The organism is Stenotrophomonas maltophilia group sp. Smal12, from assembly GCF_037079935.1.
Lineage (GTDB): Bacteria > Pseudomonadota > Gammaproteobacteria > Xanthomonadales > Xanthomonadaceae > Stenotrophomonas > Stenotrophomonas sepilia.
This window is the reverse complement of record NZ_JBAWUK010000042.1, coordinates 1-41,879: the sequence shown is the minus strand read 5'-3', so window position 1 is coordinate 41,879 and position 41,879 is coordinate 1. Positions and strand designations below refer to the sequence as shown.

The window sequence follows — 41,879 nt, the reverse complement described above, 5'->3', positions numbered from 1 at the left end:
ATATTAGAAAGGATGTTTTTGTTCTATTGGTGCACTAGTATATGCATCGTAGTGTAGTCATACAATAGTCACAACCCCCCCCCCCCCACCCCCCCCCCCCCCACCGACACAAACCCGACCCCAACAGGGGGGGGGGGGGGGCGGGCCGCGCCCCCCCCCCCCCCCCCCCCCCCCCCCCCCCCCCCCCCCCCCCCCCCCCCCCCCCCCCCCCCCCCCCCCCCCCCCCCCCCACCCCGCTGTCCCACGGAATGCCCGCCTTTGACGTTGACGTTGCCTCTGCGGGTGCCGGGCGCAGCCCGGCCGGACCATCTCCGGTGGTTGCAGCAGCAACCGAAAAAATTGGCCATGATCGGCTGACCCCCACGTCGTACGGCCCGCCCGTTCCGCCCGCCATGCCCGAATACCGCTCCCGCACCTCCACCGCCGGCCGCAACATGGCCGGCGCCCGCGCCCTGTGGCGTGCCACCGGCATGAAGGACGGCGACTTCCACAAGCCGATCATTGCCATCGCCAACTCCTTCACCCAGTTCGTGCCCGGCCACGTGCACCTGAAGGACCTCGGCCAGCTGGTCGCGCGCGAAATCGAACAGGTCGGTGGCGTCGCCAAGGAATTCAACACCATCGCCGTGGACGACGGCATCGCGATGGGCCACGACGGCATGCTGTATTCGCTGCCCAGCCGCGAGATCATCGCCGACGCCGTGGAGTACATGGTCAACGCGCACTGCGCCGACGCGCTGGTGTGCATCAGCAACTGCGACAAGATCACCCCCGGCATGCTGATGGCTGCGCTGCGCCTGGACATCCCGGTGGTGTTCGTCTCCGGCGGGCCGATGGAAGCGGGCAAGACAAAGCTGTCCGAGCACAAGCTGGACCTGGTCGATGCGATGGTGGTGGCCGCCGATGACAGCGCCTCCGACGAGAAAGTCGCCGCGTTCGAGCGCAGCGCCTGCCCCACCTGCGGCTCCTGCTCGGGCATGTTCACCGCCAACTCGATGAACTGCCTGACCGAAGCGCTGGGCCTGTCGCTGCCCGGCAACGGCACTACGCTGGCCACCCATGCCGACCGCGAGGCGCTGTTCCGCCGCGCCGGCCGCCTGATCGTCGAGCTCTGCCATCGCTGGTACGGCGGCGAAGACCCGAGCGCGCTGCCGCGCGGGATCGCCACCCAGGCCGCGTTCGCCAACGCGATGACCCTGGACATCGCCATGGGCGGCTCCACCAACACCATCCTGCATCTGCTGGCCGCAGCGCAGGAAGCGGAGGTCGACTTCGACCTGACCCACATCGACGCGCTGTCGCGACGCGTCCCGCAGCTGTGCAAGGTGGCGCCGAACACACCGAAGTACCACATCGAGGACGTGCACCGCGCCGGCGGCGTGTTCGGCATCCTCGGTGAACTGGATCGCGCCGGCCTGCTCGATACCACAGTGCCGACCGTGCACAGCGCCAGCCTGGCCGAAGCGCTGGAACGCTGGGACGTGGTGCGCAGTGACAACGACACCCTGCATACCTTCTTCAAGGCCGGCCCGGCCGGCATCCCCACGCAGGAGGCCTTCAGCCAGGCCACGCGCTGGCCCGCGCTGGACCTGGACCGCGCCGAGGGCTGTATCCGCTCGCTGCAGCATGCGTATTCGCTGGAAGGTGGCCTGGCTGTGCTGCGCGGCAATCTGGCCGTCGATGGCTGCGTGGTGAAAACCGCCGGCGTGGACGAATCGATCCATGTGTTCGAAGGCCCCGCGCGCGTCTATGAAAGCCAGGACGCCGCCGTCGCCGGCATCCTCGCCGACGAGGTACAACCGGGCGACGTCGTGGTGATCCGTTACGAGGGCCCGAAGGGCGGCCCTGGCATGCAGGAGATGCTGTACCCGACCAGCTACCTGAAGTCGAAAGGACTGGGTAAGCAATGCGCGCTGCTCACCGACGGCCGCTTCTCCGGTGGCACCTCGGGACTGTCGATCGGCCACGTTTCGCCGGAAGCGGCCAGTGGCGGCGCGATCGGGCTTGTGGAAGACGGTGACCGCATCCGCATCGACATCCCGGCCCGCCGCATCGACCTGTTGCTGGATGAGACCACGCTGGTCCAGCGCCGCAGCGAGGCCGATGCACGCGGCTGGAAACCGCGTGCGCCGCGCCCGCGCAAGGTCACCAGCGCGTTGAAGGCCTACGCCCTGCTCGCCACCAGTGCCGACAAGGGCGCCGTACGCAACACCGCCCTGCTCGGCGATTGATCCCGATCCGGTAGTGCCGGCCGCTGGCCGGCATCTTAAAAAAGGGACGGAGGGGATTAAGTCGTTTGTGCCTCAAACGACTTAATCCCCTCCGTCCCCTTTTTTCAGCCGATCACGCGCTTGAACGGCGGCAGCGCGTCGATGATGCGCTTGCCGTAGCGGCGGGTCAGCAGCCGCGAATCGAGGATGATCACGCGGCCGGTGTCGGTGGAGGTGCGGATCAGGCGGCCGGCGAACTGGGTCAGCGTGCGCAGCGCGTGCGGAATGGCGATCAGGTTGAACGCATTGAGCCCGCGGCCTTCGAACCATTCGCTGAGCGTGGCGGTCTGCGGATCAGTCGGCACCGCGAACGGTACCTGGGTGATCACCACCGTGGTGCAGGCTTCGCCGGGCAGGTCGAGGCCTTCGCCGAACGAGTTCAGGCCGAACAGTACCGAGCCTTCGCCGGCAGCGACGCGGCGCAGGTGCTCTTCGATCAGCCGGGTCTTGGACATCTCGCCCTGCACCAGCACCTGCTTGCGCCGCGCGGCCGGCATCAGGCCGGCCACCTTTTCCATCTTCCAGCGTGAGGTGAACAGCACCATCGAGCCCTTGGCCCAGTCCAACTCGGTGTCCAGGTAGCGCGCCACTTCGCGGGGATGGCCTTCGCGATCGTCGGGGGTGACCGGAAACTTCGGCACGATCAGCTCGGCCTGGTTGGGCAGGTCGAACGGCGACGACAGCGAGACCATCTCGGCCTCCTCGGGGATGCCGTTGTCGATCGCCAGCGACTGGAAATCGCCACCACCGGTCAGCGTCGCCGAGGTCATCACCACCGAATCCACTTCATCCCACAGCAGCTTGCGCAGCACGTGCGCGGCCGACACCGGCGAGCCGTGCAGCACCAGGTCGCCGTCGCGGGTGGCGGTGACCCAGCGCGCCATCGGCGGCGCGCCATCCTTGTCCTCGCGGCGCCACGCCTGCCACAGGCTGTACTGTTGCTCGATCATTTCCAGCGCCATGCCCAGGTTGCGCTGCAGGCGCTCGCGCGCGGCATCGTCCGGCTTGCCCTTGGCCACCTGCGCGGTGGCGGCGTGCGCCCAGTTGTAGAGGCTGCGGGTCTCGTCGGCCAGTGCCTCGATCGGCTCGCGCCAGGCCTCGGGCAGGCGTCCATTGGCCGCACGCCACATCGGCTCCTCGTCCGCCGGCGCCGGCATCCACACCCGCTCGATGTGATCGCGGAACGCGCGCAGCTGCTTGGCGACGTTGCTGGCCACCTCGATCGCTTCGTTCGGCAGCAGGTTGCCGAGGCGGTCCTTGTCGACCGCGCGGTAGGCACCGGCAATCAGGATCTGCAGGCGGCCGGTGCGCTTGGCCATTTCATCCAGCGCGAGGCTGGCCGCGCCCTGGTCGATCGCCACGTTGCCGATGTGATGGCCTTCGTCCAGCACCAGCAGCATGTCCGACGGCGGCGCGATCAACGGCTGACCGTTGTCGCTGTCGCCGATCGACAGCGCCGACAGCAGCAGCGCGTGGTTGGTGACCACGATCTGCGCATCGCGCACGGTATTGCGCGAACGCAGCACCGCGCACTGCGCCGAATACGCACAACGGCGCCCGGCGCAGCCCGAAGCCGGCGTGGTGATGCGGCTGCGCAGGCCGGGGCTGATGGTCTCCGGCGCATTGTCGATATCGCCGTCCCAGCTGCCGCCGGTAAAGGCATCGGTCAGGCGCTTGGCGATGTCCATCTCGATCGGCGCCAGCGGCCGGTCGAACAGTGGTGCATCCTCCTCGAACATGCCGCCCTGCGAGCCCTCGCCCTGTGCTTCGGCCGCGTTGCGCGTGCACAGGTAGCGGGTACGGCCCTTGGCCAGCGCCACGGTTGCTTCCAGGCCGGTGGCCTTGAGGAAATTCGGGATATCCCGCTCGACCAGCTGCGACTGCAGCGCCACGGTGCCGGTGCTGATCACCAGCTTCTTCCTGGTGGCCAGCGCAATCGGTACGCCCGCGGTGAGGTAACCCAGGCTCTTGCCGACGCCGGTCGGCGCCTCGACCACGCCAACGCCGCCGCTCTTCGACAGCGCGCGCGACACCACGCCGATCATCTGGCTCTGCGAGCGGCGGGTGGAGAAGCCGGGAGTATTGGCCTGCAGCGTCGTGTACGCCTTGCGGATCGCGTCCTTCAAGGTGTCATCGAGCGTGCGCGGAGCGGCGACGGTTTCGGTCACGCCGGGAATTACCGTGGCTGGATCGGGCCGGTCATTGTCGCATGGCCGGCCATGTCCGCCGCCGCTGGCTGTCTGAACGGGGCAGCGGCGACGCCCGGCGGCTGGATGAACACACCGTACGCTGCTGGCGACGGCCCTGGGCCGTCACCGGGGTGTCACTGCACCGCGTTGCCGCGCAGCCGCAGCAGGCGCACCAGCGCCCACACCAGCAGCACCACGCCGATGGCCTCGACCATCGCCAGCGCGAAGTGCAGTACGCCGAAGATGGCGCTCATGCCCGAGATGGCGCTGAAGTTGCCACTGCTGACCAGCCACATCGGCAGGAGGCCCGCGGCCAGGCCGCCCAGGCTGGACAACAGCAACAGCAGCAGGCCGACCAGCGCGCCGGTGCGGGTCGCATCGCGCGGCGCGCCGACCACCCAGACCAGGCCGACGCACAGCGCGATCAGCACCGGCAGGCGCACACCGACCATGCTCAGCACGGTCACCATCAGGGTCGTGCCGTCCATCGATCAGTCCTCGCCGGCCAACACAGCCGGGCCCTGGCGCAGCGCCTGGTAGACCTCGTCGGTCTGCGGGCGTACGCCGTGCCACTGCAGGAAGCTCTCGGCAGCCTGCTCGACCAGCATGCCCAAGCCGTCGACGGTGTTACGGCACTGCGCCGCACGGGCCCAGGCCAGGAAGGCGATGGCGGCCTCGCCGTAGTTCAGGTCGACGGCAGTGGTCATCGAATTGACCAGCGACAGCGGCAGCTTGAACTCGACGTCGCGGTCGCGGCCGGCCGAGGTGGCATTGACGATCAGTTCGAAGTCGCCCAGCTCGCGCAGGTCTTCCCAGTAGCGGCTGATCGCGCGGCCCGGCTCGCCCATCGCGTCGATCAGTTCATCGGCGCGCTCCGGTGTGCGGTTCACCACCACCAGTTCGGTGATGCCGGCATCCAGCAGCGCCGGGGCGACGCTGCGCGCCGAGCCACCGGCGCCGATCATCAGCACGCGGCGGCCACGCAGGTCCAGGCCGTGGCGGTCGGTCAGGTCGCGCACCAGGCCGATGCCATCGGTGGTGTCGCCGTGCCAGCGGTCGCCCTTGCGCAGCAGCGTGTTGACCGAGCCGGCGCGGCGCGCCCGTGCGGTCAGCGTGGTGCATGCCGAGAACGCGGCTTCCTTGTGTGGCAGGGTGACGTTGGCGCCGACACCGCCCTCGGCAGCGAAGGCCTCCAGGCCGGCCAGGAACGCCTCCGGGGCCAGGTCGATCGCGCGATAGTCGATGGCGATGCCTTCCTGGCGACCGAACGTCGCATGGATCTGCGGCGACTTCGAATGGGCGACGGGGTGTCCGAAGACGGCGTAACGGTCGGTCATGGAATCCTCAAGCTGGCTAGACTGATGCTCTGTTCGTGCATGGAACCGGATGATGCGCATCACCCCGCCCCTGCTGGTGCTTGCCGCCAGTCTACTCTCTGCCCCCGTGGCGATGGCGTTGAACGAGTACGGCATCGAAGGCATGGGCGTGGTCTCGACCCGCGCCGACGAGGGCCGCGCCGCGATCAGCGCCGATGGCCAGCGCATCGTGTTCGCCCGCCGCGGCGAAGCCGGCTGGGGCCTGTGGGAGGCACGCGTGGTCGACGGTCGTTGGCAGCAGGCACAGGCACTGCCGGTCGGCGTGACCGGTGAAGCCCGCGATCCCTACTTCAGCCGTGACGGCCGCTGGCTGCTGTTCGCGGCCGGTCGCGAGGGCGCGCTGGCGCTGTACCGCGCTGCGCTGGCCTCCGATGGCCGGCTGGGCCCGGCGCAGCCGCTGGCCGGTGACGGCGGGCGCCGGGAAGAGCGCGGACCGGCCCTGAGCGCGGATGGCAAGCAGCTGTTGTTTGCCCGCCAGCAGGGCCATGGCGCCGGCTGGGACCTGTTCGTGGCGACGCTGGATGCGCAGGGCGTGCGTGGCCCGGCCACCGCACTGAGCGCGCTGAACAGCGCCGACGACGAGACCGACGGCGACTGGCTGGGCCATGACGGCGCCGTGGTGTTCAGCCGCGGCCACGGCAGTACCGCGCAGGTCTGGAGCAGCGGCTGTGCGTGGAGCGGTGTGGCGCTGCAGCCGCTGGGACTATCGTTCAACCAGGCCGGCGGCTGGACCGGCGCGCCGGTGATCGACAACGCCAGGCCCGGCGAGATGATGGTGGCCAGCAGCGCGGCAAAGGCGCCGCGCGCCGGTGGCGTGGACGTGTACCGGTTGGCGGTGCCGAAGGTGCCGGCGGTGGCCGGGTGCGTGCGGTAGATCCACGCCGCGCGTGGATGATCGTTTGGTAGATGCCAACCTTGGTTGGCATGCGGGAAAGTGCCAACCAAGGTTGGCACCCACCCGTCAGCGCGACAGCACCTTGGCGCGCAACTGCTCGTACTCCATCTCGCTCAGCTGGCCGTTGTCCTTGCGCTGGTTCAACGCAGCCAGCTCGGCCTGCACGCTGTCCGGCAGGGCCTGCTCACGGGCTACGTGGCGAGCGGCGGAAAGCTGCTCCGGCGGGCGCTTGCCCGCCCGCCAGGCAGCGATGAAGACACCGACGATGATGGCACCGAACACCAGGACACCGGTGCCCCAGATCAGCCATTGCATCCATCCCAGTTCGGGTCCCATCGCGCAGTCCTCCGTCTATCGTGGCGCTATTGTCAGCGCTCGCGCAGCCATCGCGCCACCTGCGGCGCGAAATAGGTCAGCACGCCATCGGCACCGGCCCGCTTGAAGCCCAGCAGCGACTCCAGCACGCAGGCACGCTCGTCCAGCCAGCCGTTGGCGAAGGCAGCCTTCATCATCGCGTACTCGCCACTGACCTGGTAGGCGAAGGTCGGCACGCCGAACGTGTCCTTCACCCGGCGCACCAGGTCCAGGTACGGCATGCCCGGCTTGACCATCACCATGTCGGCGCCCTCTTCCAGGTCCAGCGCGATCTCGCGCAGAGCCTCGTCGCCGTTGGCCGGGTCCATCTGGTAGGTCTTCTTGTCGGCCTTGCCGAGGCTGGCCGCGCTGCCCACCGCATCACGGAACGGGCCGTAGAACGCCGAGGCGTACTTGGCCGAGTAGGCCATGATGCGCACGTTGATGTGGTTGTCGGCATCCAGCGCACGGCGGATCGCGCCGATGCGGCCGTCCATCATGTCCGACGGCGAGACGATGTCCACACCGGCCTCGGCGTGCGACACCGACTGCTTGACCAGCGCTTCGACCGTGATGTCGTTCAGCACATAGCCCTTGTCGTCGATGATGCCGTCCTGGCCGTGGGTGGTGTACGGGTCCAGCGCCACGTCGGTCATCACGCCCAGTTCCGGGAAGCGCGACTTCAGCGCGCGGATCGCACGCTGCGCCAGGCCGTCCTCGGCCCACGCCGCCGACGCGTCCAGCGACTTCAGCGACGGGTCGATCACCGGGAACAGGTCGATCACCGGAATGCCCAGTTCCAGCGCTTCTTCGGCCACCTTCAGCAGCTCTTCGATCGACAGCCGCTCCACGCCCGGCATCGACGGCACTGCGGTGCGGCCCGCCAGTTCGTGCACGAACACCGGGTAGATCAGGTCGTCGGTGGTCAGCGTGTTCTCGCGCATCAGGCGGCGCGAGAACTCGTCGTGGCGCATGCGGCGCGGGCGGTAAAGCGGATGGGACATGGCAGGCTCCGAGGAGTGGCTATTGCAACAGGTAACCCTGCGGCAGCAGGGGTTCGGGCAAGGGGCGTTCGCCGAGCGCGTCGAGCTGGTCGATCTCGATCGTGCGCACCAGCGCGTCCAGCGGCAGGTCGTTCGGCTCCAGGCCGAACGGGTCTTCCATTTCTTCGCCCAGCTGGTCCAGGCCGAAGAAGGCATAGGCCAGCACCGCCGACAGCACCGGCGTGCCCCAGCCCAGCGAACTGGCCAGGCCGAACGGCAGCAGCACGCAGAACATCCACGCGCAGCGATGCAGCAGTAGGGTGTAGGCGAACGGCAGCGGCGTGGTGAGGATGCGCTCGCAGCCGGCCTGGATCGACGACATCGCGTGCAGGCGCTCCTCCAGCTGGGTGTAGAGAATCGGATCGAGCTCGCCGGCGCGCAGCGCCTGGGCCAGCTCGGCAGCGATCATCGACAGCAATGCATCCGGCACGTTCTCGCGCTGGCCCAGCTGCTCGCGTTGCGGATTGTCCAGCCATGGCAAGGCGGCCAGGGCCACGATGCGTCCACGCAGGCGCGCGGCCAGCGCATGGGCGAACGCGGTGGTGAGGTACGCGATGCGGCGACGGCGGCCGCCGTCATCGGCCAGCAGCAGGTGCACCTGGCGGGCCAGCGAACGTGATTCGTAGACCAGCTGGCCCCACAGCTTGCGGCCTTCCCACCAGCGGTCATAGCAGGCGCTGTTGCGGAAGCTGAGGAAGATCGACAGGACCAGGCCGAGCAGGGTGAACGGCGTGACCGACACGCGTTCGATGCCGGTCGGCGGGGCCAGTTCCACCACGGCCGCCACGGCAATGGACAGGATCAGGATGGCCAGCACCTTCGGCGCGATCGCTTTGACGATCGAGCCGCGCAGGATGTACAGCAGTTGCCAGCCGTGGGGACGGGGTCGGATGATCATCGGGCAGCCGCGCCAGGCGCGGAATCACAGGCACGCGGGGGGCTCGCGCAGCCGCTCATTGTACGCCCCTGCCCGGCCACCGGCCGTGCGCCTGCGACGCCCTGTCGCACCCGGCGCCGGGATTCAGATCACGCCGCCGCCCAGGCCCAGGCGCAGGATGCCGACCACCACCACGATGCCGTTCAGCACCAGCCCGGCCCAGGCCCGACCGCGCTTGGTCGGGTGGGTAAACAGGATGCCCAGCGCGGCGATCACCGCGCCGACGACGGCGAACGGGATCAGGAACCAGTTGCCCCAGCCAAGCAGCGGAATCAGCGCCAGGATCATCCACAACAGCGCCAGTACGCCCCACAAAAGACTGATCACGCCCATTCCGCTCTCCCGCAGTTGGTTCCTGTCTGTCCACCATAGTCGTTCACGCGGTCGCCGCCTACTGCCGTTGGCGGGGCTGTCACCCGACGCGTGCTAGCGTGCTGCCGTGGGTGCCCGGGCCCGGGTGTTGGCGCCGATTCAGAGTGGCCCACCGAAGATCGCAACCAGTCCTACAGGGGTCGTGCCATGAACATCCGTTGGGCCGCGCTGGCGGCCATCCTGCTGGTCGCCGCCGGTTGTGCCAGCACCTCCAAGGTCATGCTGGGGCGCGCCCGCGCGCCGATCGATCCGGCACTGGTGCAGATCTATTCCACGCCACCGGCCGGCTCGCAGGAAATCGCGCAGCTGGAATCGGCATCTGCCGTGGGCTTCGGCACTCAGGGCCAGACCGATGCCGCGGTGGCACGCCTGAAGCGTGAAGCGGCGGCACTGGGCGCCAATGGCGTGGTGCTGATGGGCGTGGGCAGCAGCGGCTCGCCGGTCGGCATGTCGGTGGGTGCCGGCACCTTTGGCTCGCATGTGGGGGGTGGCGTCGGCATCGGTATTCCGACCACGCAGAAGCGCGCCGCCGGCGTGGCGATCTGGGTACCCAATCCGGAACCGCCGGCACGGTTGCCGACCCAGGTGATCACGCCGCAACCGCAGCGGTGACGCGGCAGCCTCACCGCGGGTAGTGCCGGCCGCTGGCCGGCAACCTCAGTAATCCACTCTACGCCAGGGGAATGCCGGCCAGCGGCCAGCACTACCGGAGGGGTTCAGCGCTTGTACTTCGGCACGAACACCTTGTTCACCGCATCGGCCAGCTGGTCCGGCGGCAGCAGGCCCTGGTCGAGCAGGAAGTTGTTGAACGCCAGGCGGTCGAACTTCGCGCCCAGTGCCAGCTCGGTCTGCATGCGCAGTTCCAGGATACGGGTGTAGCCATAGAAGTAGCTGCCCGCCTGGCCCGGCATGCGCACCATGTAGCGGTCCAGTTCCTGGGTGGCCATCGCCTTGGACAGGCCGACCTGCTCCATCAGCACGCGCTCGCCGTTGGCGCGGTCGGTCAGGCCGAGATTGAGCATCGGGTCAAGCATTGCGCGTGCGGCCCGCAGCAGGCGGAACTGCAGGGCGATCATCTGCCCGTCCAGCGGCTCGTACGGCACCATCTCGGCCTCGGCATACAGCGCCCAGCCTTCAACGTTCACCGAATTGAACGCGAACATGGTGCGCGCCAGCGAGACACCACGCTCGACCATCGCGGTGAACTGCAGCTCGTGGCCGGGGCGGCCTTCATGCGCGCTCAGCGTCCACGCCGCCGCACCGAAGTTGAAATCGTCGTATTGTGCGCCCGGGCCCGCCGCCGGGTTGCCCAGCGGCAGCACGAAGGTGCCCTGCTGCCCGGTGTTGTTGACCAGCGGCGCCGGCAGGAAATGCGGGGCCGGGCTGGCCGCGCTCTCGGCGGCCGAACCCAGGCGCATCTGCATGGCGCGCTTGGGTACATCGACGATGGCATGCTCGCGGATCAGCGGATCGATCGCATCGATCACCTTGCGGTAGTGGCCTTCCAACTGGTCGTCGGCGATCTTGTCGGCCTTCAGCGCGCGGATCACCGCCACCGGGTCGCTCGGATCGGCCACCTTCAGGCCCTTGTCCTTCACCACCAGCGGCGCCAGCTGCTGCATCGCCGAGCGGGTTTCCATGAACTCCAGCTGCGCGCGCTGCATCAGCAGCTTCGGGTCGATATCGATGCCGACCTGCTTGAGCTGGTAGGCGTACAGCGGCGCCGGCAGGCGCGCATCGGTGCGTGCCTTCGGCAGCACGTCCTTGCGGGTCCAGGCGGCGTAGTCCTTCATCTGCCCGGCCAGGGCCTTCATCGCTTCATCGACGCCGGCGATCTGGTACTTCTTCAGCAGCGACTCGATGCCGGTGATGTACGTCTCGACGTTGTCCAGCGATTGCTGTACTTCGATCTTCGTCGGCTGCAGCAGGCTGCCGTCCTTCAAGCGCTCTTCGTAACGCTGGCGGGCCAGCGTGGTGAACGCGGTGCCACCCGGCTGCAGCCCGGCGTAGGCCTTGAGGCGGTCGATCGCCTTGGCCCGGCGCTCGGCCGGCACCTGGTCGGACAGCAGCAGGTTGAGGCCGCTGAAGATGGTCTGCGGCGCGTCACTCCATGGCAGCAGGTACTTCTCGTTGAGCTCACTGCCTTCGATGTTCTGGTTGGCGGCGTGGATCATGATCTCCAGGTCCTGGCGGACGTTGGGATCCTGCTCGGTGGCCAGCTTCGCCTTCAGTTCGTCGCGCGCCTTGGCCATCGCCGCGCGGTAGCGCTTGCCGTTGTCCGCACCGAGGTCGGCCACCTTGTCGTCATAGCCGGGCACGCCGAAGAAGCCGGTTTCTTCCGGCTGGAACGGGCCCTGCGCATCGAGCAGGATCTGCGCCAATGCGTTGCTGCGGGCCACCCAGGCCGGGCTGGCCGGAGTAGCGGCCTTGGTGGCGGGTGCCGCCAGCGCCGGCGGTGCGGACATCAGCGGGGCGGCAGTCAGGGCCAGGGCAACGGCCAACGCGATCGGCTTCATGGTGCACTCCAGGACAGGGTTGCCCGCACCCTACGCGCTCAGCGCTGTGGCGACAATCGGCCGGAGGTCACAACGCCGCGGCCAGCGGGCATTCGCCGCGTTCGCGGCAGGCCTGCAGCTCGCATTCCTGCGCGGCCTCGTCATCATCCAGCGCGGTCAGGTCGAAGGTCTGCTTGTTCTCGCCCAGCACATACATCACCGGATAGTCCCAGACGTCGTCGCTGCGGGTGCCCTTCACGAACAGCCGGCCGTGCGCGCGCGGGCCTTCCAGGGCCACGGTCAGGCCGACGTCGCGCTGGCCATTGATCGCGGTCTGCATGCTGCCCAGCGGCATCGATTCGGCACGCAGCGGCTCGCCGAAGGCTTCCACCAGTTCGATGCTGCATCCGGCGCGGCGCATCGCCTCGCGCATCGGTGGGCTTTCGCGTGCCGCCTCGCTCCAGCGCAGCACGCTCCAAGCCACCACGCCACCGGCACCGGCCAACACCAGCAGCACGGCCAGCGGCATCGCCCAGCGCCAGTGACGGGACCACCAGCCGGCAGGCTTCGCGCCATGGGTGGGAATCGGCGGCGGCAGTGTCATCGGCGGGCTCCTTCCCGTTTGTGCATCAGGGCTTCAGGCAGCGTCCCAGGAAGGCTTCGGCCACACGGTAGCGATGCAGGGCATCGGCGCCGGACAGGCCATGCTTGGCACCCGGATAGGTCATCAGCTCGAACGGCTGCCCGCGCTTCTGCAGCGCGCTCATCAGGCTGGTCGAGTTGGTGAACAGCACGTTGTCATCGGCCATGCCGTGGATCAGCAGCAACGGCGAACGCAGGCCGTCGATATGGGTCAGCACGCGCGCTTCGCGGTACCCCGCTTCGTTGCGCGCCGGCAGGTCCATGTAGCGTTCGGTGTAGTGGCTGTCATACAGGCCCCAATCGGTGACCGGTGCGCCGGCCACGCCACAGGCGTACTGGTTCGATGCCTTGGCCAGCAGCATCAGGGTCATGTAACCGCCGTTGGACCAGCCCTGCACGCCGATGCGCGCCGGGTCCACCCACGGCTGCTGCTTCAGCCAGGCCACGCCGCGCAGCTGGTCGGTCACTTCCACCGTGCCCTGCTTCCCGTACAGCGCACCACCGAAGTCGCGGCCGCGGCGCGGGGTGCCGCGGTTGTCCAGCGAGAACACCACGTAGCCCTGCTGGGCCAGGTACTGGTTGAACAGATGGTCGCCACGGCCGGGCCAGCTGTCAGTGATGGTCTGGCTGGCCGGGCCGCCGTAGACGTACACCGCCACCGGGTAGCGCTTGGACGGATCGAAGCCGGCCGGCTTGATCAGGCTGTAGTTCAACGGGGTCTTGCCGTCGGCAGCCATCAACGTGCCGAACTCGACCGGGCGCTGCGCATCGCGGTAGCGCGCATACGGGTGCCTGGGATCGGCCAGGTCGTTCTCGACCAGCGTGGCGATCTTCTCGCCGTTGGCGCGGAACAGTTCGATCTGCGGCGGCGTGGTGCTGTTGGACCAGCTGTCCACGTAGACGCTGGCATTGCGGGCGAAGCTGGCGCTGTGCATGCCCGGCGCCTTCGACAGGCGCTGCGGCTCACCGCCCTGCAGCGACAGCGCGTAGATCTGGCTTTCGCGCGAGGTCTCGATGCCAGCACGGAAGTAGGCCTTGCCGGCCTTCTCATCGACCGCCAGCAGTTCGTCCACCGGCCAGTTGCCATGGGTCAGCGCAGTGGCCTTGCCCTTGCTGTCGATGCGGTACAGGTGCTGGAAGCCGGTGCGCTCGGACGACCACAGCACGCTGCCATCTTCAAGGAAGCGCAGGCTGTTGTGCAGCGGCACCCAGGTCGGGCTGGTCTCGTGGGCGAGCACGCGCTGGCGGTTGGAGTCGAGCGCCACTTCGACCAGGTCCAGCTGCTTCTGGTCACGCGACTGGCGCTGGAAACTCAGGTGCTGCGCATCGCGCCAATCGACGCGGGCCAGGTAGATGTCCTGTTCCTTGCCCAGGTCGATCCAGCGCGGCTGCGCATCGGCGGCCGGTGCGATCACGCCCAGCTGCACGCGCACGTTGGCGTCGCCGGCGGCCGGGTAACGCTGTTCGATCACATCGGTGCGGTCGGCGTAGACCTCGTAGCGCTTCTGCACCGGCACCGGCGCCTCGTCGATGCGGGCGAAGGCGATGGCCGAATCATCCGGCGCCCACCAGTAACCGGTATGGCGATCCATTTCCTCGTCGGCGACGAACTCGGCCACGCCGTTGCCGATGGTGGTGCTGCCGTCGCGGGTCAGCTGCAGCTGCTTGCCACTGGCCAGATCGATCACCCACAGGTTGCGGCCGCGGATGAAGCTGACGAAACCGCCCTTGGGCGACAGCTTGGCGTCGGTGGCGAAGCCTTCACCGTGGGTCAGCTGGCGCACGGCCGCCTGGCCCTGCTGCTTGAGGTCGTACAGGTAGAGTTCGCCGCCCAACGGGAACAGCAGTCGTTGCGCGTCCGGCGACCACTGGTAATCGACGATGCCGGTCATCGCGGCGATGCGCTGGCGCTCGCGTCGGGCCTTTTCCTCATCGCTGAGGGTCTCGGTGCCGGGCAGCACCACCTTGGAATCAACCAGCAGGCGGGTCTGGCCGCTGCCGATGTCGTAGGTCCACAGGTCCAGCTGGTTGCGGTCGCTGTCCTTGCCGCGCAGGAAGCTGACCTGCGAACCGTCCGGCGCCACCTTGGGCTTCATCAGGGTCGGGCCGGACAGCGGCAGCGGGCCGGTGATGGCTTCCAGGGTCAGCTTTTCGGCGTGGGCGGCGGTACTGGTGGCGAGCATGAGGGCGAGCGAAGCGAACAGATGGCGCATGGAGGATCCCGGCAAACGGCAGGTCCGCCTCCACGCGGGGCGCGGGACGGTCGTCCCTCATCCTAACCAAGCCCGTGCGGGAAGGCAGCATGACCTTCTGCCCATAAGCGGTGCGGACGAGTGCCGACCAACGGTCGGCACCCACCTTCAGATGCCGGGGTCAGCGCTGGCCGAACAGGTGCTTGCGTTCTTCGTCGCTGAGCGGCTTGCCGGCGTTCGGGTTCACCTGCTGGCGCAGCGCATAGGCGCGCTGGGTGGCCGGGCGCGCGGCGATGGCCTCGTGCCAGCGCTTGAGGTTGGGGAACGCGGCGAAGTCCACCGGCAGCGTGTCGTAGGCGCCGACCCACGGGTAGCTGGCCATGTCGGCGATGGTGTACGCGTCGCCGGCCAGGAAGGCGTGCTGGGCCAGGCGCTTGTCCATCACCCCGTGCAGGCGGCGCACTTCGTTGTCATAGCGCTCGATCGCATACGGGATCTTTTCCGGAGCATACACATTGAAATGCCCCATCTGGCCGCTCATCGGGCCCAGGCCCGCCATCTGCCAGAACAGCCATTCCAGTGTGGTGACGCGGCCGCGCGGATCGCTGGGCAGGAAGCGGCCGGTCTTCTCGGCCAGGTACAGCAGGATCGCACCGGACTCGAACACGCTCTGCGGGGCGCCGCCGTCGGCCGGGGCGTGGTCGACGATGGCCGGCATCTTGTTGTTGGGCGAAATGGCGAGGAATTCCGGCTTGAACTGGTCACCCGAGCCGATGTTGACCGGGTGGATGCGGTATTCCAGGCCGGTTTCCTCCAACAGCAGGGTCACTTTATGGCCGTTCGGGGTGGGCCAGTAATACAGGTCGATCATGGCGTCGGCTCGGGGTGCGGAAAGGAACCTGAAGTCTAGTGCGTGAGTTGGGTTGGCACCGTCATGGCGGGCCGGTAACCTCGCCTCTCCCCCGAAACGCAGCATCCCCCGCATGAGTGCAAACCGCCCGCCGCTCTCCCCGTTGTCCACGCTGATCTTCGCCTCGCGCTGGCTGCAGCTGCCGCTGTACCTGGGCCTGATCGTGGCGCAGTGCGTCTACGTGTTCCTGTTCGGCAAGGAACTGTGGCACCTGATCTCGCATTCGGTGTCGATGGGCGAGCAGCAGATCATGCTGATCGTGCTGGGCCTGATCGACGTGGTGATGATCTCCAACCTGCTGGTGATGGTGATCGTCGGCGGCTACGAGACCTTCGTCTCGCGCCTGCGCCTGGAAGGCCACCCGGACCAGCCGGAATGGCTGAGCCACGTCAACGCCAGCGTGCTGAAGGTGAAGCTGGCGATGGCGATCATCGGCATCTCCTCGATCCACCTGCTGAAGACCTTCATCGCCAGTGGCGCACTGAATGGCATCCCGCTGTGCACGCCGGAGCAGATGAGCGTGGCCGCCGCCAACATCGGTGTCGCCCGCTGCTCGATGCTGACTCAGGAAGGCGTGCTGTGGCAGACCATCATCCACTGCGTGTTCATCCTGTCGGCGATCGGCATCGCCTGGACCGACAAGCTGATGTCCAACGGCCACAGCAAGTCGCACGACAAGGCGCACGACCACTGAGGTCGGCGCCGGCAACGGCACGGCCGCCATTGCCCATCCCGGCCACTGCTCTTGTACGCGGCGGCGGCCGGGATGCTAGATTGCACCCTCGCCGTTGCCGGCGGTGGCGTCGGGAAACGTCACCCTGCCGCGCCCGGACCGCAGGTCCCGGCCATGCATATCAATGATTTACGTCACGTCGTCTTCTAGAGGGGAGCAGGATGTCGCACGTCTCAACGATCACCGCCGCGCGCCGGTGGCTGCCGGTTGCCCTGGCACTGGCACTGGCTGCCTGCTCGGGCAAGGAGGAAACTGCCGCACCGGCCCCGGCCGCCGCACCCACCGCCGCTGCACCGGCCGCACCGGTGGTTGCCGCCAAGGTGCAGTCGATGGGCACCGAGCAGCTGCGTGAGTCGGCCAGCCAGGCCCTGCGCGAGAACCGCATGTACGCGCCGGCCGGCGACAACGCCATCGAGTACTACCTCGCCCTGCGCGACAAGACGCCGGACGACGCCTCGGTGAAGAGCGCGCTGACCGACCTGCTGCCCTACACCCTGATTGCCGCCGAACAGCACCTGGGCCGCGAGGACTACACCGAAGCGCAGCGCCTGGTGGCACTGATCGAGAAGGTGGACGCCTCTGCGCCGGCGTTGCCGCGCCTGAAGGACGGCCTGGCCAAGGGCGTGCAGAACGCGGCCAAGCGCACCGAGGCCGAAGCCGAGAAGGCGAAGAAGGACGCCGAGGACCGCAGCAAGCAGCAGACCGAACAGCAGCGCCTGGCCGAGCAGCGTGCCAAGGAAGCCGACGCAGCCAAGCAGATCGCTGCCCAACAGGACGCTGCCCGCCGGGACAACGAGCGCCAGGAAGCCGAGCGCCAGGCTGCGGCCCGCCGCGAAGCCGAGCAGAAGCAGCAGCAGGCTGCCGCCCAGCAGGCCAGCGCCGCACGCCAGGCTGCAGCTCCGGCGGCCGCTGCGGCGCCCAACCTGCGCCCGGTCAGCACACCGGCGCCGCGCTATCCGTCCGAGGCGCTGCGTGCAGGCACCTCCGGCGAGGTGCTGGTGGAGATCACCGTCGGCACCGACGGTTCGGTGACCAACGCCCGTGTGCTGCGCGCAACACCGTCGCGCGTCTTCGATCGCGAGGCCATGAACGCGGTCAAGCGCTGGCGCTTCGAGCCGGTCAGCGCACCGGTCACCACCCGCCGCACCCTGGTGTTCGCCCCGGGCGGCAGCTGACCACGAAAAGGGGACGGAGGGGATTAAGTCGTTTCCGCCCCGCAATGACCACACGGCCCGGCATGTCCGGGCCGTGTTCGTTTCAGGAGAGGCTGTCGATCAGGCGTTGCAGTGCCGGATCACGCGCGGCCAACACCTGGAACAGGCCCAGCGCATGCAGGCCCGGCAGCAGCGCACGCAGGTCGGCTTCGGCGGTGGCGCGGGTGGCGTCATCGCTGGCGGGGTCCTGCCAGTCACGGACGCTGGCGAGGAAGGCGCCGACGCTGCCCTTGCGCACGGTGAGGCCGTTCACCTGCACCTCGTTCTGATGGTCGGGAAGGATGTCGTGTGGCTGCATGGGTGATGCTCCTGTGGGATCGGGAGCCCAGTGTGCCGCCCAGCCAGCGGCACTTCTGCCGTATAACTGCCAATGGATATGGCAGATCAGACATCACCCGCGTTGATTGACCCCGCTTTGGCGAACGCCGAAGACGGTCCCCTCATCCTGGCCTCGCAGCTGCGGGTGCCGGGACGGCGCCGCACCGCACGCCACCAGCACGTGCGCGGCCAAGTGCTGGGTGCCCACCACGGCCTGCTGCGGATCGAGGCCGGCGATCTGCACTGGTTGCTGCCGGCGGGGCACGTTGCCTGGATACCGCCCTTGCTGCCCCACGCCCTGGTAGGGGCAGAGGCATTCGATGGCTGGAGCCTGTACTTCAACGCCGAAGCCTGTCTGGAGCTGCCCGCCGTGCCGCGCATTTTCCAGCCGAACGTGCTGTTGCAGGCGGCGATGATGCGCGCACTGAGTTGGCCACATCAGGCGCTGGACGCCGCGCAGGCACGCCTGGCCGGCGTGATCACCGATGAGATCGCCGCCAGCACGCCTTTGCCGCTTGCCTTGCCACAACCGCAGGATCGACGGTTGCGGCGGATCGCGGCGGCGCTGGCACGGTCGCCGGACGACCTTCGCAGCGTCGAAGCGTGGGCAGCCGCCAACGGACTGTCCGGCCGCAGCCTCGCCCGCCGGTGGCAGGCCGAAACAGGCATGACCCTGGGCCATTGGCGGCAGCGCCTGCGCGTGTTGCTGTCGCTGCCACGCCTGCTGGCCGGCGAGCCGGTGATCAGCGTTGCGCTGTCGATGGGCTACGACACCCCGAGCGCGTTCATCACCGTGTTCAAGCGCGAGATGGGGGTGACGCCTGCGCGGTACGCAAAAGACGCAAAAGGGGACGGAGGGGATTAAGTCGCTTCTGACTCATCCGACGCGGCTTCGCGGCGTTGCCTGATGTCCGGCTTCGCGGCCGCAATGACAGGCTGAAACCCCGTCCAGTCTCCAGATCCCATGCCCCGACAAGCACGCCTGATGCTGGCAGGCCAGGCCTATCACGTGATCCAGCGCGGCGTGAACAAGGGCGCGATCTTCATCGACGACGTCGACCGCCAACTGTTCCTGCATCTGTTGCACAGCGCATTCCTCAAGCACCACGTCGCACTGCATGCCTATGTCCTGATGGGCAACCACATCCATCTGCTCGCCACGCCGTCCACACAGCAGGGACTGGCGGGCGCAATGCGCATGCAGGGCAACAACTACGTGCAGGCGTTCAACCAGCGGCACGGACGCAGTGGGCCGCTGTGGTAGGGTCGCTTCCATTCCTCGATGATCGACAGCGATGCCTATCTTCTCAGCGTATACCGCTACATCGAACGCAATCCGGTTCGTGCCGGAATTGCGGTCAGCGCCGAAGATCATCCGTGGTCCAGCGTGCACGGCAACCTTCAACGACGCGATGATCCGATGCTGACACCGCATCCTGCGTTCAAAGCACTGGCAGCGACCGCTCGGAAAAGGGCGTCGTTGTATGCCGAGTTCCTGCGCGACGTGAATGCATCCGCCGACGTACCTGCGATCCGCAACCACAGTGCCAGGCAAAGCCCAATGGGGGACGCTGCATTCCTGCGGATGGTGGAACAGACGCTGGGACGCCCCGTGGTGATGCGCAGACGAGGGCGCCCGCGCAAGCAGGGGACGGGAGAGGCAGAAACGACTTAATCCCCTCCGTCCCCTTTTTGGTCAACCAGAGATCGCCAGGCGTTCGTTGTGGTAACGACGCACCGCCGCGAACCACAGCACGGCGGCCAGGCCGAGGCTGGCGCCGAGGTAGATCGCCCAGACCGCCGGGGTGATGATCTCGTGGCGGATCACTTTCAGCAGCATCTGGTTCTGCGACAGGAACGGCACGGCGTACTGCCACAGCTCGCTCTTCAGCGGATAGGCCACCAGTGCGTAGCCGGGCAGCATCGGCAGCAGCATCAGCCAGGTCATGTGGCTCTGCGCTTCCTTCATGCTCTTGGCCGCGGCCGACAGGAAGGTCAGCAGCGAGGTGCCGATCAGCAGCATCGGCAACATCACCAGCAGCATCTGCAGCATCGAGCCGACGTTCATGTTGAACTGGCGGCCGATGTTGCCGGGTGCGATCTGCGCGCTCACCTTGAACGCGACCAGGGTCAGCAGCAGCGACACGAAACCGACCACGCAGGCGGCGGCGATCTTGCCGCTGACGATCGCGCTGCGCGAGCCCGGCGTGGCCAGCAGGGGTTCCAGCGACTGCCGCTCGCGCTCGCCGGCGGTGGCGTCCATCACCAGGTAGGCACCACCGATGAACGAGGTCAGCGTCAGCAATACCGGCAGCAGCATCGACAGGATCATGCCGCGCTTGGCCTCGGCACTGGCCAGGTCCTGGCGCGCCACGTCCAGCGGGCGTGCCACCTGTGCGTCGATGCCACGCGCCATCAGGCGCAGTGCACCGACCTGGCCATTGTAGGTGGCCAGCGCCGCCTCCAGGCGAGCACTGGGTACTTCAGCCGCACGACGCGTGCTGTCCTTGATCACCTCCACCAGCGCCGGCTTGCCCTCGGCCCAGTCCTTGCCGAAATCATCGCTGATGCGCAGCGCCACATCGATGTCCTGGGTGCGGATGGCCTCGGCCAGGTCCTTCGGTGCCGGTGCGGCATTGAGGCCCTGTGCGGCGAGGAAGCGCACCAGGTTCGGCGCGTTCCCGGCGCCGATGGTCGGGATCTGCAACGGCTCTTCGATCTGGGTGCGTACCCGGCTCTCGGCCAGCTTGCCCATGCCCAGCAGCAGCACCGGGTACAGCAGCGGCCCGAACACCAGGGTCAGCAGCAGCGTGCGGCGGTCACGCGACAGGTCGCGCAGTTCCTTGCGCATCACCGTCATCAGGGTCGACATCATACTCATGCGTGCAGGCCCTCTTCGCTGCCGATCAGTTTCACGAACGCGTCCTCAAGATTGGCTTCGCCGGCCTGCGCACGCAGCTCGTCGGCGCTGCCGGCAGCCATCACCGTGCCCTTGGCGATGATCACGATGTGGTCACACAACGCGCCCACCTCCTGCATGATGTGGCTGGACAGGATCACGCAGCGCCCCTCTTCGCGCAGGCCCAGCAGGAAGCGGCGCAGCGCGCGCGTGGTCATCACATCCAGGCCGTTGGTCGGTTCGTCGAGGATGACGTTGCGCGGGTCGTGCACCAGCGCGCGGGCAATCGCGGTCTTGGTGCGCTGGCCCTGCGAGAAACCATCGGTCTGCCGGTCGAGGATGTCCCCCATGTCCAGCGCGTGCGACAGCACCTCGATGCGTTCGCGGATGCGCTCGGCAGACAGGCCATGCAGTTCGCCGAAGTAGGCGATGTTCTCGCGCGCGGTCAGGCGCTTGTAGACGCCACGCGCATCGGGCAGCACGCCCAGGTGGCGGCGCACCTCCACCGGATTGAGGGCGGCATCGATGCCATCGACAGTGATGCTGCCCTGGTCGGGCGTCATCAGCGTGTACAGCATGCGCATGGTGGTGGTCTTGCCGGCACCATTGGGGCCGAGCAGGCCGGTGATCTGCCCATCCCCGGCGCGGAAGCCGACGTTGGCGACCGCCTGGATGCGGCCCGTGCGGGTATCGAAGGCCTTGTGCAGGTTGTCGGCGACGATCATGGTTCCCATCCGTTGAACGAGGTGAACGCCGGCACGTAGCTCAGCGTGTCCAGGCAGCCGGCATCCAGCGCCTTGGCATCGGTCTTGTCGATGAACTGTCCGAGCAGCCGCGGCATGCAGCCGGCGGTCAACGTGCCATGGCCCTGGCCACGGGCGACCAGCGCACGGCCGTTGGGCAGGCCCTTGAGCACCTGTGCGGCGTAGCGCGGCGGCGTCACCGGGTCCAGCTCACCGGACAGCAGCAGTGCCGGCACGTCGCTGCGCAGCGGCACGGCATCGGTTGCTGGCGCCGGACGGTGCGGCCACACCGGGCAGGCCGCGAAGAACGCGCTGGCGACCTCGTTGCCGAACAGGCGTTCGGGATCTTCGGCCGGCGCGTGGTAGCGCGGCGCATCCTCGCTGCAGATCACCGACCATTGCATGCCGCGGTTGATCTGGAAATCCATGCTGCGGTTCGCGCCGCGCGCCAGCGATGCCAACGGGGCATAGCGCCCCTGTGCGGCTTCATCCAGCACCAGTGGCAGCAGCGAGGAATACTGCGGCACGTAGGAGAAGGCGAAGGCAAGGCCGACCACGCTGTCCGGCGTCAGGACATCCTGCCGGGGTGCGTTGGTGCCCGGGTCGCGATACTCGACCGAGACCGGTGCACGGCGCAGGGAGTCGACCACGCTGCGCAGCTGCGCGCGGGTATCGGTCGGGAAACGCTTGCTGCACGCGGCATCCTTGCGGCACTGCGCCGACTGCAGGGCGATCGCATCCTCGAAGGTGGTTGCGAAGTCGCCACCGACCACCAGCTCGTTCGGTACCACGCCATCGATGACGATGCTGCGGGTGTGCTGCGGGTAGGCCCCGGCATAGCGCTGGGCCACGCGGGTACCGTAGGAGCCGCCAACCAGGTTGAGCTGGTCCACACCGAGCGCCGCACGCACCGCATCCAGATCGGCGATCGCCTCGGTGGTGGTGTAGAAGCGCGCATCGGCACGCCCCTGCAGCGATGCGGCGCAGCGCTGGGCGTAGTCGCGCAACGCTGCCTCGGAAGGCGCGGCATCCTCGTCCACCTGCAGCGGCTTGCCGTCCGCGCCCAGGCAGCTGAGGGGGTTGGAGCCGCCGGTGCCGCGCTGGTCGATCAGGAACACGTCGCGCTGTTTGCGCACCTGGCGCAGTGCAGTGTCGACGATGACCGCCACCTCGCTGGCCGCCTGGCCGGGGCCGCCGGCCAGGAAGAACACCGGGTCCGGCTGGCTGGCGCCGCTGCTGCCCGATTCCAGCCAGGCGATACGCAGGCCGATCCGGCGACCGCCGGGCTGGGCCCGGTCCTCCGGCACCTGCAGGGTGGCGCACTGCGCCTCCACGTTGGCGCTGGCGCCTTCGGTAGACAGCGTGCAGGGCTGGAAGTCGATCGTGCCGAAGCGGCGGCTGGGTGCATCGCTGGCGCTTCCGGCGTCGGCCGGCGGCGGCTGGCTGCACCCGGCAAGCATCAGGCTGGCCAGCATCCCGGCCAGCGCGAGGTGGTGTCTTTGCATCGTGCTCGTTTCCCCTGGAGGACGTTCCTGTCGACCACGACGGGCTGCCGCGGAAGATGTGACCCAACTTACACGGGCAGCGCGCCGACGGCGATGGGCAATGACAAATCCGCCGCCGACGGCGCGCAGACCAGGCAGTCCCGCCCCTCGGCCTCGGCCGGCACAGGGCGGCATCGGCGGCGGACCGCAGCGCCCCATGGGCCAGTGCCCCGGCCCGACGGCGATGCGGGGTCTGAAAACGGCGAGCACGGCCGCCGGCGCACGCGCAGAATCCGCCGCAGACCCAGGAGACGCCCATGCACACGTGGTACCTCGGTGGCATCGACCATCGCCCCTTCCTGCACCTGTTCGAGATGAGCGACAGCGCGCTCGCCGCGCTCGGCATCCAGCGTCGCTGGGCCGGCGCCAACGGCGGACATCCCTGCCGGATCAGCCTGAGCGATCCCGCGCCTGGCAGCGAGCTGCTCCTGCTGTCCCACGTCCACCTGCCGCTGCATTCGCCGTACCGCGCCGCCGGCCCGATCTTCGTGCAGCGCGGCGTGACCCGTTGCGTGCTGACGCCGGGCGAGGTGCCCCCGTATGTGCAGCGCCGGATGATTTCGATGCGTGCCTATGACCACGCCGCGCTGATGTGCGGTGCCCAGGTCTGTGCGGGCACCGAGGTGGCCGACCATCTGGATGCACTGTTTGCCGACCCGTCGGTGGCGTTCGTCCAGCTGCACAACGCGGCGCATGGCTGTTTCTCGTGCCAGGCAGATCGGGTGGGTACCGGGACCGCGTAGCGTGGTCTCCATGACGTGATCGATGCCACGCCGATCACGTGACATACAGCGCATCCGTTCAGTCCTGCGTGAAGCCTGCGGGAAGGGCTTCACATGCGCAGTCACGGATCGGCACTTCGATGGTTCCGTCGCCTGCATCGCGACTCGATACTCGCCGTGGTGCCGCCGGAAGTCCGCCGCGCAGCGCAGCGCCTGCGGTCACCGTTCCCTTTCGACGACCACAAGGATGCGCCATGTCATTCCGATCCACACCGCTGTTGCTGGCCACCTCGTTCGTGGCTGCGGGCCTGTGCCTGGCCGGCAACGCGTTCGCCCACGGCACCATGACCACGCCGGTCAGCCGCGTCTACGCCTGTTTCCAGGGCAACCCCGAGAACCCGACCAACCCGGCCTGTGCCGCCGCCAAGGCCATCGGCGGTTCGCAGGCGTTCTACGACTGGAACGGCATCAACCAGGCCAATGCCAATGGCAACCACCAGGCCGTGGTACCCGACGGCAAGCTGTGCAGCGGCAACAACCCGACCTTCCGCGGGCTGGATGTGAACCGCAGTGACTGGCAGACCACGCCGATCCAGCCCGATGCCAATGGCAGGTTCACCTTCGTGTTCAAGGCGACCGCACCGCACGCCACCCGTGACTGGCGCTTCTTCGTCACCCGCGAAGGCTGGCAGCCGGGCAGCCCGCTGCGCTGGGCCGACCTGCAGGAGTTCTGCACGCTGGGCAATACACCGCTGTCGGCCGATGGCACCTACAAGCTGCAATGCACGTTGCCGCAGCGCAGCGGCCAGCATGTGATCTACAACACCTGGCAGCGCTCGGATTCGACCGAGGCGTTCTATACCTGCATGGATGTGCGCTTCCAGGGCGGCGGCGGAACGGCACCGGCAACGCAGTGGCAGGATGCCGGCCCGGTCACCGCGCGCGGCGAGCTGCCGGTCGGCACCACGTTGGCGCTGCGCGTGTTCAATGCCAACGGCAATGATGTCGAACGCGTGGAAGCCACGCTGACCAGCGGCCAGACTGCCGCCGCACAGTGGCCGCTGGTGCTGGCACGCAAGGTCAACGCCAGTGCGCAGCACGCACGCGTGGGCGTGCTCAGCAACGGCGTGATCACGCCGGCCGCCTCGGCCACCGACAACCGGGTGTACCTGAAGGACGGCAACCGCTTCCAGCTCGACACCCAGGTGCCGGACGCGGGCACGCCGTCACCGGGCGGTGATTTCGACCACGTGTACCCTGCGGGCATCGGCAGCTACATCCCCGGCCAGACCGTGGTGAAGGGTGCCGACGGCAAGCTGTACGCCTGCCGCCCGTTCCCGGAAGGTGCGTGGTGCAACGTCAATGCCGAGGCATATCGCCCCGGTGTGGGCAGTGCATGGCGCGATGCTTGGGTGCCCTACTGACCCGTTGTAGAAGGCGGTGCGCATCGCGCCGCCTTCTGCCCGGGCCGCAGTGCTTTGAGCAGCGTGCTGCAGATCAGGCACGACAGCCACTGAAATCAAACTTGTCCGATGTTGCCGGCGTGTCTGCATGTGAAGACTCCGTGGGGTTTCCCATACCTCGCAAAGGAGTCTCTGCATGCACCTGTCCCATCGGGCAGTCCTCGCACTGTCCGTCGTTGCCGGCCTGGCCCTGTCCGGCAGCGCCTTCGCTCACGGCACCATGACCAAGCCGCTCAGCCGCGTGAAGCAGTGCCACGAGGGCAATCCGGAAAACCCGACCAACCCGGCCTGCGCCGCCGCCAAGGCCATCGGTGGTTCGCAGCCGTTCTACGACTGGAGCGCGATTGCCCACGGCAATGCCAATGGCAACCATCGCGAACTGGTGCGCGACGGCGAACTGTGCAGTGCCAGCATTCCCAAGTACCGCGGGCTCGACCTGAACCGCACGGACTGGCCGACCACGCCGATCCGCGCCGACGCCCGTGGCCGTTACACCTTCGAGTTCCGCGCGCCGGCGCCGCACGCCACCCACGAATGGAAGTTCTACGTCACCCGCGATGGCTGGCAGCCGGGCAGCCCGCTGCGTTGGGCCGACCTGCAGGAATTCTGCACGCTGGGCAACACGCCGCTGTCCGAAGGCGGTGTCTACAAGCTGGACTGCCCGCTGCCCAAGCGCAGTGGCCAGCACATCATCTACAACACCTGGCAGCGCTCGGATTCGCAGGAGGCGTTCTATACCTGCATGGACGTGCGCTTCGAAGGCGGCGATGGCGTGGTTCCGCCGCCGCAGTGGCAGGATGCCGGCGCTGTGACCGCCAACGGTGCACTGGACGTGGACAGCACCGTGACCCTGCGTGTGTTCAATGCCAACGGCAATGACCTGGAGCGCGTGGAGACCACGCTGGCGGCCGGCCAGACCGCTCCCGCACAGTGGCCGCTGGCGCTGGCCCGCAAGGTCAATGCCAGTGCGCAGCACGCCCGCGTCGGTGTGATGAAGAACGGCGTGATCACGCCGGTCGCCTCGGCCACCGAAAACCGCGTGTACCTGAAGCCGGGCAATCGCTTCCAGCTGGAAACCCAAGTGCCGGGCCCGGTTGATCCGGTCGACCCGCCGGGTGGCGATTTCGACTTCGTGTATCCGGCCGGCCTCGGCAGCTACACGCCGGGCGAGACCGTGGTGAAGGGCACCGACGGCAAGCTGTACGCCTGCCGCCCGTTCCCGGAAGGCGCGTGGTGCAACATCAATGCCGGTGCCTATCGCCCGGGCACCGGCTATGCCTGGCGTGATGCCTGGGTCGCGTACTGAGGCAGGCACCGGGGGCGGCAGGGTGCCGCCTCCGGTTCGCGGGGTTGCCGGCCAGCGGCCGGCACGCCCCGCCTACTTGCTGCTGACGTACTTCTCGCGGCGGATCTGCGGGTTGCCCAGGCCGGCGGCCTTCAGCAGCTCGGCGCAGGCATCGACCATGTCCGGGTTGCCGCACAGGTAGGCGATGTCGGTGGCCGGGTCCGGCGTGAAGCCGGCCAGCGCCTGCTGCACGTAGCCGTGCTGTACGTCCGGGTGCGGATCAGCCGGGAGTTCACGCGACAGGCACGGAACATAGCGGAAGTTCGCGTGCTTTTCGGCGAAGCTGTAGAAATCTTCGCTGTACAGCAGCTCGCCCGGGCTGCGCGCGCCCTGCAGCAGCACGATCTGCACGCCGCGTTCGGCCATGGCCTTCTCCAGCAGCGGCAGCATGGAGCGGTACGGGGTAACACCGGTACCGGTGGCGATCAGCAGGTAACGGGCGTTGTGGTCACCGGGATTCAGGCAGAACCGGCCATAGGGGCCGGACGCACTGATCTGGCTGCCCTGCTCCAGCGCCTCGAACAGGGCCGTGGCGGCGCCGCCGGGCACGAAACTGACCGCGATGTCCACCGCCTCGCCCGGGCCCAGCGCATGGTCGTGGATGGTCGCCAGCGAGTAGCTGCGCTTGGTTTCGGTGCCGTCGGCGTAGCTGAAATGGACCTGGATGAACTGGCCGGGCTGGAAATCCAGCGGCTGCCCATCGTCACGCACGAACTGGTAATGGCCGACGGTCGGGGCCAGCATGCGGCAGCCGACCAGCTTGAGGGGGAATTGAACAGGCACGACTTTTCGGGACAGTGTGTAGCCGGGGCAAGCCCTCGGGGTCTTCTATAATAGCCCCTCCCCGCCCCTCTCCAGCGCCAGCCCATGGGCGCGAAGGCTTCGAGCTTGGCATCCCAGAACGATACGGCGCCCGCCCTGCGCGTGCGCGACCTGCGCAAGACCTATGACAACGGCACCCAGGCCCTGAAGGGCGTTTCCCTGGAAGTGGCCCCGGGCGACTTCTTCGCCCTGCTCGGCCCCAACGGGGCGGGCAAGTCGACCCTGATCGGCATCATCAGCTCCCTGGTCAACCTCAGCGAGGGCCAGGTGGAAGTGTTCGGCAGCGACCTGGTGCGGAACCGCAGCGCCACCATGCGCCTGATCGGCCTGGTGCCGCAGGAAATCAATTTCAACCTGTTCGAAAAGCCCTTCGACATCCTGGTGAACTACGCCGGTTTCTACGGCGTGCCGCGCGAGGAAGCCGAGCAGCGCGCCGAAGAAGAACTGAAGCGCGCGCACCTGTGGGAAAAGGCGCAGGTGATGAGCCGCACGCTGTCCGGCGGCATGAAGCGCCGGCTGATGATCGCCCGCGCGATGATGACCCGCCCGCGGCTGCTGATCCTGGACGAACCCACCGCCGGCGTGGACATCGAGATCCGCCGCGACATGTGGTGCGTGCTGAAGGAGATCAACGGTGCCGGCACCACGATCATCCTCACCACCCACTACCTGGAAGAGGCCGAGTACCTGTGCCGCCACCTGGCGATCATCAACCATGGCCAGATCGTCGAGCAGGGGCCGATGCGCACCCTGCTGGCCAAGCTGGACGTGGAAGGCTTCCTGCTGGACATCGACGGTGACCTGCCGGCGCAGCTGCCGGTGATCGAGGGCGCGACGCTGACCGCGCCGGATCCGCACACGCTGGACATCGACATGCCACGCGCGATGGACCTCAACCGCGTGTTCGCCACGCTGAACGAGGCGGGTATCCGCGTGCGTTCGATGCGTACCAAGAGCAACCGCCTGGAGGAGCTGTTCGTGCGCCTCACCGGCAACATGGAGAAGCCTGCATGAGCACCACCGAGCTGACCGACGGCCAGCGCAACCGCATCGCGCTGATGACCATCGTGCGCCGCGAAGTCGCCCGCATCATGCGCATCTGGGGCCAGACCCTGGTGCCGCCGGCGATCACCATGACCCTGTACTTCCTGATCTTCGGCAACCTGATCGGGTCGCGCGTGGGTGACATGGGCGGCTACACCTACATGCAGTTCATCGTGCCGGGCCTGGTGATGATGAGCGTGATCCAGAACAGCTACGGCAACATCAGTTCCTCGTTCTTCGGTGCCAAGTTCGGCCGCCACGTCGAAGAACTGCTGGTCAGCCCGATGCCGAACTGGGTGATCCTTTGGGGCTACGTGGCCGGTGCCGTGCTGCGCGGCCTGATGGTCGGCGTGATCGTGCTGATCATCGCGATGTTCTTCACCCCGGTGCGAATCCCGCATCCGATCGTGATGCTGACCACGGTGATCCTCGGCGCGACGATCTTCTCGCTGGCCGGATTCATCAATGCGGTGTATGCGAAGAAGTTCGATGACGTGGCGATCGTGCCGACCTTCATCCTGACCCCGCTGACCTACCTGGGTGGCGTGTTCTATTCGGTGAAGCTGCTGCCGGGCTGGGCCGAAGCGGCCACGCACGCGAACCCGATCTTCTACATGGTCAACGCGTTCCGCTATGGCCTGCTGGGTAGCAGCGATGTGCCGCTGCCGGTGGCCTACGGCCTGATGATCGGTTTCGTGGTGGTGCTGACGGCGCTGGCCCTGTGGCTGCTGCGCCGTGGTGTGGGCATGCGCAGCTGAGACCTGCGTGGTAGTGCCGGCCGCTGGCCGGCAACACCAGATCCACGCCATGCGTGGATGCAGCAGTCTGTAGAGCCGAGCCTATGCTCGGCTCTTTTTTGCCTGCAATCTCCGGCACAATCGCAGTTCTGATTCCCCCCCAGAAAACGGTGAACGTGCAATGCGCATCCTGATCCTCGGCGCCGGCGGTACCGGCGGTTACTTCGGTGGCCGCCTGGCCCAGGCCGGCGTGGACGTGACCTTCCTCGTGCGCCCCGCGCGCGCCGCGCAGCTGGACCATGATGGCCTGGTCATCCGCAGCCCACTGGGTGATGCGCGTTTCCCGGTTCAGCACGTCACTGCTGATGCACTGCCCGCACTGGCCGCGCAGAAGCCCTTCGATCTGGTCATCCTCAGCTGCAAGGCCTACGACCTGGACAGTTCGATCGATGCCATCGCCCCGGCAGTCGGAGCGAACACCACCGTGCTGCCGATCCTCAACGGCCTGCACCACTACAACGCACTGGATATGCGCTTTGGCCGCGACGCGGTGCTCGGCGGCCTGTGCTTCATCAGCGCCACCAAGGCGCCCGATGGCGCGGTGCTGCATCTGGGCAAGCCGGCCAAGCTCACCTTCGGCGAGCGCGACGGCGGCGCGATCTCCGCGCGCGTGCGCGCCTTGGCTGCGGTCTGCGCGAAGGCCAACCTTGATCACCTTGCCAGCGAACGTATCGGCCAGGAACAGTGGATCAAGTACACCTTCCTGACCGCGCTGGCCGCAGCCACCTGCCTGCTGCGTGCGGATATCGGCACCATCGTCGCCACCGATGATGGCGAGGCGATCGTACGTGGCCTTTACGACGAGTGCCTGGCCGTCGCCGAAGCCGCCGGTGAACCGGTTCCGGAGGCAGCGCAGGACACTGCGCGCGGCACGCTGACCCAGGCCGGCTCGGCGTTGAAGGCCTCGATGCTGCGTGATCTGGAGGCCGGCCAGCAGGTGGAGGCCGAACAGATTGTTGGCGACATGCTGGTGCGTGCGCGCAGGGCTGATCAGGAAGCCCTGCTGCTGCAGGTTGCCTACAGCAGTCTGCAGGCCTACCAGGCACTGCGGGTCGCGTGAGTCCCGCCTTGCAGGCCAGCCCATTGCCCGCGCGGGTACTGATTCTCGGGCTGGGCTGGAGCGGACGCGTGCTGGCCGCGCAGCTGCAGGCGCACGGCATAGGCGTGGCCGGCACGGTGCGCGATCCCTCGTTCGCGCCGGACGATGGCCTGCCACGGCATCAGCTGCACGCCGACACGCCACCGTCGCCTGCCCTGCTCGATGTGATCGCGCAGGCCGATGCCGTGCTGTGCAGCGTGCCGCCCGACGCGGAGGGCGACCCGGCACTGCGCCTGCTGCTGCCCGCGCTGCAGGCCAGCCCGGCATTGCGCTGGGTCGGCTATCTGTCGTCGACCTCGGTGTATGCCGACCGCGCCGGCGGTTGGATCGACGAGCGCAGCGCGGCCGACGCCACTGAAGCGGCTGGCGTGCAGCGCCTGCTCGCGGAAGCCCAGTGGCGCGCACTGGCCGGACAACGCGGCATCGCCTCGGCGGTATTCCGCCTGCCCGGCCTGTACGGGCCGGGTCGCAATGCGCTGGTGCAGTTGGCGCAGGGGCGTGCGCGCCACGTGGTTCGCCCGGGCCAGGTGTTCAACCGACTGCACGTGGATGACCTGGCAACCGTCATCATCGCCGCAATGCGGCGCCCGGCCCGGCAGGGTCTCTACCTGCCCAGCGACGACGAACCGGCGCCGCCGCAGGATGTGCTGGCCTTCGCCGCGAAGCTGGGCGGGTTTGCGCTGCCGCCCGCCGTGGCCTGGGATGACCCGGTACTGAGCCCGACGCTGCGGCGCTTCTACGAGAGCAACAAGCGCATCGACAGCCGTGGCACGCGTGAAGCGCTGGGGTGGCAGCCGCGCTTCCCGAGTTACCGTGAAGGCCTGACGGACCTTGCCGCTTCGCTCGCCGGGCATGGCCCGGCGCTACCGGACAGCGCTTTGTAGAGCCGAGCCCATGCTCGGCTGCTCTTTGCGTCTTTCGCGCTGCGCGCGATAAGCCGAGCATGGGCTCGGCTCTACGGATCAACCCGCGTCGGGCAGGCGGAAGAACGCGCGGGCGGCCGCCGTGGCATTGGCCGCGGTCACCGCAACGTCCTCGCCACGGTCACGTGCCAGCTCTTCCACGATGTGCGACAGGAACATCGGCTCGTTGCGCCGGTCCTTCGGCATCGGCTTCAGCGTGCGCGGCAGCAGGTACGGCGCGTCGGTCTCGATCATCAGGCGGTTGGCCGGGATGTTCTTCACCAGTTCGCGCAGGTGCGCGCCACGGCGCTCGTCGCACAGCCAGCCGGTGATGCCGATGTACCAATCCTGGTCCAGGTAATCGAACAGCTCACCGCGTTCGCCGGTGAAGCAATGCACCACCGCCGGACCGATGCGACCTTCGAAGTTCTTCATCTGTGCCATGAAGTCGGCATGCGCATCACGCTGGTGCAGGAACAGTGGCTTGCCGTTGTCTGCCGCCAGCTGCAGCTGGCGCTCGAACGCGCGGTGCTGGGCCGGGCGCGGCGAGAAGTCACGGAAGTAGTCCAGCCCGCACTCCCCCACCGCCACCACTTCCGGATGCGCGTGCAGCGCGCGCATCTCGGCATCGCATTCCTCGGTGTATTCCACCGCGTGGTGCGGGTGCACGCCGGCGGTGGCGTACAGGAAGCCGGGGTGCTGCTGGGCCAGCTGCAACGCCAGCGGCGAGTGCTCGCGGCTGGCGCCGGTGATGACCATCTGCACCACGCCGGCCTGGCGCGCGCGGTCCAGCACGGCATCGCGGTCGCGGTCGAAGGAGTCGTGGGTCAGGTTGGCGCCGATATCGATCAGGTGCATGGTCATCGCGGGGGAAAAGTGCCCGCGCATTGTACCTGCGCCCGCCGTGCCCCCTTATCCTTTGCACATGAACGCCCCGCTCTTCCCGATTTCCCCGCTGCTGCCGCAGATCCAGCAACATCTGGCCGCGCATCAGCGACTGGTGCTGGAGGCCCCGCCCGGTGCCGGCAAGACCACCCAGGTGCCACTGGCACTGCTCGACGCACCGTGGCTGCAGGGCCGCAAGATCATCCTGCTGGAACCACGGCGGGTCGCAGCCCGCAGCGCCGCGCTGTTCATGGCGCGGCAGCTGGGCGAGGAGGTCGGTGGCACGGTCGGCTACCGCATCCGCTTCGAAAACAAGGTTTCGGCGCGCACGCGCATCGAGGTCGTCACCGAAGGCATCCTGACCCGCGTGCTGCAGGACGACCCGATGCTGGAAGAGGTCGGTGCGATCCTGTTCGACGAATTCCACGAGCGCCATCTCAGCGGCGACCTCGGCCTGGCGCTGGCGCTGGATGTGCAGGCGCAGCTGCGCGATGACCTGCGCCTGGTGGTGATGTCGGCCACGCTGGACGGCGAGCGGCTGGCACGTTTTCTCGATGCGCCGCGGCTGAGCAGCGAGGGCCGCAGCTACCCGGTGGCGATCAGCCATTTCCCGGCGCGCCGCGATGAGGCGCTGGAACTGCAGGTGCGCCGCGCGGTGCAGCAGGCCCTGGCCCAGCACCCCGGTGACCTGCTGGTGTTCCTGCCCGGCCAGCGCGAGATCGCGCGGGTGCAGGCGGGCCTGCAGGAATCGCTCAATGGCGATGTCGAGGTCCTGGCGCTGCACGGTGAACTGCCGGTGGAACAACAGGCGCGCGTACTTCAGGTGGCCAGCGATGGCCGCCGGCGCGTGGTGCTGGCGACCAACGTCGCCGAGTCGTCGGTGACGTTGCCCGGCGTGCGCGTGGTGATCGACAGCGGCCAGGCACGCGAACCGCGCTACGACCCCAACAGTGGTTTCACCCGGCTGGACGTGGTGGCCATCGCGCAGGCATCGGCCGACCAGCGCGCGGGCCGCGCCGGCCGCGTCGCCGAGGGCGTGGCCTGGCGGCTGTGGCCACAGTCGCAGCGGCTGGAACCGCAGCGCCGCGCCGAGATCGACCAGGTGGAACTGGCCGGACTGGCACTGGAGCTGGCGGCCTGGGGCAGCAGCGATCTGCGCTTCCTCGATCCGCCACCGGCCGGCCCGATGGGTGCCGCGCGCGAACTGCTGCAGCGGCTCGGCGCCCTGTCCAGCAGTGGCGCGATCACCGAACTGGGCCGGCGTGTGCTGGCGCTGGGCACGCATCCACGGATGGCGGCGATGCTGCTGGCAGCGCCCGATGCCCGCGCCCAGGCGCTGGCTGCCGACCTGGCCGCGCTGCTGGAGGCGCGCGACCCGTTGCGCCAGGGCGGCGACGCGCTGGCGGCCCGCTGGCGCGCACTGGCCGCGTTCCGCAATGGCCGCACACCGGGCGATGCCAACCGCAGCGGGCTGGCCGCGATCGATGCCGCCGCCAAGCAGTGGCGTCGCCGCCTGCGCTGCGAAGCCACGCCGCCGGCCAGCATCGAGGCCCATGAGCTGGGCGACCTGCTCGCTCATGCCTTCCCTGACCGGATTGGCTTCCAGCATCCCAGCGATCCTCTGCGCTACCTGCTGGCCAATGGCCGCAGCGCGCGCCTGCACGAGCTGAGCGACCTGCGCGGTGAGCCGTGGCTGGTGGCCAGCGAACTGCGCTTCGAGGCGCGCGATGCACTGCTGCTGCGCGCCGCGCCGGTAGACGAGGATCGGCTGCGCAAGGCGTGGCCGGATCGCTTCGTCACCGAAGACGTAGTGCGCTGGGACAGCGAGCGACGCGCCCTGGTGGCACTGCGCGAGACCCGTTTCGACCGCATCGTGCTGGACAGCCGCTCGGCCGGCCGGGTCGATCCGCAGCACGCCGCGCAGGCACTGACCGACGCGGTGGCCGAGCTCGGTCTGCAGGCGCTGCCGTGGACCGAGGGCCTGCGCCAGTGGCAGGCGCGGGTCGAGTCACTGCGGCGCTGGATGCCGGAGCTGGACCTGCCCGACTGCAGCGACGCGGCGCTGCTGGCCAACCGTGCGCAGTGGCTGCAACCCGCGTTTGCCGGCAAGAGCCGTCTGGATGCGCTGGACGAATCCAGCTTCGGTGAGGCACTGAAGTCGCCGCTGGAATGGTCACAACGGCAGCTGGTCGAGCGCAATGCGCCGACCCGCATCACCGTGCCGTCCGGGCTGGAGCGGCCGATCACCTATGCGCTGGACAGCGAGAGTGGTGACCCGCTGCCGCCAGTACTGGCGGTGAAGCTGCAGGAACTGTTCGGCCTGGCCGACACGCCGCGCATCGCCGATGGCCGCGTGCCGCTGACCCTGCACCTGCTCTCCCCCGGCGGCCGCCCGCTGCAGGTCACCCAGGACCTGCGCAACTTCTGGGAAAGCACCTACGCCGAAGTGAAAAAGGAAATGAAGGGGCGCTACCCGCGCCATCCGTGGCCGGACGATCCGTGGACCGCGACAGCCACGCACCGCGCCAAGCCGCGTGGAACCTGACGGGTAGTGCCGGCCGCTGGCCGGCAATGCATTCCCACAAGGTGCTCCGGGACTGCCGGCCAGCGGCCGGCTACCGGTTTGGGACCCTGCCTGATCCTGAATGGCTGCGGTAGAGTCACACCACGTGCGTCCCCGACTGACATACCGTTTACGGGCAACGCGCGACACTGGACTTCGACCCGAGGCAAAGGACCCCCGCATGAGCAAGCTGACCGTAATCACCGACCGCGCTCTGGAGCGCGCCCTGGAGCTGGCCCACACCGCTGGCGATGGCCTGAAGAGCGCCGGTGGCAGCCTGCGCAACGCGGATTGGATCAAGACCGGCGCCGCCCTCGGCGCAGTGAAGACCGGCGGCAAGGTCGCCACCAAGTTCGTGCGCCGCAATCCGGCCGTGGCCGTGGCCGCTGCTGCGGTGGGTGTCGGCCTGCTCGGCTATGCGCTGTACCGCAAGCAGCAGAAGAAGAAGGCTGCCAATGGCCATGTGGTGAATGGGCAGGCGCAGCGCATCAGCGCGCGTGACCGCCGCAACGACACCGTCGTGGACGAGCACAGCGATATCGGCAGCGACGCCTGAGCCTGCCGGGATCGGATCCCTTCCACGGGAAGGGCTCTGACCCCAAGGCACTCCATGAGGGCCGGATGCCGCGAGGTATCCGGCCCTTTCTGTTTCAACCGATCTGCCGCCACTGCCCCGGCTGCAGGTCGTCCAGCCGGTAGGGCCCCATTGCCACCCGCACCAGCCGCAGCGTTGGCAGGTTCACTGCCGCCGTCATCCGCCGCACCTGGCGGTTGCGGCCTTCGCGGATCGTGATCGCCAACCAGCTGTCCGGCACGGTCTTGCGGAAGCGTACCGGCGGATCGCGCGTCCACAGCAACGGTGCTGGATCGAGGCGCTCGATCTTCGCCGGCAGGGTCGGCCCATCGTTGAGTACCACGCCGTCGCGCAGCTGTTGCAGCTGCTCGTCACTGGGCGTGCCTTCCACCTGCACCCAGTAGGTCTTGTCGGCCTTGTGCCTGGGGTCGGTGAGCTTGTGCGCCAGCGTGCCGTTGTCGGTCAGCAGCAGCAGGCCCTCGCTGTCATGGTCCAGGCGGCCGGCGGCATACACGCGCGGCGGCAGGCCGAATCCGGCCAGGGTCGGCCGCGGCGGCACGCTGCGGTCGGTGAACTGGCAGAGCACGTTGAAGGGCTTGTTGAAGGCGATCAGCATTGCAGGCACGGCGGGCGGCGGGTGGGGCATTGTCCCACGCCTCGCGCCCAGGCAACTGTAGAACCGGAGGCAGCGGCAGGAGCCGCTGCCAACGTCGCGTGCGACGGTCCGAAGGGTGCCGGTCAGAACGGCCGGCATTGCCCGCGCTCGGCTGCTGTTGTACTCCGTCGCGCTGCGCGCAATGAGCCGAGCATCGGCTCGGCTCTACGGGGCACTCCGCGCTGGCAACAGGGCGTGCCGGCTTACGGCTTGATGAAACGCAGGGTCATGCGGTCGCTTTCGCCGATCGCCTGGTACTTCGCATCATCGGCCTTGTCGTGCTGGTTGGTCGGCGGCAGCGTCCACACGCCGTTGGGGTGGTCCTTGGTGTCGCGCGGGTTGGCGTTGACCTCACTGCGCGCATGCAGCTTGAAACCGGCGGCCTCGGCCATCGCGATCACCTGCTGCTGGCCGACATAGCCGGTGTCATCGTCGTCGGCCACGTCGGTCTTGGCGCGATGCTCGACCACGCCCAGCACGCCACCCGGCTTGAGCACGTTGAAGAAGCCCTGGAACATGCCCTGCGCCTGGCCGGCCTTGCGCCAGTTGTGCACGTTGCGGAAGGTCAGCACCACGTCGGCTGAATTGGCCGGGCCGAACACCGGCTTGGCCGGATCGTAGGCGACCACGGCGGTCTTGCCGAACTGCGCGGGTGCACCGGCGTACTTCTTTTCCAGGCTGTCGCGGCTGCGCTGCTGGTAGTCACGGCCACGGCCTTCGGGCACCGCCATCGGATCGACCACCGCAGCGACGTAGTGGCCCTTGTCATGCAGCAGCGGCGCCAGGATTTCCGAATACCATCCGTTGCCGGGGGTGATCTCGATGACGGTCTTTTCCGGCGCTACCTTGAAGAACGACAGCGTCTGCGCCGGATGGCGGAAGCCATCGCGCTTGACGTTGTTGGCATCGCGGGTGGGCGCCTTTACCGCCGCGTCGATGGCCGGCAAGACCTCGATCTTCGCCGGTGCCACCGTGGCCGGTGCGGCGAACGCGGGAACAGCAGCAAGCAGGGCCGAAGCAAGCAGCAGGCGGCAACCACGCAGGGACGAAGCAGGCATCATCGGGAGGACTCCAGCGGAAGATGCGGCGAGACTAGCAGTCGCAGCGTCCCAGGTGTTCACAAAACGTTAGCGGCGTGCGCGTCGCGGAACACTGTTTTGTGGTCGTCGCCGCAGCACGGTCACACATCGCGTTCTATTCTGGAACACTTCCCCCAAGGAGTCCGTGCCCATGACGGCAACCCGCGAACTGGGCCGTTCCGGCCTGCATGTACGTCCGCTCGCCTTCGGTGGCAACGTGTTCGGCTGGAGCGCCGATGAGAAGGCCAGCTTCGCCCTGCTTGATGCCTTCGTCGATGCCGGCTTCAACCTGGTCGACACCGCCGACGTTTACTCGGCCTGGGTGCCGGGCAATTCGGGCGGGGAATCGGAAACGCTGATCGGCAAGTGGTTCGCCCGCAGCGGCAAGCGCGACAAGGTGGTGCTGGCGACCAAGGTGGCCAAGTGGGCCGAACGCCCCGGCCTGACCCCGGACAACATCAATGCGGCGGTCGAGGATTCGCTGCGCCGGCTGCAGACCGACGTGATCGATCTGTACCAGGCCCACGAGGATGACGAGTCGACGCCGCTGGAAGCCACGCTGGCCGCGTTCGGCCGCCTGATCGAGGCCGGCAAGGTGCGTGCGATCGGTGCTTCCAACTACAGCGCCACACGCCTGGCCGATGCGCTGAAGGTGTCCACCGACTACAAGTTGCCGCGTTACGAAACCCTGCAGCCGGAGTACAACCTGTATGACCGCGCCGGCTACGAAAAGGAACTGGAACCGCAGGTGCAGCGCGAGCAGATCGGCGTGATCGGCTACTACGCGCTGGCCAGTGGCTTCCTCAGTGGCAAGTACCGCACGCCGGCCGATGCAGCCAAGAGCCCGGCACGTGGCGAGACGGTGGTGAAGCGCTATCTGAACCCGCGCGGCCTGCGCATCCTGCAGGCGCTGGATGACGTAGCCAGCAAGCACAGCGCCAGCGCTGCGCAGATCGCACTGGCCTGGCAGATCGCGCGGCCGTCGATCACCGCGCCGATCGTCAGCGCTACCAGCGTCGAACAGCTGCACGACCTGCTGGCCGCAGCCAACGTATCGCTGAGCGTGCAGGATGTCGCGCAGCTGGATGCCGCCAGCGCCGAATCATGAGACCCGGTTGTGCCGGCCGCTGGCCGGCATGACACGTACATCGAAGAAAATAATTCAACAAAATAGTTGCACGCGACTAAATCGTGGTTTATCGTGCGCACCTCGTTTCAACACCCACTGGAAACTTCCCTTGAACGCGCATTCCGTCGCCATCGCCAAACTGCTGCCATGCCTGTGCATGGACCGGCCGGCGCGCGCGTTCGGCAAGGAAGACCAGCTGACAACGGCCTGATACCCGCCCTGCGGAGATCGGCCACCCCGATCTCCGAGGCCTGACGACGCCCTCGGAACGCAAGTCCCGGGGGCGTTTTCGTTTGCGTCGGCACAAGGACCCGCGATGCCAGAACTGCACCCCGCGCGGCAACCCGCCGCTCACTGATCCAGGGTTTTCTGCCGCGCCGGAGGATTTTCTCCGCGTGCACGGCAACGCCTGGACATTATCTGCATCGCAGCCAAACATTATCGCTCGCCGATAATGTCGGTGGCCTGCACCCTCGATTCTCCAACGGTCCCGTTTCCACCACGGGCTGGTGCGCGCGGCGTTGCCGTGGCGTATGCCGGAGGTCGCGGACAAGCCATCGCCTGGATCGCCTGCTGGAGGCAGGCGCCGGTTCGCCGGTACGCGGTTCGATTCCGCGCGGTTCACCACTGGATAGCTCAGTCGGGTAGAGCAACGGATCCTGATTCCGTCTGTCGTGGGTTCGACTCCCACTCCAACCACATGACCTGTCACGTCATGACTTGAAGCAACACCCGGGGCGCAAGCCCCAGCGGCCATCGTCGCCGTCCACGGTCACTGCCTTCGGGCGGGGGCGTGGAAGGCAACGGACCGCACGCCGGGCCTCGGCCCGCCGTCACTGCCAGCCACGTTCCGCCCCGGTGCTGCCTGCCGGGAACGACGATGGCAGCACTGCCGGTGCACCGAAGGCTCCGCGCGCGGACCGTCCGCCGATGGCCGCCCTCTTCCGCTGCCTGCACGTGGTGTGCAGGCGGCCTCGCCACGACCCGATCGACCGGGGTCATGGTGATTCATCCGCAACGGGTCGAACCACCAGAGCCATACAAGGAGAGACTCCCATGTTCTGGACCATCAAGGTCGTGATCGGCGACGGCGAGCGCGGCCTGGTGTATCGCAACCGTCGTTTCCAGCAGATCCTGCTGCCGGGCGTGCACCGCCTGTCGCCGTTCGGCGGCCGCCCGCAGGTGGACATCCACACCGCATCGAAGGGCGCGGCCTACACCGGCAGCGACCAGGACAGCCTGATCGAAGCACTGGGCGCGCAGTTGGAGACGCACTTCGTGCTGGCCAACGTCGGCGCCAGCGAAGTTGGCCTGTTGCTGCGCAATGGCCGCATCGATGAAGTGCTGCCGCCGGGCAGCCGTCGCCTGTACTGGCGCGGTTCGGTCGACACCCAGGTGCGCGTGATGGCGCTGGGTGACGAGCCGCGCATTCCGGCGGACGTGCAGCAGCGCCTGGGCCAGCTGGGCGTGCTGCCGCGTGTGGCGGTGATCAGCAGCGTGCCGAGCGAGTCGGTGGGCCTGCTGTTCATCGATGGCACGCTGCGGCAGACGCTGGACGCCGGCCTGCACGCGTTCTGGAACTTCAACGGCAACGTGTCGGTGGAGCGTGTGGAACTGCGTGCACGGTCACTGGACGTATCCGGCCAGGAGCTGCTCAGCCGCGACAAGGTGACCCTGCGGGTGAACCTGGCCGCGACCGTGCAGGTGGTCGACCCGGTGCGGGCACACCGCAAGCTCAGCAATGCCGATGAGTTTGTCTACCGGCAGCTGCAGTTCGGCCTGCGCCAGGCGATTGCCGCGCGCAGCCTGGACGAGCTGCTGGGCGACAAGGCAGCACTGGACGGTGAGATCGCCGCCCATGTGCAGGCGGCGATCGAGGGCCACGGTGTACGTCTGCTTGGCGTGGGCATCAAGGACGTGATCCTGCCGGGCGAGATGAAGGAGATCCTCAACGGCGTGGTGCTGGCCGAGAAGCAGGCCCAGGCCAGCGTGATCCGCCGCCGCGAGGAGGCCAATGCCACCCGTTCGCAGCTCAACACCGCAAAGCTGATCGAGGACAACCCGGTGCTGATGCGCTTGAAGGAGCTGGAGGCGCTGGAGAAGGTCACCGAGAAGATCGACACGCTCACCGTGTTCGGCGGCCTGGACGGCGTGCTGAAGCAGCTGGTGACGATCAGGTAGGGGGTCGCGGTGGCGCAGGGACGCGCCGCCGGCCCATCAAGGACATACACGAAGACATGGACACTCAACACAATTATCAATGGCTGCATGCCGAGGGCAGCACGCCGATCAAGGGCTGGGTCAACGGCGTGCCACTGGAAGCGCAGGCGCATGAGCAGCTGCGCAACATCGCCGCGATCCCGTTCGTCGGGCCGTGGGTGGCGGTGATGCCGGACGTGCACCTGGGCAAGGGCGCGACCGTCGGCTCGGTGATCCCGACCCGCGGTGCGATCATCCCGGCCGCAGTCGGCGTCGACATCGGCTGCGGCATGGCGGCCGTGCGCACCACGCTGCGCGCCAACGACCTGCCCGATGACCTGCGGCAGCTGCGCAACAGCATCGAGCGCAGCATCCCGGTCGGCAACGGGCGCGGCGGCGAGCATCAGCGCATGCCCGACAGCATCCATACCCGGCTGGTGCAGTCCGGGCTGGCCGCCGGCCTGGAGAAGATCAAGGACAGGCACCGCAGGATCCGTACCGACAAGCTCGACCGCCAGCTCGGGACGCTGGGTGATGGCAACCACTTCATCGAACTGTGCCTGGACGAGACCGACACGGTGTGGGTGATGCTGCACAGCGGGTCGCGCGGCACCGGCAACCTGATCGGTACCTACTTCATCGAGAAGGCGCGCGAGGAACTGGCCCGGCGCGTGCTCGGCTTCCACCTGCCGGACAAGGACCTGGCGTTCTTCATGGAAGGCGAGCCGCTGTTCGATGACTACGTCGAAGCCGTGTCGTGGGCGCAGGACTACGCCCGGCAGAACCGCGAGGCGATGATGTCGCGCGTGCTGGCCGAGATGCGCCACCGGCTGCCGAAGTTCCAGCTGGCGGCGATGGCAGTGAACTGCCACCACAACTACGTGCAGAAGGAAACGCACCACGGGCAGGAGCTGCTGGTGACGCGCAAGGGGGCCGTCAGTGCCCGCGAGGGTGAGCTGGGCATCATTCCCGGCAGCATGGGCACGCGCAGCTACATCGTGCGTGGCAAGGGCAACGCGGACAGCTTCCACAGCTGCAGTCACGGTGCCGGCCGGGTGATGAGCCGTGGCGCCGCGCGCCAGCAGATCACGCTGGCCCAGCACCGCGAGGCCACCGCGCATGTGGAATGCCGCAAGGACAGCGGCGTGCTGGACGAGTCACCGGCCGCGTACAAGTCGATCGACGATGTGATGGCCGCGCAGCTGGACCTGGTCGACGTGGTGCACACCCTGCGCCAGGTGTTGTGCGTGAAGGGGTAAATGGGGCGGTGGGGGGCCCCCCCCCGCCCCCCCCCCCCCCCAAAAAAAAAAAAAAATAATAAAAAAAAAAAAAAAAAACAACACAACAAACAAAAAAAAAAATAATAATTATTTTTTTTTTTATAAATTGTGGGGGGGGGGGGGGGGGGGGGGGGGGGGGGGGGGGGGGGGGGGGGGGGGGGGGGGGGGGGGGGGGGGGGGGGGGGGGGGGGGGGG

The 41,879-nt window shown here is 67.9% G+C and carries 37 protein-coding genes, 1 tRNA gene and 1 pseudogene; 20 read left to right on the top strand and 19 right to left on the bottom strand.

Going from position 1 to position 41,879, the window contains the following annotated elements:
* The first annotated feature begins 392 nt into the window (after positions 1-392).
* Positions 393-2,231 carry a dihydroxy-acid dehydratase gene (gene ilvD / locus WDC87_RS16760; protein ID WP_188241441.1) on the top strand — a complete coding sequence of 613 codons (1,839 nt, stop codon included), beginning with the start codon at positions 393-395 and terminating at the stop codon, positions 2,229-2,231.
* A 104-nt stretch (positions 2,232-2,335) separates the two neighbouring features.
* On the opposite strand, the gene dinG is transcribed toward ilvD, so the two are convergent.
* The 3 genes from dinG to aroE all read right to left on the bottom strand — a co-directional run bounded on the left by dinG (position 2,336) and on the right by aroE (position 5,796).
* A complete protein-coding gene (dinG, locus tag WDC87_RS16755) occupies positions 2,336-4,438 on the bottom strand; it encodes an ATP-dependent DNA helicase DinG (protein ID WP_088497021.1) in 2,103 nt (700 codons plus the stop codon).
* A 155-nt stretch (positions 4,439-4,593) separates the two neighbouring features.
* On the bottom strand, positions 4,594-4,947 hold the full coding sequence (locus WDC87_RS16750) for a hypothetical protein (protein WP_049439388.1): 354 nt from the start codon (positions 4,945-4,947) through the stop codon (positions 4,594-4,596).
* A 3-nt stretch (positions 4,948-4,950) separates the two neighbouring features.
* Positions 4,951-5,796 carry a shikimate dehydrogenase gene (aroE, locus tag WDC87_RS16745; RefSeq protein WP_088497020.1) on the bottom strand — a complete coding sequence of 282 codons (846 nt, stop codon included), beginning with the start codon at positions 5,794-5,796 and terminating at the stop codon, positions 4,951-4,953.
* 49 nt (positions 5,797-5,845) lie between these two features.
* On the opposite strand from aroE, the gene WDC87_RS16740 reads away from it, so the two are divergent.
* Positions 5,846-6,709, top strand: coding sequence for a hypothetical protein (locus WDC87_RS16740; protein WP_252744797.1), 864 nt, complete (start codon positions 5,846-5,848; stop codon positions 6,707-6,709).
* Between the two features lie 87 nt (positions 6,710-6,796).
* Here the strand turns inward: WDC87_RS16740 and WDC87_RS16735 are convergent, their stop codons facing one another.
* The 4 genes from WDC87_RS16735 to WDC87_RS16720 all read right to left on the bottom strand — a co-directional run bounded on the left by WDC87_RS16735 (position 6,797) and on the right by WDC87_RS16720 (position 9,397).
* Positions 6,797-7,066, bottom strand: coding sequence for a hypothetical protein (locus WDC87_RS16735; RefSeq protein ID WP_005420179.1), 270 nt, complete (start codon positions 7,064-7,066; stop codon positions 6,797-6,799).
* A gap of 32 nt (positions 7,067-7,098) precedes the next feature.
* Positions 7,099-8,088, bottom strand: a complete 990-nt coding sequence (gene hemB, locus WDC87_RS16730; RefSeq protein ID WP_005420181.1) for a porphobilinogen synthase — start codon at positions 8,086-8,088, stop codon at positions 7,099-7,101.
* Positions 8,089-8,107: 19 nt separating this feature from the next.
* Positions 8,108-9,025, bottom strand: coding sequence for a bestrophin family protein (locus WDC87_RS16725; RefSeq protein WP_252744798.1), 918 nt, complete (start codon positions 9,023-9,025; stop codon positions 8,108-8,110).
* Between the two features lie 123 nt (positions 9,026-9,148).
* Entirely contained in the window at positions 9,149-9,397 is a 249-nt protein-coding gene (locus WDC87_RS16720) for a hypothetical protein (protein ID WP_252744799.1), read from the bottom strand.
* Positions 9,398-9,583: 186 nt separating this feature from the next.
* Between WDC87_RS16720 and WDC87_RS16715 the strand changes: the two genes are divergently transcribed.
* A complete protein-coding gene (locus WDC87_RS16715) occupies positions 9,584-10,048 on the top strand; it encodes a hypothetical protein (protein ID WP_049439393.1) in 465 nt (154 codons plus the stop codon).
* Between the two features lie 104 nt (positions 10,049-10,152).
* Here the strand turns inward: WDC87_RS16715 and WDC87_RS16710 are convergent, their stop codons facing one another.
* The 4 genes from WDC87_RS16710 to WDC87_RS16695 form a co-directional block, all read right to left on the bottom strand.
* The gene (locus WDC87_RS16710) at positions 10,153-11,952 is read right to left on the bottom strand and encodes a DUF885 domain-containing protein (protein WP_252744800.1); all 1,800 of its coding nucleotides are present in this window, start codon (positions 11,950-11,952) and stop codon (positions 10,153-10,155) included.
* Between the two features lie 67 nt (positions 11,953-12,019).
* Positions 12,020-12,535, bottom strand: coding sequence for a cytochrome c oxidase assembly factor Coa1 family protein (locus tag WDC87_RS16705; protein WP_053496794.1), 516 nt, complete (start codon positions 12,533-12,535; stop codon positions 12,020-12,022).
* Positions 12,536-12,560: 25 nt separating this feature from the next.
* The gene (locus tag WDC87_RS16700) at positions 12,561-14,786 is read right to left on the bottom strand and encodes a S9 family peptidase (RefSeq protein ID WP_252744801.1); all 2,226 of its coding nucleotides are present in this window, start codon (positions 14,784-14,786) and stop codon (positions 12,561-12,563) included.
* 160 nt (positions 14,787-14,946) lie between these two features.
* Positions 14,947-15,636: a glutathione binding-like protein gene (locus WDC87_RS16695; RefSeq protein WP_061479000.1), complete on the bottom strand. Its 690-nt coding sequence runs from the start codon at positions 15,634-15,636 to the stop codon at positions 14,947-14,949.
* A 112-nt stretch (positions 15,637-15,748) separates the two neighbouring features.
* On the opposite strand from WDC87_RS16695, the gene WDC87_RS16690 reads away from it, so the two are divergent.
* Together WDC87_RS16690 and WDC87_RS16685 are read left to right on the top strand one after the other, a co-directional pair.
* Positions 15,749-16,369, top strand: coding sequence for a TIGR00645 family protein (locus tag WDC87_RS16690; RefSeq protein WP_065177871.1), 621 nt, complete (start codon positions 15,749-15,751; stop codon positions 16,367-16,369).
* 200 nt (positions 16,370-16,569) lie between these two features.
* Positions 16,570-17,583, top strand: a complete 1,014-nt coding sequence (locus WDC87_RS16685) for an energy transducer TonB (protein WP_061478999.1) — start codon at positions 16,570-16,572, stop codon at positions 17,581-17,583.
* Positions 17,584-17,665: 82 nt separating this feature from the next.
* Here the strand turns inward: WDC87_RS16685 and WDC87_RS16680 are convergent, their stop codons facing one another.
* Positions 17,666-17,920: a hypothetical protein gene (locus WDC87_RS16680; protein WP_061478998.1), complete on the bottom strand. Its 255-nt coding sequence runs from the start codon at positions 17,918-17,920 to the stop codon at positions 17,666-17,668.
* A 78-nt stretch (positions 17,921-17,998) separates the two neighbouring features.
* Here WDC87_RS16680 and WDC87_RS16675 point away from each other — a divergent pair, with 78 nt between their 5' ends.
* Both WDC87_RS16675 and WDC87_RS16670 read left to right on the top strand, forming a co-directional pair.
* Entirely contained in the window at positions 17,999-18,805 is an 807-nt protein-coding gene (locus tag WDC87_RS16675) for a helix-turn-helix transcriptional regulator (protein ID WP_072168032.1), read from the top strand.
* A gap of 99 nt (positions 18,806-18,904) precedes the next feature.
* Positions 18,905-19,615: pseudogene (locus tag WDC87_RS16670) on the top strand (transposase).
* A 21-nt stretch (positions 19,616-19,636) separates the two neighbouring features.
* Here WDC87_RS16670 and WDC87_RS16665 read toward each other — a convergent pair.
* Genes WDC87_RS16665 through WDC87_RS16655 form a run of 3 tightly spaced genes read right to left on the bottom strand, consistent with a single transcriptional unit; the run spans position 19,637 to position 23,087 of the window.
* The gene (locus tag WDC87_RS16665) at positions 19,637-20,821 is read right to left on the bottom strand and encodes an ABC transporter permease (RefSeq protein ID WP_252744802.1); all 1,185 of its coding nucleotides are present in this window, start codon (positions 20,819-20,821) and stop codon (positions 19,637-19,639) included.
* Positions 20,818-21,564 (bottom strand): ATP-binding cassette domain-containing protein, encoded by a 747-nt coding sequence (locus WDC87_RS16660; RefSeq protein WP_072168034.1) that lies wholly within the window; start codon positions 21,562-21,564, stop codon positions 20,818-20,820. Before WDC87_RS16660 ends, WDC87_RS16665 begins: the two co-directional genes overlap by 4 nt.
* Positions 21,561-23,087 carry an alpha/beta hydrolase gene (locus tag WDC87_RS16655; protein WP_252744803.1) on the bottom strand — a complete coding sequence of 509 codons (1,527 nt, stop codon included), beginning with the start codon at positions 23,085-23,087 and terminating at the stop codon, positions 21,561-21,563. Before WDC87_RS16655 ends, WDC87_RS16660 begins: the two co-directional genes overlap by 4 nt.
* Before the next feature lie 296 nt (positions 23,088-23,383).
* On the opposite strand from WDC87_RS16655, the gene WDC87_RS16650 reads away from it, so the two are divergent.
* The 3 genes from WDC87_RS16650 to WDC87_RS16640 all read left to right on the top strand — a co-directional run bounded on the left by WDC87_RS16650 (position 23,384) and on the right by WDC87_RS16640 (position 26,617).
* Positions 23,384-23,869 (top strand): DUF1203 domain-containing protein, encoded by a 486-nt coding sequence (locus tag WDC87_RS16650; RefSeq protein ID WP_061478993.1) that lies wholly within the window; start codon positions 23,384-23,386, stop codon positions 23,867-23,869.
* Positions 23,870-24,102: 233 nt separating this feature from the next.
* Complete coding sequence (locus tag WDC87_RS16645; protein WP_252744804.1) at positions 24,103-25,272, top strand: lytic polysaccharide monooxygenase; 1,170 nt, start codon at positions 24,103-24,105, stop codon at positions 25,270-25,272.
* 175 nt (positions 25,273-25,447) lie between these two features.
* Positions 25,448-26,617 carry a lytic polysaccharide monooxygenase gene (locus tag WDC87_RS16640; protein WP_088497013.1) on the top strand — a complete coding sequence of 390 codons (1,170 nt, stop codon included), beginning with the start codon at positions 25,448-25,450 and terminating at the stop codon, positions 26,615-26,617.
* A 72-nt stretch (positions 26,618-26,689) separates the two neighbouring features.
* Here the strand turns inward: WDC87_RS16640 and WDC87_RS16635 are convergent, their stop codons facing one another.
* Positions 26,690-27,439 (bottom strand): ferredoxin--NADP reductase, encoded by a 750-nt coding sequence (locus WDC87_RS16635; RefSeq protein WP_072168039.1) that lies wholly within the window; start codon positions 27,437-27,439, stop codon positions 26,690-26,692.
* Between the two features lie 84 nt (positions 27,440-27,523).
* Here WDC87_RS16635 and WDC87_RS16630 point away from each other — a divergent pair, with 84 nt between their 5' ends.
* The 4 genes from WDC87_RS16630 to WDC87_RS16615 all read left to right on the top strand — a co-directional run bounded on the left by WDC87_RS16630 (position 27,524) and on the right by WDC87_RS16615 (position 31,302).
* On the top strand, positions 27,524-28,492 hold the full coding sequence (locus WDC87_RS16630; RefSeq protein ID WP_252744805.1) for an ABC transporter ATP-binding protein: 969 nt from the start codon (positions 27,524-27,526) through the stop codon (positions 28,490-28,492).
* Positions 28,489-29,280, top strand: a complete 792-nt coding sequence (locus WDC87_RS16625; protein ID WP_005420226.1) for an ABC transporter permease — start codon at positions 28,489-28,491, stop codon at positions 29,278-29,280. The genes WDC87_RS16630 and WDC87_RS16625 overlap by 4 nt, the downstream gene beginning before the upstream one ends.
* Before the next feature lie 160 nt (positions 29,281-29,440).
* Positions 29,441-30,379 (top strand): 2-dehydropantoate 2-reductase, encoded by a 939-nt coding sequence (gene panE / locus WDC87_RS16620; protein WP_061478988.1) that lies wholly within the window; start codon positions 29,441-29,443, stop codon positions 30,377-30,379.
* Positions 30,376-31,302 (top strand): NAD-dependent epimerase/dehydratase family protein, encoded by a 927-nt coding sequence (locus tag WDC87_RS16615; protein WP_072168042.1) that lies wholly within the window; start codon positions 30,376-30,378, stop codon positions 31,300-31,302. The genes panE and WDC87_RS16615 overlap by 4 nt, the downstream gene beginning before the upstream one ends.
* A gap of 78 nt (positions 31,303-31,380) precedes the next feature.
* Here the strand turns inward: WDC87_RS16615 and WDC87_RS16610 are convergent, their stop codons facing one another.
* Positions 31,381-32,178 carry a TatD family hydrolase gene (locus WDC87_RS16610; protein WP_088497037.1) on the bottom strand — a complete coding sequence of 266 codons (798 nt, stop codon included), beginning with the start codon at positions 32,176-32,178 and terminating at the stop codon, positions 31,381-31,383.
* 67 nt (positions 32,179-32,245) lie between these two features.
* Here WDC87_RS16610 and hrpB point away from each other — a divergent pair, with 67 nt between their 5' ends.
* On the top strand, positions 32,246-34,750 hold the full coding sequence (hrpB, locus tag WDC87_RS16605) for an ATP-dependent helicase HrpB (protein ID WP_252744806.1): 2,505 nt from the start codon (positions 32,246-32,248) through the stop codon (positions 34,748-34,750).
* Positions 34,751-34,949: 199 nt separating this feature from the next.
* Positions 34,950-35,324: a hypothetical protein gene (locus tag WDC87_RS16600; RefSeq protein WP_061478985.1), complete on the top strand. Its 375-nt coding sequence runs from the start codon at positions 34,950-34,952 to the stop codon at positions 35,322-35,324.
* Positions 35,325-35,418: 94 nt separating this feature from the next.
* Here the strand turns inward: WDC87_RS16600 and WDC87_RS16595 are convergent, their stop codons facing one another.
* Both WDC87_RS16595 and WDC87_RS16590 read right to left on the bottom strand, forming a co-directional pair.
* A complete protein-coding gene (locus WDC87_RS16595; protein WP_188241484.1) occupies positions 35,419-35,958 on the bottom strand; it encodes a pseudouridine synthase in 540 nt (179 codons plus the stop codon).
* A 242-nt stretch (positions 35,959-36,200) separates the two neighbouring features.
* On the bottom strand, positions 36,201-37,058 hold the full coding sequence (locus WDC87_RS16590) for a methyltransferase (RefSeq protein ID WP_252744807.1): 858 nt from the start codon (positions 37,056-37,058) through the stop codon (positions 36,201-36,203).
* 169 nt (positions 37,059-37,227) lie between these two features.
* On the opposite strand from WDC87_RS16590, the gene WDC87_RS16585 reads away from it, so the two are divergent.
* From WDC87_RS16585 to WDC87_RS16570, 4 genes are all read left to right on the top strand, one after another.
* The gene (locus tag WDC87_RS16585; protein ID WP_188241452.1) at positions 37,228-38,184 is read left to right on the top strand and encodes an aldo/keto reductase; all 957 of its coding nucleotides are present in this window, start codon (positions 37,228-37,230) and stop codon (positions 38,182-38,184) included.
* A 649-nt stretch (positions 38,185-38,833) separates the two neighbouring features.
* A tRNA-Gln gene (locus tag WDC87_RS16580) sits at positions 38,834-38,904 on the top strand.
* 357 nt (positions 38,905-39,261) lie between these two features.
* Positions 39,262-40,386: a slipin family protein gene (locus WDC87_RS16575; protein WP_072168045.1), complete on the top strand. Its 1,125-nt coding sequence runs from the start codon at positions 39,262-39,264 to the stop codon at positions 40,384-40,386.
* A gap of 56 nt (positions 40,387-40,442) precedes the next feature.
* Positions 40,443-41,663 (top strand): RtcB family protein, encoded by a 1,221-nt coding sequence (locus tag WDC87_RS16570; RefSeq protein ID WP_252744808.1) that lies wholly within the window; start codon positions 40,443-40,445, stop codon positions 41,661-41,663.
* Positions 41,664-41,879: the final 216 nt, after the last annotated feature.

Coding starts and splice junctions, on each gene's coding strand:
- ilvD (WP_188241441.1), top strand. CDS start 393: ATGCCCGAATACCGCTCCCGCACCTCCACCGCCGGCCGCAACATGGCC.
- WDC87_RS16750 (WP_049439388.1), bottom strand. CDS start 4,947: ATGGACGGCACGACCCTGATGGTGACCGTGCTGAGCATGGTCGGTGTG.
- aroE (WP_088497020.1), bottom strand. CDS start 5,796: ATGACCGACCGTTACGCCGTCTTCGGACACCCCGTCGCCCATTCGAAG.
- WDC87_RS16740 (WP_252744797.1), top strand. CDS start 5,846: ATGATGCGCATCACCCCGCCCCTGCTGGTGCTTGCCGCCAGTCTACTC.
- WDC87_RS16735 (WP_005420179.1), bottom strand. CDS start 7,066: ATGGGACCCGAACTGGGATGGATGCAATGGCTGATCTGGGGCACCGGT.
- hemB (WP_005420181.1), bottom strand. CDS start 8,088: ATGTCCCATCCGCTTTACCGCCCGCGCCGCATGCGCCACGACGAGTTC.
- WDC87_RS16725 (WP_252744798.1), bottom strand. CDS start 9,025: ATGATCATCCGACCCCGTCCCCACGGCTGGCAACTGCTGTACATCCTG.
- WDC87_RS16720 (WP_252744799.1), bottom strand. CDS start 9,397: ATGGGCGTGATCAGTCTTTTGTGGGGCGTACTGGCGCTGTTGTGGATG.
- WDC87_RS16715 (WP_049439393.1), top strand. CDS start 9,584: ATGAACATCCGTTGGGCCGCGCTGGCGGCCATCCTGCTGGTCGCCGCC.
- WDC87_RS16710 (WP_252744800.1), bottom strand. CDS start 11,952: ATGAAGCCGATCGCGTTGGCCGTTGCCCTGGCCCTGACTGCCGCCCCG.
- WDC87_RS16705 (WP_053496794.1), bottom strand. CDS start 12,535: ATGACACTGCCGCCGCCGATTCCCACCCATGGCGCGAAGCCTGCCGGC.
- WDC87_RS16700 (WP_252744801.1), bottom strand. CDS start 14,786: ATGCGCCATCTGTTCGCTTCGCTCGCCCTCATGCTCGCCACCAGTACC.
- WDC87_RS16695 (WP_061479000.1), bottom strand. CDS start 15,636: ATGATCGACCTGTATTACTGGCCCACCCCGAACGGCCATAAAGTGACC.
- WDC87_RS16690 (WP_065177871.1), top strand. CDS start 15,749: ATGAGTGCAAACCGCCCGCCGCTCTCCCCGTTGTCCACGCTGATCTTC.
- WDC87_RS16685 (WP_061478999.1), top strand. CDS start 16,570: ATGTCGCACGTCTCAACGATCACCGCCGCGCGCCGGTGGCTGCCGGTT.
- WDC87_RS16680 (WP_061478998.1), bottom strand. CDS start 17,920: ATGCAGCCACACGACATCCTTCCCGACCATCAGAACGAGGTGCAGGTG.
- WDC87_RS16675 (WP_072168032.1), top strand. CDS start 17,999: ATGGCAGATCAGACATCACCCGCGTTGATTGACCCCGCTTTGGCGAAC.
- WDC87_RS16665 (WP_252744802.1), bottom strand. CDS start 20,821: ATGAGTATGATGTCGACCCTGATGACGGTGATGCGCAAGGAACTGCGC.
- WDC87_RS16660 (WP_072168034.1), bottom strand. CDS start 21,564: ATGATCGTCGCCGACAACCTGCACAAGGCCTTCGATACCCGCACGGGC.
- WDC87_RS16655 (WP_252744803.1), bottom strand. CDS start 23,087: ATGCAAAGACACCACCTCGCGCTGGCCGGGATGCTGGCCAGCCTGATG.
- WDC87_RS16650 (WP_061478993.1), top strand. CDS start 23,384: ATGCACACGTGGTACCTCGGTGGCATCGACCATCGCCCCTTCCTGCAC.
- WDC87_RS16645 (WP_252744804.1), top strand. CDS start 24,103: ATGTCATTCCGATCCACACCGCTGTTGCTGGCCACCTCGTTCGTGGCT.
- WDC87_RS16640 (WP_088497013.1), top strand. CDS start 25,448: ATGCACCTGTCCCATCGGGCAGTCCTCGCACTGTCCGTCGTTGCCGGC.
- WDC87_RS16630 (WP_252744805.1), top strand. CDS start 27,524: ATGGGCGCGAAGGCTTCGAGCTTGGCATCCCAGAACGATACGGCGCCC.
- WDC87_RS16625 (WP_005420226.1), top strand. CDS start 28,489: ATGAGCACCACCGAGCTGACCGACGGCCAGCGCAACCGCATCGCGCTG.
- panE (WP_061478988.1), top strand. CDS start 29,441: ATGCGCATCCTGATCCTCGGCGCCGGCGGTACCGGCGGTTACTTCGGT.
- WDC87_RS16610 (WP_088497037.1), bottom strand. CDS start 32,178: ATGCACCTGATCGATATCGGCGCCAACCTGACCCACGACTCCTTCGAC.
- hrpB (WP_252744806.1), top strand. CDS start 32,246: ATGAACGCCCCGCTCTTCCCGATTTCCCCGCTGCTGCCGCAGATCCAG.
- WDC87_RS16600 (WP_061478985.1), top strand. CDS start 34,950: ATGAGCAAGCTGACCGTAATCACCGACCGCGCTCTGGAGCGCGCCCTG.
- WDC87_RS16595 (WP_188241484.1), bottom strand. CDS start 35,958: ATGCTGATCGCCTTCAACAAGCCCTTCAACGTGCTCTGCCAGTTCACC.
- WDC87_RS16590 (WP_252744807.1), bottom strand. CDS start 37,058: ATGATGCCTGCTTCGTCCCTGCGTGGTTGCCGCCTGCTGCTTGCTTCG.
- WDC87_RS16585 (WP_188241452.1), top strand. CDS start 37,228: ATGACGGCAACCCGCGAACTGGGCCGTTCCGGCCTGCATGTACGTCCG.
- WDC87_RS16575 (WP_072168045.1), top strand. CDS start 39,262: ATGTTCTGGACCATCAAGGTCGTGATCGGCGACGGCGAGCGCGGCCTG.
- WDC87_RS16570 (WP_252744808.1), top strand. CDS start 40,443: ATGGACACTCAACACAATTATCAATGGCTGCATGCCGAGGGCAGCACG.